This window comes from Arthrobacter sp. 05T410 (assembly GCF_056396505.1).
Genome location: NZ_JBFTLP010000025.1, coordinates 1 through 55,392 on the forward strand (window position 1 = coordinate 1; position 55,392 = coordinate 55,392).

Below are 55,392 nucleotides of genomic sequence, written 5' to 3' on the forward strand. Positions count from 1 at the left end.
TCATCCCAGTCCCCGCGGACCGGGCCGAACATGTTCCGACCCATCACATACGCGCCCCGTGGGCGCATGAGCCACTCGTTCGCGACCTTGTCGGCATCGTTGGCCCGCGGGTCGCCGATGTGCCAGCCGTGCAGCTCCAGCCCCCGCTTGCCCAGGGGGTTCTCGCGGCTCTGGTCCGGCCCGGCGACGAAGCCGTCCAGCGAGATCGACATGTGGCAGGTGGTGTCCGGCATCGCGAACCTCCAGAGTGATAGCGACTTGCATGCGGTCGTGGGGATTCTGGGGATCGTAGCAGGTGATGGCATCCTCGACCACCGTCTCCGGCGGCTGGTCCCGCCGGTCTCCTCACCCGGGCACGTGGGCCAAACTGCTGGCTTCCAGGAATCCAGTAGCTGTATCGGATTTTCTGGCAGCACCAGTGCGGGCGGATGGTGTCGCGGTGGGGGACCGGCTTGCGGGCGGCAGATTCAACTGGATTAGGCAGGCCGGTCGGGGCGGGCCAAGTCGGCCTGGATCGTGCGGATGATCGAGGCGAGGATTCCGGATGCGAGAAGTCCTGGCCCCAGCGGACCGGCGGAATTCGCGCCCAGCGGTGGCAGGCGCCGGAGCGCGGACCGGGCTTCGGCGCTCATGTGCTCGAGTTGCCAGTGGATCTCGTCATCGATCGTCTGGGGCCGACCGGGCGCGGCCAGTCCGGCCGCTTTCGCGGCATACGCGGCTGCCCCCAGGGCGTGCGCGCCCATGTGGGCGACGGCGGCGGCTTGCGTGGCGGACCGGGCGGCAGCCACCGCAGCAGGGCTGGTCACCTCGCGTGCGGCACGGCCGGCCACAAACCGCCGGCGGATCTCGTCGGCGGCACTGAGTTCACCGCGGGCGAAGGCCCGCGCCCGGGCGATGGCGTCGCGGGGGCGATCATCTGCCGGCGCCTCGGCCTCAAATAAAGCCACAACCCGCTCAGCGCAGTCTGCGGCCCAAGTCGCGACGACGCGGCGCTCGGGCTCACTCAGCGTCTGCGGAGAAGCCATATCAGCACCATACACATGCTGTGCAGACCGGTCGGCTTACGGGCAGTGCGATGGACGCGAATCTCGGTCTCGATACGTGGGCACGTCTGGATTCCCGGCCGGAACCCTGGACATGACTTGGGTGTGCCGGACCCGCCCCTAAAGCAATGCCGCCTGTTCCGGCTGGAGGTCTCTACCGGGCGGGTCGCAACCTGGGTTCCCATCGGACTGCGACAGAATCGGAATCGGGTTCAGCCTGTGGGCCCACTGACGGCACCAGAAACTCCCAGGCCGGGCAGTGTCGACTTGAATCGATCGACCGCCACAACGAAAGCGGGTCATTGTGGGCATCTTCAGGAAGAAGTCTCCCGAACCGGAACCGCTTGATTCGCACCTCACGTTCTTCACGATTTCAGGCGCTAACCATTTCCGAACGATCACGCGCGAAGTTTTCGCCGAGATGGGACTCGAAGTCCATGTTCAGCCCGGCCACGCTGTCGATGACTCCGGGCGTGAATTCGGATTTTGGAACGTGGCCGCCGCTTGTGGTGACCAGCCGCAATCCTTGTGGCGGGACCTGATACGCGAACATCTTCAACGCGTTCTGGCGAGCTTCGACGCACCCGATCCGTTCGACATCCTTGCCCCTGCTGATGTAGCGAAGCAGACTTTCGCACGCCTTTATGATGAGGCGAGCATGCCAGGGATCGACGGCTACCCGCACAGGGAGTTCGCGCCGGGCATCGTCGAGATGATCGCGCTCGACCTCCCGGACACGGTTACCGTTTTCAGTCACAACAACGCAAACAAGTTCGGCGGGTTCGAAGCCCTCAGAACCCAGGGTATTGCGAACCTTCGCGGGCTGGCAGTCGAAAAACTCGAAACCCTCCCTGCACCGGGAGGGGGCTCGTTCACGGCTCTGTTAGGTGAATCTGTCTATGCCGGGAGCCGGGCTCTGCTTCTTCCCGACTTGGCCTCAGAAGTCATGGGCAAGCGCGTCCGAGAAGAATTCGGCTGGCTCATGAGCGTCCCGAACCGACACCAAGTCGTTTGGCACATCATCGAAGACGCCACCGTCATTTCGGCGGTTAACGGAATGGCCCGATTCGCCGCCATGGGATACAGCGATTCACCTGCACCGGTGAGTCCACACGTCTTTTGGTGGAACGGGACGAGCTACGAGCAACTTACCGAGGTGTCCGACGATGGTGGCCTGGGGATACGAGTAAGTCCAGCATTCCAGGCCGTCCTGGAATCGATAACTGCGGACAGGTAGCAACTTCCCCGAAGAGCCCGATACGGCTCGCGAGAAAACGGTTGTGGTTCCGTCTGGCGATGGGTGAGGAATAATACCCTCCATGACCAGCGGGGAGATCGGTAAGAGGGAAGCCCAAAAGCCGGCAACGCGCACCGGTGCGCGTGTTGACGTCGCCCCAACTCTGCCGGAAGCCATGACCGGCAGGGCAAGCCCGGCGAAAGCGGCGGTCGGCGACAAGCCGGTCTTCGCATATATCGCCAGCCTGCCACAGCCGCAGCGGGGCATCGCCGAAACGGTCGATGCTTTGGCGGCAAAGACACTGCCCGGCCTCCGGCGCTCAGTGAAGTGGGGCATGTCCTACTACGGAGTCGGCGACGGGTGGTGCTTCAGCTGCGGCGGATTTGCTGGCCATGTCAAGCTCATGTTTGTGAATGGCGCCGCGCTCGAGCCCGTACCTCCGGTGACACCGGTGGGGATGGGCAAGTCGACTCGGGGTGTGGAGCTCGAATCCATGGACGACGTCGACGAACGCCAGATCGCGGCGTGGATGAAGCAGGTCGCGTCCGTGCCGGGTGTCGGGGGCAAGAAGCGTTGAACCGGAGGCCTGCCGCCGAGGCAAACAAGAGCACGACGGCGGATCCGGCCCGCCGTCGTCCTATTGCGTATATTTTTGTCGCCTATCGCTGTCCGGGTTACTTGGTGACCTGAAGTCCGGTGTCCCAGTTGAAGTCGGCGAACTCGGGGTTGGCCTGCATGGTCATGAGGACGAACTGGAAGCCTTCGAGTTCCCGGGAGCGCTTGAGCGGACCGACCACCAAGGGGCGCATGCCGCCGACGCTGACGAAGCTGCTCACGGCGGCGGTGGCGTCCGCGTTGTCGCCGGCGATGAAGACGTCCAGGGGCTGTCCGCCTGACTCTCCGGCGACGAGGGTGCCGGCGAAGGTGGTGTTGAACGCCTTCACCACGTTGGCGCCGGCGGGGGCAAGCTGCGCGATTTCTTCGGCGGCGGAGGTGCCGGGTTCAACGACCAGGGAGTCAAAGGTCTCGAAGTTCACCGGGTTGGTGATGTCGACGATGGTCTTGCCGGTCAGGGCCTCGCCGTAGGCGCTGACGACGTTCTTGGCGGCGTCGAACGGGACAGCGAGGACCACGATGGCGCCCTGCGGGGCCTCGGCGGTGGTCCCGAAGGTGACGCCGGCGCCGAGCTCGGCGGCCAGTTCCTGCGCTTTGGTGATGTCCTGTCCGAGGATTTCCACGGTCAGGCCGCCGGCGAGTGCTCGGGTGGCGATGCCGCGGGCCATGTTGCCGTTGCCGATGATGGTGAGGTTCGTCATGGGTGTCTTCTTTCCGAATATGCGGGCCAGGAGGGTTTTCATCAGATTCTGTTCTCTTGGGGAGTGATGCTTGAAGCTACAACTAAATGTACGTCGGTAAAGTTGAAGCGTCAACTATTTTTTCGAACGGAACGGAGTATTCGCGCCTATGACGGCCGCTGGGCCGTATCCACGGCATCTTGAGCGAGCAGTTCGCCGGTGCGCACGATGGATGCGCGCCTGCGCTCTGCGTCCGGCGGTCCGGTGATCACGAGGGGGACATTCGGGCTCGCGACCCAGGCGTGGCACAGGGTGACGATGGTCAGGAGCAGGTCTTCCGCCGCGGCCTCGCTCAAGGCCGGAAGGGCACTCCGGATCTCGGTGACTTTGTTCGCCGAGCGGAGGGTGCGGGCCTCGGCTCCTACCGGATGTCCCTGCTCAAGCCCCTCCCAAAAGGTAAGGCGTGCGAGGCTGGGGCGGCTCCTGGAAAAATCAAAGTACCGTCCCGCGAACTCTCCGATCGCACCAGGACCCATGCCGGCGACCGGAAGGTCGTCCAGGGCGGTGACGAGTTCGCGGGTGAGCGCCGCTTCAAAAAGTCCGGCCTTGCCGCCAAAGTAGAAGTAAATCCGTTCGCGGTTGCACCCGGAGATCCGCGAAATCTGATGGATACGCGCACCGGAGAAGCCCCGATCGGAGAACTCGGTAATGGCGGCATCGAGGATCTTCTTCTGCGTCGCATCAGTGTCCCAGGCCATGGCCCCCATCATAACTCCAACCGTTTGTTTGCTTTCGCGAAACAGCGCGCAGTAGCATCAATTCCAACCAGACGTTTGGAGATTGAGTGGAACACGAGGGTAAGGCGCTAGCGGCCGATGAAACGGATGCGCATCATCACCGAACCGTCGGTGTGGCATCGGTCCATGTGAGGGCTGCTATCACCTGGGTGGCGATCTTTCCGCTGGCCGCAATCGGGATGAGTATTTTGGCCGCTTTGGCGCCGGAGTGGCCACCGATCCTGCGCGCTTTTACGCTCACTCTTGTGGTCGTTCCCATTGCCGTCTACTTCGCCGTTCCCCGCCTTCTCCTGCTCCAGGCGAAGCTGGCCCACGTTGCCACGCGCACTCGGGCGCGGCACAATGCGAAACGCCATGCGCGGGTTCGCAAGCCACGCCGGGGTGCATGATCGGGGCCGGCCTGCCGGAACGTTACAACCTGTGGGCGTCGGGGCCTGTGGCGCAGGCGTGACTGGTCTCTACCATTGCAGCGACCACGTGCAGCTCATTCTCGTCGCGGGGCCCGTAGACCATGACCATGCCTCGAGCCAGCCGGATGCCGGCCAGCGGGTGGGCCACTGCCCAGCCCTTGGCGATTGCGTCCGCGGCCAGTTGGGGCGGCAGGGCCAGGTGGAGGGAGCCGTCGTGGGGCGGGTGCTGGTGGGCAAACTCCCCGGCTGAGGGGACCAGGAACGCATCCTCGGGAGCGTCAGGTTCCGGCTTTATCATCAGGCCCCGCGCGCCTGGAACGGAGATAACGGACTGCGAAGTCGAGACTCCGGCGAGCGAACTGATCCTGGCGAACAACTTTTCCCGAAGGTCCACTGGCGCATTGTCACTGCGCTGTTCCTGCGGGATTGTCCATGACACGGTGGGACGCTGACCGGCCCTGCGGGGAAGAGTGCCGTCCGGCAGGGCCGGCCAGCGTCCGCCGGTGGTGCCTTCATCCGCTCCGGAACGAGCCAGGAACGACAGTCGCTCGTGGATCCAGCCCCCGAGTTCACGGAGCGTCTGGCCGCTGATCTGGTGCCCTCCGGGGTCGCGGCGGGCGTAGGCGGGGGCGGCGGAATCCGTCAGCAAGTAATTCCAGGTGCGGTCCAGCAGTTCCGTCGGGATGACTTTGTCCTGATCGCCCTGAGCGACGAAAACCGGAAGGCCTGCCAGCCGGGCCGGCGTGACCGGGACACCGGCGTCGAACGGCAAGGTGCCGTACAGAATAGCCGCACCGGAGAATCGTTGCGGATCTGCAAGGACCAGCCCGCCAGCGAATGCTGCACCCCCGCTGAAGCCGACGAGCACGACCGGCCGGCCTGCGGGGGCGACAGCATCGAGCCAGGTTCGGAACCACGCCATGGATGCCGTCAGCGACTCGGCGACCGGACGGCCGATGCCACGGTTGGCAAACCATGCATAGCCGCCGCCCTCTGCGATCGGCGCCCGGACGGCGGCGTAGGCCGGGCCGGGCGGCAGGTGGTCGGCGAGGGCAATGATCTCGCGCTCGCTTGAGCCCCGGCCGTGCAACAGCACCACCAGGGGAGCCGCAGGGTCGGACGACCCGGCCGTCGTCGCCACTGCCGAGGTGCCCGGGTGGCGGCCGTCAAGATCGGTGGACTTCTCGGAGATGCGCATGAATGCTCCTGCTCGGGGGTGTTGGGCACAATAAGTTTCTCTTGAAGCTTCAAGTATTATTGCGCGTCGCGTATTCCCCCAGCGACTGTTGCGAATCAGCGGGGCGTCGCAACAGGGTTGGGGGAAGTAGCATTCGCTGCCGGCTGTGGGTCTTACGTGGTGACGACGAGTTTGCCGCTGACGCGGTTTTCCTCCATGTCCGTGTGGGCCTGGACGATGTCGTCGAGGGCGTAGACCTTGCCGATGGGTACCATCACGGTGCCGTCACTGACGGCCTGCAGGAATTCCTGGAGCACGCCGCCGGGGAGGTCGGGGGCGCCGCCTGTGTAGGAGGTGAGCCGGACGCCCCGCGGAATGTAGTCAATCGGATAGAAGTCCGGGACCGTCCACTGGTTTGAGAGCATCCCGGTGAAGCAGACGACGCCGTGGACCCGGGTGGCGCGCAACGTGTCGGGCAGCGTGGGGGTGCCGACGAGTTCGAGGGCGGCGTCCACGCCGCCCGGAACAATGCGGCGCACGGCAGTGGCGAGGTCGCCGTCGTCGATCAGGACATGATCGACGCCGATCGAGGCGAGCGCTTCCCGCTTGGCTTCGTCACGCGTTGAGGCCAGGACGGTGAGCCCGCGGCGCTTGGCAAGTATTGCGGCGGCCATGCCGACGGAGGAGGTTCCGCCGCGGATGAGCAGGCTCTGGCCGGCCTGGATGTCCAGGCCAATGGTGAGGGAGCCGTGGGCGGTCTGAAGCATCTCCGGGACGGCGCCGATGACGGACCAGGGCAGCTCTGATTCGAAGGCAATGACCTGCCGGGCCGGCACGCACGTGTACTCGGCGTAGCCGCCGTCGAACACGCGGCCCATGCCCCCCATCAGGGTGGCGACCTTCTGCCCGGTGCGGAACTCGCCGCCGGGGGAGTTGGCCACCTCGCCGACAGCTTCGATTCCGGGCACGCGCGGGAACGTGACGCCCTCGGCCAGGCCCAGGCGGGTGTGCAGTTCCGAGCGGTTGAGCCCGAACGCCCGGACCCGGATGAGCACCTGGCCCGGCAGCGGCACGGGGATGGGCAGGTCGCGAATGAACAGCGCCTCGGCCGGCCCTGGGCCGTCCAGCACCACGGCCCGCATGGTGCCGCTGCTCACTGACCGGCCGCCGTCGAGTCCACGGAGGGCCGCTGGGCGCTGCGGACCCGTGTCAGGAGGTCCAGCAGGGTGGTGGTCTCCTGCGGACTCAGGGCCGGGGTGAACCAGCGCGCGAGTTCGGCCTCGATCACTGCGCGTCCCCGAGCGACCACCGCGGCACCCGCCGCCGTGAGGTCAAGGAGTGAGGAGCGCCGGTCGCCCGGGTTCAACTTCCGCGAGCAGTACCCGGCCGCCTCAACACGGTCAACCAGCTTGCTGGCGCCGCCCACGGTTATGGCCAGCGCCGACGCGATGTCGAACACCCTGCACGTGCCAAGGGAGGAGACAACGACCATCGCCTCGAACCTGCCGAGGGGAAGTCCGCATTCCTGGCGCAGGCGGGCGTCGACCGCATCCCACAGCTCGGTTTCCAGCCGGGTCAGTGCGCTGAAGAGGGGATAGAAGTCAGTCTGGCCAGTTCTGGTGTCCATGGATCAAGATTAGCGTTTGGATTCCATGGAAGATACTTCCCCGGATTCTACTTACCGGCCGGCTGCAGCTCTTAGGGGGACTCGTGTGCTCCTGCTCGAGGGCTAGACTCTGATCGGACGTCCCGGCGACCATCGACGATGGGCGAATATCGCAGAGGAGCCTTGATGGCTGGCGGCAGCACTGAGCCCGGTAGGACTGTGACCTCGAAGGTGCTCTCCATCCTGGAAGCCTTCGAAAAGTCCCGGGGTGCCCTCAGCCTGACGGAAATCGCGGAAAAATCCGGGCTGCCCCTGAGCACCGCCCACCGGCTTGTCAACGAGCTCACGGACTGGGGATTACTTTCCCGCGAGCCCAACGGCCGCTATCAGCTGGGCATCCGCCTCTGGGAGCTTGCCCAGAACACCGGGCGGCAGCTCCGCGACGCGGCGCGCCCATACATCCAGGATCTTTTCTCCCTCACGGGCGAAACCGCGCACCTGGCCGTCCGGTCCGGCCACGAGGTGCTGTACATCGACCGCGTCTACGGCTCCAAGCGCCTGCCCCGAGCTTCCCGCGTCGGCGGACGCCTGCCCATGCACGCGACCGCCGTCGGGAAGGTCCTCCTGGCCTTCGAGGAGGATTGGGTCCGCGACGCCTACCTGAACCGGCAGCTCGAGCGGCACACCGCGCACACCCACGTTGACCCGAGAAAACTGGCCGCCGAACTGACCCAGATCCGGGAGCAGGGCTACGCCACTACCCTCGAGGAAGTCCGGCTGGGCTCGTGCTCCATCGCCGTCCCGGTCTTCCACACCGGCAGAATCGGCGCCGCGATCGGCCTGGTGCTTCCCACGAGCCAGGCCGCCACGATGAGCCGCCACCTTCCCGTCCTGAGGGGCATCTCGGCGCAGATCGAACGCGCCACCGCGCGGATCCCGCTGGAAACGCTGCTGGGCAGCCACACTGCGGCATCGCACTAGGCCGAACCCTGCAGCTGCAGGCCCGCGGCAAAGTGGCTTCCGCTCAGTGGAAGCCATTCCTGCCATCCCGAGGTGACGGGGGCCACACTGGTGGAAGAACCCCCGGCATGCACTGCTGCTGCCAGCGGGACCGGAAAACCAAGGAGCCCAGATGTCATCGTCGACTGAAACGGCCGGCCGCTGTCCCTTCGGACACGGCGCCGAAGCCCCTACGGGGCACCACGGCTACGAGCCGTTCCAGATGAAGGATCCCTTCGCCGCCTACGCCGAACTCCGGGCTGAGCAGCCCGTGATGTTCGACGAGCGGATCGGCCTCTACGTCGTCTCCCGCTACGACGACATCAAGGCCGTCTTTGAAGACTGGGAGACTTTCTCCAGCGAAAACGCCCAGGCGCCTGTCCGCGAACGCGGTGCCGCGGCCAAGAAGATCATGGACGACGGCGGCTTCACCGCCTACTCAGGCCTCTCCGCCCGCCGCCCGCCGGAGCACACCCGCATCCGCGCCGTGGTGCAGAAGGCCTTCACCCCCCGCCGGTACAAGGCTCTGGAACCGTTCATCCGGCAAAACGTCGTCGGACTGCTTGAAGAAATGCTGGCCCGGCCGGAAGGCCGCGGCGACATGGTCAAGGACCTTGCTTACGACGTCCCCACCATCACCATCCTCACCCTGATCGGCGCAGACGTGGCCCAAGTCGACACCTTCAAGCGCTGGAGCGATTCCCGCGCCGCCATGACGTGGGGCGACCTCACTGACGACGAACAGATCCCGCACGCCCACAACCTGGTGGAGTACTGGCAGGAATGCCTCCGGCTGGTCAGGGTGGCTCACGAGGAAGGCGGCGACAACCTCACCGCGGACCTGGTCAAAGCGCAGCAGGACGGCGCCGAAATCTCCGACCACGAGGTCGCTTCCGTCCTCTATAGCCTGCTCTTCGCCGGCCACGAGACCACCACCACGCTGATCTCCAACGCCCTCCGCGAACTCCTGGCCCGCCCCGAGCAGTGGAAGCAGCTGGTGGAGGACCCGAAAAAAATTCCCGCCGCCATCGACGAAGTCCTGCGCTACGCCGGCTCGATCGTCGGCTGGCGCCGCAAGGCCCTCAAGGACGCTGAAGTTGGCGGCGTCGCCATCGAAGAAGGCGCACAGTTGCTGCTCCTCATGGGCTCAGCCAACCGGGATGACACCAAGTTCGACGCCGGCGAGGACTTCGACATCACCCGCCCCAACGCCCGCGAGCACCTGTCCTTCGGGTTTGGCATCCACTACTGCCTGGGCAACATGCTCGCCAAGCTCCAGGCCAAGATCGCCCTCGAGGAAGTGGTCCGGCTCGTCCCGGAGCTGCAGCTGGAGCATCCGGAAACTATCTCCTTCCGGGAGAACCTCTCCTTCCGCGTCCCCGAGACCGTCCCCGTCACCTGGAAGGCCTGAGAAATATGCAGAGCAACGAATACGTCCAGTTCTTCGACGGCGGCATCGAACCGAAGCTCGAAAACCTTGGCGGCAAGGGCGCCTCCCTGGTCACCATGACCTCCGCCGGCATGCCCGTCCCGCCCGGCTTCGTGGTCACCACCGCGCAGTTCGAAGCCTTCATGGAGGAAGCCGGGATCACCCGGGACATCCACCAGCTCCTTGCAGGACTGGACCCCGAAGACATGGGCCAGGTGGATAGGGTGTCCGCCGCGATCCGGGCGGACATCTGCTCCCGCGCGGTGCCTCAGGCCCTGCGCGAGCTCACCGTCGCCGCCTACGAGTCCCTGATGTCCCGCTTTGAGTCGCCGGTCCCGGTGGCCGTTCGCTCCAGCGCCACCGCCGAGGACCTGCCGGACGCCTCCTTCGCCGGCCAGCAGGACACTTACCTCTGGCTCGACGGCGTCAAGGCCGTCACCGAGCACATCCGCCAGTGCTGGGCCTCGCTCTTCACATCCCGCGCCATCATCTACCGGCTCAAGAACAACATCCCCAACGAGGGCCTCTCGATGGCGGTCGTGGTGCAGAAGATGGTCAACGCACGGGTCTCCGGCGTCGCCATCACCATGGACCCCACCAACGGCGATCGTTCCAAGATCACTATCGACTCCTCCTACGGGGTGGGGGAGATGGTGGTCTCCGGCCAGGTCACGCCGGACAACATCATGCTGGACAAGGTCACGCTGGCGGTCGTCTCCGAACACCTCGGCGACAAGCACGCCGAACTCGTCCCGGACTCCGTTGCCGGCCGCCTGGTGGAGCGGGAGGTCGACGCCGAACGCCGCGGCCGCCGCAGCCTCACCGGCGCCGAGCTCACCGCCGTCGCGCAGATGGCCAAGCGCGCGGAGAAGCACTACAAGTGCCCGCAGGACATCGAGTGGGCCCTCGATGCGGACTTGCCGGACGGGGAGAACCTGCTCCTGCTGCAGTCCCGCCCGGAAACCGTGCACTCCTCGAAGCCTGTTGTCCCATCCTCGGCAGCCGCCGGCGGCTACTTCAGCGGACTCAGCCCCGCCACTTCTGCGGCAGCGCCCGCTTCCCCGACGACGCCAGCCACCACGACGCCAGCCACCACGACGCCGGCCGGCCCGGCGCCGTCGTCCGCCACCGGCTTTAGCCTCGGCAGCATCACCGCCTCACTGCTGAAGCCGTCCTTCTAGATCGTTCCGACCCGCTAGTCCGCTACGTCACCCAGGCTCAACGCCGAGCCCGTATTGAAAGGACCGCCATGTCCCTGAAGTCCTTCCCCAAACCCTCCGAGCTCGCGGTCCCCGCCGGGGCCGAGGGCTGGGAAAAGATCTACCCGTACTATCTGGTCTTCCAGGACAAGCTCAAGGAGCAGGAGGACGCCAAGTTCTGGTTCTGCGACAGCCAGCATTGGCCCACCGTGTTCAAGCCCTTCGAGACCATCGGCGGCGAGTTCGCGGTCAAGTGCCTGGGCCAGTACAACGCACGGCACCTGATGATCCCCAACGCCAACGGCATCGAGTTCCGCGTCCACCTGGGCTACCTCTACATGTCGCCCATCCCGGTGCCGGAAGACCAGATCGCCGCCCGCGTGCCCCTGTTCGAACAGCGCGTTGGCCACTACTTCCAGAACTGGGACCAGCTCCTCAAGCAGTGGCACGTCAAGGTCAAGGGCACCATCGACGAAATGGAAACCATTTCCTTCCCCAGGCTCCCGGACCTGGTCCCCATGGAGGACATCCTCTCCGGCAAGGGCAAGGACGGCTCCGAGAAGCTCCTTGAGAGCTACGACCGGCTCATCCAGCTGGCCTACCAGAACTGGCAGTACCACTTCGAGTTCCTCAACCTCGGCTACATCGCCTACCTGGACTTCTTCAACTTCTGCAAGCAGGTGTTCCCCAACATTCCGGACCAGTCCATCGCCACCATGGTGCAGGGCGTGGACATGGAGCTCTTCCGCCCGGATGACGAGCTCAAGCAGCTCGCCAAGCTTGCCGTGGAACTTGGGATCCAGGCCCACTTCAGCAACACCGACGACGTCGAGGCCACCCTGGCTGCCATCGCCGCGGCCCCCGGCGGGGAGCGCTGGATGGCCCAGTACGACGCCGCGAAGGACCCGTGGTTCAACTTCACCGTGGGCAACGGCTTCTACGGCCACGACAAGTACTGGAACGAACACCAGGAAATCCCGCTCGGCTACATCGCGGACTACATCCGCCGCGTGGACGAGGGCCAGGAAATCATGCGGCCGGTGGAGGCGCTCATCACCGAACGCGACCGCATCATCGAGGAATACCGCGAGCTGCTCGAAGGGGAAAACCAGGCCCTCTTCGACGCCAAGCGCGGGCTCGCCGCCACGGCCTACCCCTACGTGGAGAACCACAACTTCTACATCGAGCACTGGACCATGGGCGTCTTCTGGCGCAAGATCCGCGAGCTGTCCCGCATGATGCAGGCCGAGGGTTTCTGGACTGAACCGGACGACCTCCTCTACCTGGGCCGCAACGAGGTCCGCGACGCGCTGTTCGACCTGGTCACGGGCTGGGGCGTCGGTGCCAAGCCGATCGGTCCCGACTACTGGCCGGCAGAGATCGAGCGCCGCCGCGGAATCGTGGACGCGCTCAAGACCGCCCGGCCTGCCCCGGCGCTGAACACCCCGCCGGAATCCATCACCGAACCCTTTACCCGGATGCTGTGGGGCATCACCACCGAGCAGGTCCAGCAGTGGCTGGGCGCCGGCGAGGAAGTGGAGGGCGGGGGCCTGCGCGGCATGGCTGCCTCGCCGGGCGTGGTGGAGGGCCTGGCCCGCGTCATCACCGACGCGGACCAGCTCTCCGAGGTCCAGCAGGGCGAGATCCTGGTGGCCACCGTCACCGCGCCGTCCTGGGGCCCGATCTTCGGCAAGATCAAGGCCACGGTCACGGACATCGGCGGCATGATGAGCCACGCGGCCATCGTCTGCCGGGAGTACGGTCTTCCGGCGGTGACCGGAACGGGTTCCGCCTCCACCACCATCAAGACCGGCCAGCGGCTGCGGGTGGACGGCACCAAGGGCACCGTGCAGATCCTCGATGCCGACCAACCGGAGCTCCTGGCGACCGGTCCCGGCGCGCACGCCCACAGCCACAGTCATGTCTGAGCTGAACGCGCCGGCTGCAAGGACCGTCCTGATCACCGGTGCCGCCGGCGGGCTGGGCCGGGCGTTTGCGCTCGGCTTTGCCGGCCGCGGGTACCGCGTGGCGGTCGCCGACATCAACCTCGAGGGCGCTGAGCAGACGGCCAAACTGGTCCGCGAACTCGGCGCCGAGGCCGCCGCCTTCCCGGCGGACGTCACCAGCGTGGACTCCACTGAGATCCTCGCACGGGACTGCGCGGACTTCGGGAACGGAAGCATCGACGTCGTCCTCAACAACGCGGCGGTGTACGCGGGGGTGACCCGCAGCCCGTTCGAGGACATCGACCCGGCCGAATGGGACCTGGTGATGAACGTCAACCTCAAGGGCCCCTGGCTCGTGACCCGCGCGGCGAGCCCGTACCTGCCCGAGGGCGGGCGCGTCATCAACCTCTCCAGCGCCACCATCTTCAGCGGCTCGGAACAGTGGCTCCACTACGTCGCGTCCAAGGGCGGCGTGGTGGCCCTGACCCGGGTGATGGCCAAGGAACTGGGCCGCCGGGGGATCACGGTCAACGCGATCGCCCCCGGCTTCACGCTGACCGAAGCCAGCTACGGCCTGATGGAGAACGCCGAGAACTACGGTGTGGACCGCGGGGCCATCAAGCGGGCCAGCCAGCCCGAGGACATCGTGGGCGCGGCCCTCTTCCTGGCTGGGCCGGACAGTTCCTACTACACGGGCCAGACCATGGTGGTGGACGGCGGCCGCCAGTTCATCTGAGGCGCTCCCTTGCCTGCCATCATCCGATTCAACCTAAGGAGAACCACATGCCAACGGTTCATTTCACCGACGCCGGGGGCGCTGTCCGCGACGTCCAGGGAAACCCCGGCGATTCAGTCATGGAAACGGCCGTCCGCAACGGCGTCCCCGGGATCGTCGCCGAATGCGGCGGCTCATTGTCCTGCGCTACCTGCCATGTCTTCGTCCGCGAGGACTGCCTTTCGCAGCTTCCGCCGATGGAGGACATGGAAGACGAAATGCTCTACGGCACGGCCGTCGACCGTGAGGACAACTCGCGGCTGTCGTGCCAGCTCCGGCTCACGGACGCGGTGGAGCTGTTCGTCACCACCCCGGAAACCCAGGTGTAGCCGTGGGCGCGGAAGCAGTGGAGCAGGCAACTGACACCCTCGTCGCGGAGCAAAGCACTCCAACGCGCACGGGGCTCCTGATCATCGGCGCCAGTCAGTCCGGGGTCCAGCTTGCTGTATCGCTGCGGGCACTCGGCTTCGACGAACACATCACCCTGCTCGGAGACGAGGACCACCGACCCTACCAGCGGCCGGCCCTGTCCAAGGAGTTCCTGCAGGGCACGGTAGAGAGCGAATCACTGATCTTCCGCTCCAACGATTACTGGGCCGGACACAACGTGGCCCTGGTCAAGGGCGAATACATCGTCCGGATCGACAAGGAACCCACCGGCTCCGGGGTCGCGCATTCTTCCTCCGGAAAACAGTTCCCTTTCAAGCGGCTGGCGCTCACGGTCGGCGCCCGGGCCCGCAAGCTGGAGATTGAGGGCGGGAACCTCGACGGCGTGCTGTACCTCCGCAACGCCGACGACGCGCTGGCACTCAAGGCGCGGGTGGGGGATGCCACGGATGTGGTGGTGATCGGCGGCGGGTTCATCGGACTGGAGGCCGCGTCCAGCCTGCGGAAGATGGGCAAGAACGTCACGGTTCTGGAGTTCGGTCCGCGGCTCGTTGGCCGCGCCGTGGGAGATGAGACGGCCGGGTACTTCCTGCAGGCGCACCGTTCCCGCGGCCTGGACATTCGGCTCAACACCAGCGCCAAGCGCTTCACAGCAAGCGAGGGCGGTAGCGCGGTCGCCGGCGTCGAACTCCAGGACGGCACAGAGCTCTCCGCGCAGATTGTGCTCGTGGGGATCGGCGTCATTCCCAACACACAGCTGGCCGAACAGCTCGGGCTGACGGTGGACAACGGGATTGTGGTGGACCGCTTCGCGCTGGCCTCGGACGGCACAACGGTGGCGATCGGCGACTGCGCCAACATGCCCAACCCGGTGCCAGGGTCGGAGCCGGGGGAGCGGATCCGGCTGGAAAGCGTCAACAACGCCATCGAACACGCGAAGGTGGCCGCCTACTCGCTGACCGGGCGGCGCGAGGAATACGCCGGGATCCCGTGGTTCTGGTCCAATCAGGCGGACCTCAAGTTGCAGATCGCCGGACTGTGCAACGGCTACGACCAGACGGTACTCCGGCGGGACGAGGACCGCGGGAAGTTCAGCGTCCTGTACTACCGCCAGGGCCAGGTCATCGCCGCGGACTGCGTCAACGCCCCGCTGGACTTCATGGCCGTCAAGAACGCACTGGCAAAGGGCCAGAACATCCCTGCCGACGCCGCGGCGGACCCCGCCACGCAACTCAAGACCATCACCACGGACAGCTAACTGCACTCAGACAGTACGCCGGCCCACCCGAAGGAGCATTATGAGCACCCCCAAGACTCCGGTCGCAGCCAGCCCCGCCGCTGAACCGGTGGACGTGCCGGCCCAGGCCTTTGCCGCGGAGTACAGCGTCCGGCCAGTTCCCGCGGCTGGTCCGGTAGACACCACCGCGATCTGCAATACCCCGGCTGCCGTTCAGGAACTCGACGCCCTGTGGAAGGCCGTGGTCCATGAGACGCGGACACGCGGAAACGACATCCACTTGCCGATTTCCTTGGCCTACGCCGAACGGCTGTGCCGGGCCTATCCCGGCGCCGACGCTGAACTGGTGCGCGTGGCCACCGTGCTGCACGACACTGGCTGGGCCCACGTTGATGAATCCCGCATCATATCCGAGGGCTTCACCGGTGACTGGCGGAAGGCCGCCATCCGCTACGAACACGAGCAGCAGGGCTGCGACGTGGCCCGCCGGGTGCTCCCCGCCCTGGGATACTCCACCGAATTCATTGAGCGCGTCTGCGAGATCATCGACGGCCACGACACCCGGCCGGTGGCCCGGTCCCTGGAAGACGCCCTGATGCGCGATGCCGACAGGCTATGGCGCTTCGACCGCGCCGGGATCGCCCTCGCCTCCTCGTGGTTCGCCATGGACCCGGCCACGTACACCGACAGGCTGGCCACCGAGATCCTGCCCGAACTCATCACCCAGGCCGCGCACGATATGGCCGCCGCGGACCTAAACCGATCCAACGCCCTTCTTAAGACGGCGGTGATCCGATGACCTCCGCCACGCATGATGCTCCTGCCCTGGTAGCCCGGACGGAGCTGTCCCTGCCGCATACGCATGTGGATACGATCTTTGTTGACGGCGCGTGGCAGCCTTCGCGGGGCACCGGCCGCAACCCGGTGACCGACCCCGCTACGGGCGAAGTGTGGGGCTCGGTGCCGGACGGAACGCCGGAAGACCTGGACGCCGCCGTCGGCTCTGCCCAGCGTGCCTTTCAGGGCGAGTGGCCCCGGCTTACCCCGTCTGAGCGCGCCAGCTACCTTCTCCGGATCGCTGAGGAGGTGGAGAATCGGGCTCAGGAGCTTGCCCTGACGAACTCAAGGGAAAACGGCTCACCGGTGTCCGAATCCGCCGGGGCGGCAGCCAACGCGGCCGGTATCTTCCGGTACTTCGCCACCCTCGCCGCGTACCTTGAGCATGAGGATGTCCGCCCCTTCCCGCGCGGCGGCGGCGAGTCAGTAGTGCGGCGCGACCCGTTGGGTGTCTGCGCGCTGATCGCGCCGTGGAACTTCCCCATCAATCTGGTGGTCATTAAACTGGCGCCGGCTCTGCTGGCAGGCTGCACCGTGGTGATCAAGCCGGCGTCGCCCACGCCGCTGTCCATCCGGGTGATTGTCGAGGCCGTCGCCGCGGCCGGGGTTCCGGCGGGCGTGGTCAACCTGGTAACCGGCTCCGGCCGGCTGGGGGATCAGCTGGTGAAGCACCCGGGCGTCGATAAGGTGGCGTTCACGGGATCGACGCCGGTGGGCCGGAAAATTGCCGCGGCCTGCGGGGAACTGCTGCGTCCGGTCACGCTGGAGCTGGGCGGGAAGTCAAGCGCCATTGTGCTCCCTGATGCGGATCTGGACGCGATGTCCCAGGTGCTGATCCGGTCGTCGATGCGCAACACCGGCCAGACCTGCTACATCTCGACCCGGATCCTGGCGCCCGCGAGCCGTTATGACGCAGTGGTGGAGATGGTCACGGCCACGATTGCGGCCGGAAAGCAGGGTGATCCGCTCGAGGCGGACACTGTGTTCGGCCCTTGCGCAACGGAGTCCCAGTACCGGACCGTGCTGGAGTACGTGGAGTCGGGCCTGGCCGACGGCGCGCGGGTCACCACCGGGGGGCGTTCGGCGTCGTTAGGCGGTGGCCTTGAGGGCGGCTATTTCGTGCAGCCCACGGTCTTCGCCGACGTCACTCCGGAGATGCGGATCTCCCGCGAGGAGATCTTCGGCCCGGTCCTGTGCATCCTAAAATACGACGACGCCGATGGCAGTGTTGACGAGGCCGTCGCGCTGGCGAACAACACCGGGTTCGGGCTCGGCGGTCTGGTGTTCGGGCAGGACGCGGCGGCTGCTCTGAACGTGGCCGACCGGATGGACACGGGCTCCGTGGGCATCAACTTTTTCGCATCCAACCATGCAGCCCCCTTTGGCGGCCGGCACGATTCCGGCCTTGGCACCGAGTACGGGATTGAAGGCCTGAACGCGTACCTGAGCTACAAGTCCATCCACCGCCGCACGTAGATAGCGGGATGCCCGTGACACGGTGAAGGCATTCGATCCTTTGGGCGGCAGGATCAAAATGATGCAACGAGGTGGGCGAGCGGCGGAGGCGCCTGTCCGGCCGGCAAAGCGTCGACCAGCAGCGGCGCGTATCGGACCTTGTTGCCGCTGCGTCCGCCGAAGAACCGGCGCAACTGCGCCGTTATTGGCCGCTCTCGCAGTGACGGCTGGCGTTGGAGGAGTCGGAACGACGCGAGCTCGCCTTGAGCGGCGATGACTTTGAGCACGGCATCGATCCCCAGGCAGCGGATGAGTTCGTCCTCCAGATCGGCGTGACAGACGTGGAACCCAAGCTCGGCCAGCGAACCGGACCCGATACCTGCCCGGCCGAGCGCGCGGGCGATGCCACGGGATTCCCCTGCATCACACAGGCCCAACAACCGGTGGCCTGCGCCATTCGGTCCGTAGCGGTCGAGGAAGTGAACGATGCTGGTCGCGCCTCCCATCGGCACGACCGACACCCGCAAGGCTGCCAGGTCATGGCCACGGCGGAAGGCCAGCGCCTCAACCGCAAGCCGGTCACTCTCACCTTCGACCAACACCGTCGTCGCCTGCATGGAACCAGTATGCCGAACGCATTGTCTGGTCGCAGGCTCCTCGCCGGACACGCAGAAGGTGGTCAGGCCGCGGACACGTCGACCAGGACCTTCCCGACGAAGCCTTGTTCTACGGCGTCGTGCGCTGCCGCGGTTTCCTCGAGCCGAAAGCGGGTGAGGGGCAGTCCGTGTTCATTGCCGACCCGCAATGCCCCCGCTTTCAGCGCATCGGCGACGGCGGCAACGGCCGCCGCCTTCTGCTGCTCCGTCACGGTGTACGTGAGGATGAACTGGAATTGGACGTTCTTGCCCATGCTCTCGCGAATGGGAATGGCCAAGGATTCGCCGGGGTTGGCAGCATAAATGGAAATGGTTCCGCCCGGCTTCACCACCTTGAGGTCATTGCCGATGTTCGCCGGAGCATTGACGTCGACGATCGTGTCAACGCCTCCAGGGGCTGCCTCGTGCACGGCCTGTGGGACGGCGGCAGTGCGATAGTTGATCACACTGTGCGCGCCGGCCCGGCGGGCAAGTTCACCTTTCCGCTCCCCGCTCACGGTCGCGATGACGGTTGCCCCGGCCCAGCGGGCGAGCTGAATGGCCGCGTGCCCGACCGCACCCGCGCCACCGGTGACCAGCACCACCCGCCCTTCCAGGGCGCCCGGCGAAAGCCTGGCCGGGCCGTCCTGGCTGGAGGTCAGTGCACGATGTGCCGTCAGTGCCGGGATCCCCAGGGATGCGCCCGTGTCGAAGGACTCCATCTCTGGAAGGGCAACGGCCTGCGCGGCCGGCACCACCACGTACTCCTGGGCTGTGCCCTCGGTGCCGCCCCAGGCGACGTCCCAGAGCCAAACACGATCGCCGACGGACAGCCCCGGCACGCCGGATCCAAGCTCGTCGATAACGCCGGCACCATCCTGGTTGGGCACTTTTGGTGCCTCCAGCCTGCTGCCGGTCCCGGCGGCGGCCCGGGACTTCCAGTCGGTGGGATTGACCCCGGAGACCACCACCCGGACTCTGACCTGGCCCGGTCCGGGTGCCGGCAGTGGCCTGTCTTGGAGGGCCATCACGGACGATGGCCCTGTCTTTTCGTACACGATGGCCTTCACTGTTACTCCGCTTCTTCGGATTCCATAGGGGGAAGGGATGAGAGCGCCGTGAGAACCTGGGGTTCTCCTGGTCGCCATGATGGCTCGGATACCTCTGACGTCTACTGCGGCGCTTGATCCCACGCTAACGCAAAAGGGGAACTGGGCGGATCAGGTCAAATGGTCGAAGTCGCCGCGCGCCCAAGCAGCGTGTCGTTGGGCGGAATCGTGCAGAATGGCCTTGGCGCCGGACGCTATGACATTGTTGAAGTTGCCGTAGATCCGGTCGAAGTTGAGTTCTCCCAGCTGCGCGGCGATTCGCACTGCCACCGCGCCGGATAGCGGCACGTGGTTAGGGTAGCTGCGCATGAAGGCGATCGAGCGACGGTCTGGATTCGGATACACGCTGTCACCGGTCAGCAAAACTCCTTTGCCGCCGGTGCCTGCAGCCCAGTGCACGACCGCGCTGCCCGGGAAATGGCCCCCGGTCTGGTGCAGGGTCAACCCTTCGGCGATAGGTTGACTGCCGGACCAGTATTTAATGAGCGGATCATTGCGCCCCAGCCATCGCCGGTCTGCATCCGCCACAAGTACGGGGACACCGCCGAGCCGATGCGACCATTCGACCTGCACACCGAACATGTGTGGATGGCTGGCGGCGATCGCCAGGACCGGGCCCCGCTCGAGCACTGCCTTCGCAGCGCTGTCGTCGACATACCCGACCGGATCCCACAACAGCGAACCCTCGTGTGTCGCCACAAGCTGGGCGGTCTGGCCGATCCCGACTTTTGGCTCTGTCCGGATCCCGACAAGGCCCGGCTCGTTCTCCGTCAACACCGTTTGCTGGCCCTCCTGCGCCAGCCCGTCCAGTGTGAGCCACTTTTGTCCGTCCTCGGGTACATACTGCCGCTCGTCGGTGCAGATCGGGCAAACGTCCCGGGCAGGTTCGTCGCGTTCCACGGCGCAAGTTGCACAGATCAGCATGGCGGGTCCCTTCGAATGGCTTGTGTCCTGCTCCTCTTGCCCACCGTAAGCGTGCCCTGCGTCGTCGGGAAGCCTATGCCGCTATCAACTTCTAACGCGAACATCTGGCGTTCAGGCCCGTCCACCCCGCCGCGTCCTTGGCCATGTTCGACGGCGGTGATGTGCGGCGGCCGCGATGGCAGCCGCAAAATGGATCCCGCAATCCGAGTGCGCGTCGAATTGGGTGTCAGGAGCGTCGATGCATATTCAACGCACCGACGGGGACAACAGGGCGGCTATGACGTTCACCGCATACCAGCCCAATGCCCCAAGTGCACCCAGAACGGCAACGGAAACCACCCAAAATAGGGCAGAGAGTTTCGGCCTCGGCTTCTCATCCATAACAACCACCCCGCAATCAATTGGCATACCTCGGACCGAATCTTGGCTGAACCCCCTTGCGGAAAGCTTGGAATCGAGCAAGCCTCAAGACGCCTGAGCCCCGTCCTTGGTGTCAGGATCCGGTGTCAGGATCCGGCGGTCAGGATCCAGGGCGCCCCGGCCACTCTTTGCCGGCCCAGGGGTCGTAGTCGGCGATGAGCTCCTCCTGCGGCGGACGCTCATTTTCCGGGACGTGTTGCAGGTTCACCCGGACCCGGTACCAGAGCGAACTCGATCCCCGCATTCTGTCGACGAGTACGTCTGCGGGGTGCAGGGCTGATAAGAGGTCCGCATGCCGGGTCTTCCATTCCTCGAGCGCCGCGAGCGCCTCGGGCTTGGTCTTGGTCCGTGCCACCTCGATGAGCGGCATTACCGATTGCCGGCGGCCCAGACCGTCGCCGCCGCGCGGCGGCTTCTCGGCGGGGCCGAGCCCGGCAGCCAGACTGATGAGCCTGTCGAGTGTCCCTGCCGCGTCGTCGATCCCGGCGTGGGGGTCGCCCATCGCCGCGAAGCGCTCAAGCACCGTGGGCACCGTGAATTGTTCCGGCCGGGTGGAGGTAACCTCGTCCCACGTGAGCGGAGTCGAGACCCGGGCGTCGGGCAGGGGCCGGATCGAGTACGCCGATGCCACGGTGCGGTCCTTGGCGTTCTGGTTGAAGTCGACGAACACACTCTCGCCGCGCTCCTCCTTCCACCACCGTGCGGTGGCGAGGCCCGGAGCGCGGTTCTCGACCTCGCGGGCGAGGGTCTCGGCGGCGAGCCGCACGTCGTAGTACGACCACTGAGGCGCGATGCGCACGAGGATGTGAAGTCCCCGCGAACCGCTCGTCTTCGGCCACCCCACCAGTCCGACGTCGTCGAGCACCTCCCGCGCGACATAGGCGACGTCGACGATCTGCGCCCAGTCGACCCCCGGCATCGGGTCGAGGTCGACCCGGAGCTCGTCCGGGTGCTCGAGGTCCTCGGCACGCACGGGGTGCGGGTTGAGGTCCAGGCATCCGAGATTCACGACCCACGCCAAGCCTGCAGCATCCCGGATGACGGCCTCTTCGGCTGATGTTCCGGACGCGTAGTGCAGCGTTGCCGTGTCGATAAAGTCGGGGTGGTTTTCAGGCACGCGTTTCTGAAAGAACGGCTCAGCGCCGATCCCCTTCGGGAAGCGCTTGAGTACCATGGGCCGGCCGCCTGCGCCCCGCAGCGCACCGTCGGCGACGGCGAGGTAGTAGCGGACCAGGTCGAGCTTGGTCAGCCCGGGTTCGGGGAACACCACCTTGTCCGGACTCGAGATGCGAACCTCGTTGCCGGCTATGTTGAGGATCTCGGCGGGGGTCTTCGACGAGTTCATTCCGCCACGCTAGTTCCGGACGGCTGCGCTTGGGAATAGCATTCCGGCATGGACGCCAAGTTATTCGCCTATCTCAGCTACAGTGACGCACCCGCAGCCCTGGACTGGCTCCAGGCCGTGGGATTTGGCGTTATTCAGCGGCACGACGGACCCGCAGGGTCAGTGCTGCACGCCGAGATTTCCATGGGGGAGGCGGTGCTAATGGTGGCAAGTAGCGATGCCGCCTACCAGCGGCCGCCACTTATCGGCCAGTCAACCGGCCAGGGACTATATCTTCTGGTCGAAGACGTCGACGCCTTTCATCAGAAGGCCCTCGCCGCGGGCGGAACCTCAGTGATCGAGCCCGAAGCCACCCAATGGGGCGCCCGGCGCTGCCGGGTGCTCGATCCGCAAGGACAGGAATGGAGCGCCGGCACCTACCAGCCCGGAATAGTCTCGTGATGCGTCCTTGCCTGCCCCCGGGCAGGCGCTTTTAGGTGCCCTCCTGGGTGCCGGTGTCGAAGGGCTTGCCCGCGGCCGGCGGCTTTTCGCCAGGCGTACCTGTTCCGGCCTTGCGCAGCGGATCTACAGTACCTTCCGCGCCGTAGTCACCTTCGGTGTACTGGCCGATTTCCGACCCGGCCGTGCGTCCCGGAGCCGTGCCAGCGCCGCCGTAGTCGGCTGCTACGTAGCGCCCGGATTCCTTGGCTCGGTCTCCCAAGGGTTCGGGCAGGCCGCCCTCCCTGCCGGCCGCACCGTAGTCACCTTGGACGTATTGGCCTTCCTCGTCCTCGGCGTGCCGGCCTCTCTGCACGCCAGCCTTACCGTACGCTCCTTCGACGTACCGGCCCCGGAGCTCCTTATCTTCTGGTTTCACGTCCGCGGGCGCCTGGTCCGCGGGCAATTCGGAGTCGCTGCGGTCTGTCATGATCCTGCCCTCCAGAGACGAATCCATGCGTCTAATCCGGCGCAATTCAAGTCTAGTCAGGGCCACTGCACCACGACAGAGGGCAGCGGCCGCCGGCCGCCCGCCTTGGGTGGCCAAGAGTGTCAGGTGTGGGCGGCGGGAGCGGTGGTGCTTCGAACGACGAGGCGCGGGGCCAGCACTTCGGTACGTGGCTGCAGGGAGGGGTCGGCGATGCGGGCGAGGAGAAGCTCCGCGACGCGGATGCCTACGTCCCGGCTGACGGGGTCGACGGTGGTCAGGGAGACGTGGCGGATCCCGGCGAGATAGGTGTTGTCGTATCCGACCAGTGAGAGTTGTCCCGGCACGCTGATGCCGTGCTCGTCGGCGGCCGAGAGCGCACCGACGGCGAGGATGTCGTTGGCGGCAAAGACCGCTGAGGGGGGCTGGCCGCCGTCGATAAGGCGGCTCATTGCCTCAAAGCCGGAATGCTCGCTCAAGTCCGTTGGTATCACTCGGATGTAGTTCTGCAAGCCGTGGCGGGTCATGGTGTCCCGGTAGGCGTCGGCCCGCACGGTAGCAGAGCCGGTGGGAGCGGTGAGGAAGGCAATGTCGCTGTGGCCGAGACCAATCAGGTGCTCGACGGCCATCCGGGCGCCGGCGGCGTCGTCGTTGGTGACGCGGTCCGCTGCCGGGAGGTCGAAGGCGCGGGTGCCGGCGACGACGGCTGGCGTGAGCAGTGTGGCGCGGGTGAGGTCTTCATCGGCGTTGAAGTCTCCGGCGATGACGAGGCCGTCGACGCGCAATTCCATGAAGGCGGACACCGGGCTTTCCCCTGGGCGGGCCAAATAGCGTGGATCGCCGAGGACCATCCGGAGGTTCTGCTCCCGGAAGATGTTCTGCATGCCGTCGAGCAGCTCCACGAACCAGGGATTGGAGAGGTCGTCCAGCAGCACTCCTACTGTTTGCGTCCGTCCGCTGGCGAGCGAGCGGGCCGCATTGCTGGGCCGGTAGTCGAGTGCGGCTATGGCGATGGCAACAGCTTCCCTCTTTTGTTCACTCACCTTTGGTGAACCCCTCAGCACCAGGGATACGAGTGCGCGAGATACGCCGGCTTCGCGCGCCACATCCTCAATGGTGGCGCGTTTGGCCGCTCCATGCTGGTTCAGTTCGTTCCTGGACAAATGGCCTCCTGCCGGCAAGCGTATCGCGGGAAACACAGCGGTTCCGGCCGCCGCCCCATGGGCAACCGCACCGGTTCCACTGCTGCCTGACGCCGGCCGCATGCCTGTCCCGTGGGGGAGGCCCCGGCGGCAATGGCTACGGACGTTCGATTCTCAGAGAGATACCGCCTTCTCGCCCGGTACCGTGGGAGGCACGATGATTGGAATGCCTCCGGTGCGGAAGTGCACCTCCAGCTCTTCCAGGGATTGCCCCTTCGTCTCCGGCACGAATTTCGCCACGAAGATCAGGGAAACAATGTTCACCAGCACGAACACGGTGAACGTGCCGGTTGAGCCCAGGGCGACGACCAGGATCGGGAACAGGAAGGAGATCGCCGCGTTCACGGTCCAGAGGGCGAACACCGCGATGCCCATCGCGAAGCCGCGGATGGCCAGCGGGAAGATCTCGGAGAGCAGTAGCCACACGCACGTGCCGATGAAGCACTGCACGAAGGCCACGAACAGCATCATCGCCGCCAGAATGGTGTAACTGACGAGGTCCGACTGGGGGAGTGTGAAGACGACGGCGAGGAGTGCCTGCGAAGCTACGACCCCGGAGAAGCCAATGACCAGCATGCGGCGGCGCCCGATGAAGCCCAGCAGCCAGATACCCAGGACGGTCATCAGCACCGACGTGACGCCGACGGCGATGGTCGCCACGAGCGATGCGCTCACGCCGAGGCCGCTGCGCTCGAGGATGGTGGGGGCGTAGTAGTTCACGGTATTGATGCCCGTTGCCTGCTGGGCTGCGGCGAGCCCGATGCCGACCCAGAGGAGCCGGCGCATCCAGAGATTGTTCTTCAGATCGCGCCAGGCGCTGGAGCGCTCATTCCGGGCCGTATTCGCGGACTCAACGATTTCTTTGTATTCGAAATCGGCTTCCTCCGGGCTGCGACTGAGGTTGAGGATGCGGCGACTGTCCTCGAGCCTGTCGCGGATAGCGAACCAGCGCGGCGATTCGGGCAGGACGAGCATGCCGATCAGGAGTGCGATGGCGGGGATGGAGGCAATGCCAAGCATGATGCGCCAGACCTCCGCGTCGTGGATGACGGCGTCGAGGAGTGCGTTGATGGCAAAAGCAAGCATCTGTCCGGTAACGATCATCAGTTCGTTGATGGTGACCATGCGCCCGCGCAGATGTGCGGGCGCCATTTCTGCCAGGTAAAGAGGGCACGTTACGGCAGCGGCGCCGACGCCAAGACCGAGGATGACGCGGGCAACGACCATGAACCCGACGGTCGGTGCGATGGCGCAGCCTATCGCGCCGAGAAGGAAGAGCAGCGCGCACACAAGCAGCGTGCCGCGCCGCCCAAGCTTATCGGCGAGCCTGCCGCCGCTCAGTGCGCCCACCGCGGCACCAGGGAAGAGCAGTGCGCTGACGACGGTGGCCTCTTCGACCGGGCTCATGCTCAAGGAGTCCTGCATGTAGAGCAGCGCACCGGAGATCACGCCGGTGTCGTAGCCGAACAGGAGTCCGCCGAGTGTGGAGATGACAGTGAGACGGGCGAGATATCCGCGGTGTTTTGAGCCCGATGCGGGCGAGCTTGCTGTGTGCAACGACATTGTTGACTTCCTCGATTCGGCCGACCTGGAGGGCGGACTTTGAATTCGGAGCGTTCTCAGGGAGTGTGCTGGATCACGCACCTTCAACGTTAGAGCGCTCTAACGAGACAGTCAAGAGTTTGTCTTGACATACGCTCAAAGTATCAACGCGCATCCTGGAGGCGGGCGGTCAGGGGCAAGTCCGCGGGCGGGGCGGCGAGGAGGATGCCGGAAGACTAGTAGGTGGCGCCGGGGTGGAGCGGCTATTTCTTCAGGGGCTTTTCCCGGATGAAACGGCTTGTTACTATGTCAGGACAAAGTCAGGGAAAGGGCGATGAGTCTCATGCGAATCGATGTCAACACCAGGGAGGCCGGCACATGACCGGGAACTCCTCACTCCCGGTGTCCCGGGTCCCGGGTTCCCGAGCCGCACCACCACTCCGCTGGGGGATCATGGGTCCCGGCTGGATCGCGGAACGCTTTACGGAATCCGTCCAGGCGCACACCTCGCAGATTATCGCCGCAATCGGGTCCCGCTCGCTGGACCGTTCCGAAGCCTTTGCTGGACGGCACGGCATCCCCGCTGCCTTCGGCAGCTATGAGGAGCTGGCGGCCGCCGACGTCGACATCGTCTACGTGGCCACGCCGCACAACTTCCACTACGAGGCCGCCCTCATGGCGCTCGACGCCGGCAAGCACGTTCTGGTCGAAAAGCCGATAGGCATCAACCGTGCGCAGGCGGCCGGCATCGCCAGCCGGGCCGCCGACGCCGGCCTGTTCGCCGCCGAAGCCATGTGGACATTTTTCCTGCCCAAGTTCGACGTCATCCGGCAAGTGCTCGACTCCGGAATGCTCGGGGACGTTACTACGGTCTTCGCCGAATACGGTGAGCACTTTGACCCCAGCCACCGGATCTTTGACCCGGCTCTGGCGGGCGGCCCGTTGCTGGACCTGGGGACCTATCCGCTCTCGCTCATCACGTCCGTCCTGGGCGAACCGGACCGCCTGCTGGCGCTCGGTGAACCGCACGAATCCGGAGTCAATGCCCAGCTTTCGGCCGTCATGTCCTTTGCCGGCGGACGCCAGGCCATGATGAACACCCAATTGCACAACTTCACGCCGACGTCCGCCACCATTGTGGGCACCGAGGCTTCACTGTCAATTGACGGGCCCTTCAACATGCCAGGCAACTTCAGCGTCCACTTCCCGGATGGTACCCGGCTGGCCTACGAGGAGCCGGCCGGAGCACACTTCGAGGGCCTGCACTTCGAGGCTGCCGCCGTCGCCCGCGCCATTGCGGCAGGGCGGCTGGAGGTTCCGCAGCGGCCGCTCGCCGAATCCATCCGGACCATGGCCGTCGCCGACGCCATCAGGAACCAGCTCGGAATCGTGTTCCCCGGCGAAGCCGTTGGAAGCCGCTGATCCAGGCCCTCCGTATCAGCGCTCGGATGCCCTCGCGGCTTTGGTGGCGGCCTTGGCAGCCTGCTTGCTGGCGCGCACTCTTTTCAGCGACTCGGGGTCCACGATGTCGGCGACAGAAAGAAATGCGCTCTCCTGGCCATAGGGGCCGGCGGCCTCACGCCAGCCTGGCGCCTGCAGGCCGCACTGCTTGCCTAGCAGTGCAAGGAAGATCCTGGCCTTTTGCTCTCCGAAGCCGGGCAAGCCCTTCAACCTGCGCAGCACTTCCTCACCGTCCGGGTCGTCCTGGTTCCAGATGGCAGTTGCGTCCCCATTCCAATCGCCTTGGACGGTCGCAGCGAGGTCCTGGACGCGGCCGGCCATGGAGCTGGGGAAGCGGTGGATGGATGGACGCTCCTTGAAGATCTCAACGAAGCCGGCCGGGTCGTATTCGGCGATTGCGGCAGGGGTCATGGACCCGATGCGCGTCCGGATCTTTTCGGGTCCGGCAAACGCAGACTCCATGGTCACCTGCTGGTCAAGCAGCATGCCAACGAGGAGTGCGAACGCGTCATTGCTGAGCAGTTGGTCGGCGGCGGCGTCGCCCGTGATGTGCAGTTCCATGCGCCCATCCTGCCACCAGCTCCGCGCCACGTCATGGCACCGGCCCGAATCTGCTCCGCCGCGACCAGCGGCATTGCTGACGCTGTGGCCGGTATCCTTGAAAGATGAGTGGCACAGCGCATTCAACCGTCACATTTGATGGCCGCTTCGCCCGGGAGTTCCAGGAGATGGCCATTCCCTGGCGCGCGGAGGAGGCGCCCGAGCCGCACCTTTTGGTGCTCAACGAGCACCTCGGCGCTGAGCTGGGCCTCGATCCGGCCTTCCTCCGGAGTCCGGAGGGTCTGCGTCTGTTGACCGGCAACGCCGTCCCTGCCCATGCCAGTCCGGTGGCGCAGGCCTACGCCGGCCACCAGTTTGGCTGGTACGCGCCCCGCCTCGGCGACGGGCGCGCACTCCTGCTGGGCGAGATCGGGCACGCGGACGGGCAGCTCCGCGACGTCCACCTCAAGGGATCAGGACGCACGCCGTTTGCCCGCAACGGGGACGGCCAGGCGGTGGTCGGGCCCATGCTGCGCGAATACATCGTGAGCGAGTCGATGCACGCGCTGCACATCCCCACGACCCGTTCCCTCGCCGTCGTCGCGACGGGACGTTCGGTGCAGCGCGAGACGCTCCTGCCCGGCGCCATTCTGACCCGGATAGCCAGCAGCCACCTGCGCGTGGGCAGCTTCCAGTACGCCCGGTCCACGGGCGACATCGGCCTCCTTCGCCGCCTCGCCGACTACGCCCTGACCCGTCACCACCCCGCCGCCGCGGACGCCGGAAACCGATATCTCGCACTCTTCCAAGGGGTCATATCCGCCCAGGCTTCGCTGGTGGCCCAGTGGATGCTCGTCGGATTCGTTCACGGGGTCATGAACACCGACAACATGACGATTTCGGGCGAAACGATCGACTACGGGCCGTGTGCCTTCATGGAAGGCTTCGACCCGGCCGCTGTCTACAGTTCGATCGACGAGAGCGGGCGCTACGCCTACCGCAACCAGCCGGTGGTGGCGGAGTGGAATCTTGCCCGGCTCGCGGAGTCGCTTCTGCCCCTGCTCAACGACGACGAGGAGCAGGCGGTCGAGCTCGCGGTGGGAGCACTCGGCGAGTTCCGCCGGCAGTACAGTGACGCCTGGTCGGCAGGCATGAAGGCCAAGCTGGGGTTCCGTGACGGGCTCGACGACGACGTGGCCTCGCCTCTCGTGGACGAACTTGTGGCTTTAATGCAGGAGTCACGGGCCGACTACACCTCGTTTTTCCGGCACCTCGGCAAAGCCGCCCGCGGCCGTGCCGAAGCCGCGCGGGGCCAGGTCCAGGACACGGCAGCTTTCGATGCCTGGGTGGGGCGATGGCGTGCCTTGGCACCGGATGCTGACGCCATGGACCGGGTCAACCCCATCTACATCCCGCGGAACCACCTGGTGGAGGAGGCCCTGGCGGCCGCTACCGTCGGAAACCTGGATCCGCTGGCACGGCTGCTGGACGCAGTCGCCTCGCCTTTCGACGAGCGGTCCGGCCTCGAGCGCTACGCAGCTGCCGCCCCAGAAAGCTTTGGCCCGTACCGAACCTTCTGCGGAACCTGAGGGGGACTGATCATGGATACCGAATTCGCCGAGGTCATCGATCATGACGTCACCACCATCACCTGCGTTTGCGGCAATACCGTCAGCAGCGAGGGATTGATTCAGGCCAACTCACAGGGCATGCCCGTTCACATTGGCGGAAACGTTCCCGTGCCCGCGGGGCTGGCTGCCTGGCCTGAGGACGAGGATCTCTACACCCTGTGCTCCTCCTGCGGCCGCGTTTACCATGACGCTGTCATCGAAGAGACTGGGACCGCGCCCGTTGCTTTCCGGATTGATGTCACCGCCGGACCGGTTGCCGAAGCGATCCGTGTCCACTGGGACCTCAACACGTAGCACTGTGACCGTGTCAGGGATCAGTGAGCCCTACACGGTGTCCGGCCGCTGATCTCCCTTGTGGCTCCGCAGATTCTCCTGCACCTTGCCGAACAAATCCTTGATGGTCGTCTCCGTATTGGTGAGCATGTCCGGCTGGACGTAGACCTGTTGGGCGGGAGGCAGGCTGTAATGGGACGCCAGGCCACCCGCACCGTCCACCCCTGCCAGCGCGATGGTCACACCACCCTCCTTGCGCGCAATGGCGCCAATCCGGCCGAAGACCACGGTAAATTCGTCCGGCTGGAAGCTCACGGTCAGTCCGACATGTGTCCGGTTAAGGTCACTTGCCGTGACGGCCTTCTCGTTCCCGGTCCCTGCATAGTTCATGTCGATCTCCCGGATAGCTGGTGGCGTTGTAAGCGAGCAGTCTACGTCCGGGACCGGAGACGGGGTAGGGACCCGCCGGCTGCCCGATACCGGACCGGTCCCGGCGTGGGGGAGAATGCGTTCATGACCAAAGACGATCTTCGGCCTGTCTACTTCCTTTCGGACAGCACCGGCATCACCGCGGAAACGCTCGGCAACACCTTGCTGACGCAGTTCCCCGCGAACCACTTTGACCGCATCACGGTCCCCTTCATCACCACGGTCGAACAGGCCAGGACGGTGGTCGGCACTATCGACAAACTGGCCGCCACGGGCCTGCAGCCGATCGTGTTTTCCACCGCGGTAAGCAGCGATATCCGCCAGGTCCTGGGTACGTGCCAGGGGATCATCGTGGATCTCATCGGGACTCATGTCGGACAGCTGGAGCAGGCCCTCGGTTCGCCGGCCAGCGGCGAACCCGGCAGGGCCCATGGCCTGGGCAATGCGGAGCGGTATCAATCCCGGATGGCCGCCGTCGAATACGCCATGGAACACGACGACGGCCAAAGCCTGCGGGCGCTCGAAAAGGCCCAAGTCATCCTGGTGGCGCCGTCCCGCTGCGGAAAAACGCCCACCACCATGTACTTGGCCCTGCAGCACGGCATTTTCGCCGCCAACTTCCCGCTGGTGGACGAAGACTTTGAACGGGAAGGGCTCCCCAAGCCGCTGAGGCCTTTCGTTGAGAAGTGTTTCGGGCTCTCCTCCAACCCCCTGCGCCTGAGCCAGATCCGCACCGAACGGCGCCGGGGCTCACCCTACGCGTCGCTGCGGCAGTGCGGCTTCGAGCTGCGCAGCGCCGAGCAGCTGTACGTCTCCCATAGGATTCCGTACCTGAATTCGGCCACGGTGTCCGTCGAGGAAATGGCGGCAACCATCCTGCAGCGGATGAACCTCAAGCATTAGAGAAAAGTTTCACAAACTTAGTGTGGCGCACGTCATGTGGAAAGTGCGCTGGAGACCTGTCACTGTGGACAGGACTTGCGCCCATCAACCGGCCATCGCCGCAAGCGGGGCGGCGCACTTGCATGCCATCATCTGCAAAGGAGCAGTAACTATGACGACAGACATCCTGTGGTTCTCAGAACTCGGACTCAAGGACCTGGACCGGGTGGGCGGGAAGAACGCCTCCCTCGGTGAGATGGTGCAGAACCTGACCTCCGCCGGCGTCCAGGTTCCCGACGGCTTCGCCACCACCGCGGATGCCTACCGCAACTTCCTGGCGGATTCGGGCCTCGACCAGAAGATCGCCGACCGGCTGGTCGGCCTGGACACCGATGACGTCACCGCCCTGGCAGCCGCCGGGCAGGAGATCCGGGCCCTCATGCGCGAGACGCCCTTCCTGCCTGACTTCGAAGCGCAGATCCGGAACTCCTACCAGCAGCTGGTGGACAAGCACGGCGGCTCTGAGGACCTGTCCTGGGCCGTCCGTTCCAGCGCCACGGCGGAAGACCTCCCCGATGCCTCCTTCGCCGGGCAGCAGGAAACCTTCCTGAACGTCCGCGGCATCGAGAACATCCTGCTCGCCATCAAGGACGTGTTCGCGTCCCTCTACAACGACCGGGCGATCGCCTACCGGGTGCACCACAAGTTCGAGCACGCCGAGGTGGCGCTCTCGGCCGGCATCCAGCGCATGGTGCGCTCCGACGTCGGCGCCTCCGGCGTCATGTTCACCATGGACACAGAGTCCGGGTTCCAGGACGCCGTGTTCGTCACGTCCTCCTACGGCCTCGGCGAGGCTGTCGTCCAGGGCGCCGTCAACCCCGACGAGTTCTACGTCTACAAGCCCGCGCTGCAGGCCGGCCGGCCTGCAATCCTCAAGCGCGGACTGGGCGAGAAGGCCCTGCAGATGACCTACACGAGCAGCCGCGAAATCGGCCGCACTATCGACTTCGTACCGGTCGAGGCGTCCCTGCGGAACCGCTTCAGCCTCACTGACGACGACGTCGAGCAGCTCGCCCGGCACGCCGTCGCCATCGAGAACCACTACGGCCGCCCCATGGACATCGAATGGGGCAAGGACGGGATCGACGGCGGCCTGTACATCCTGCAGGCGCGCCCGGAGACCGTGCAGTCCCGCCGCGCCTCCGGCAGCCTGAGCCGGTTCCGGCTCAACGGGACCGGCCGGGTGCTGGTCGAGGGCCGCGCCATTGGCCAGCGCATCGGCGCCGGCAGCGTCCGCATCCTCACCGCGATCGACCAGATGGCCGCCTTCAAAACCGGTGATGTCCTCGTCGCCGACATGACCGACCCGGACTGGGAACCGATCATGAAGCGTGCCTCCGCCATCGTGACCAACCGCGGCGGGCGCACGTGCCACGCGGCCATCATTGCCCGGGAACTGGGGATTCCCGCCGTCGTCGGCACCGGGGACGCCACCGATGCCCTCTCGGACGGCCTCGACGTGACCGTGTCCTGCGCCGACGGTGAAACCGGCGTGATCTACGAAGGGCTCCTGGACTTCAGCGTCGAGGAAACCGAGATTACCCAGCTGCCCGAGGCCCCCGTCAAGGTCATGATGAACGTCGGCACCCCGGAGCAGGCTTTCACGTTCGCGCAACTGCCCAACCACGGAGTGGGCCTGGCCCGGCTCGAATTCATCATCAACCGCCAGATCGGCATCCACCCCAAGGCACTGCTGAATCTCGACGAGCAGCCGGCGGACGTCGCCGCGGAAATCCGTGAGCGCATCGCCGCGTACGAGAGCCCGCGCGACTACTACATCAAGCGCCTGGCCGAGGGCGTGTCCACCATCGCGGCGGCGTTCGCGCCGGAACCCGTGATTGTGCGCATGTCCGACTTCAAGTCCAACGAGTACGCCAACCTGATCGGCGGGCCCGCCTACGAGCCGCACGAAGAGAACCCGATGATCGGCTTCCGCGGCGCCTCACGCTACTTGGAGCCGTCCTTCCGGGACTGCTTCGACCTCGAGTGTGAGGCCCTGTCCTTTGTCCGCAACGAGATGGGCCTGACCAACGTCAAGCTGATGATCCCGTTCGTACGGACCCTGGATGAGGCCCGCGGCGTTATCGAACTGCTGGGGGAGAACGGCCTCACCCGCGGCGAGAATGGCCTAGAGGTGATCATGATGTGCGAGATCCCATCCAACGCGCTGCTCGCCGATGAGTTCCTGGACTACTTCGACGGGTTCTCCATCGGCTCCAACGACATGACCCAGCTGGCCCTGGGCCTGGACCGGGACTCCGCGATTGTCTCGGGCGGCTTCGATGAACGCGATCCGGCCGTCAAAAAGCTCCTGAGCATGGCCATCGCGGCCTGCAAGGTGCGCGGCAAATATGTCGGCATCTGCGGCCAGGGTCCGAGCGATCACGCGGACTTCGCCGAGTGGCTGGTCGAGGAAGGCATCGATTCGGTCTCCTTGAACCCCGACACCGTGGTGGACACCTGGCTGCGCCTTGCCGGCGCCACAGCCGGCCCGGCCGTCGAGGCAGGCGTCGGGGCCGGGGCGAACTGACAGCCGCGGCGTCCAAGTAAGACAGGCCGGACACCCGCCGGGCAGCACGGACTGAGAATTCCAGACCGTGCTGCCTGGGCGGCCGTTCAGGCGTTGGAAGCCGCACGGGCGGAAGGCCTCAGGCGCTCAGCTTTCCAATCGCGCTGCTTTCAAGGTTCTCCAACAGGTGCCGCGGATTGTCGTAAACTTCGGCGGCACCGGCCTCCCGCAGCTCGGCTTCGCTGATTCCGCCGCAGGTCAGGGCAATGGCGGGAACTCCGATTGCCGCGGCGGCCAGCACGTCCCAGACGGCGTCGCCAACAAACACGACGTCCGCCGGGCTGAGCTCAAGCTTTTCCAGGCACGCCAGCAGAATGTCGGGAGCGGGCTTGCTCTCGTCGGCGTCGTTGGAACTGGTCCACGCATCGATGGACGTGCCGGCGTCCAGGAGGCGCCGGGCGACGTCCAGGTCGCGCTCCTGCGCTGATGATGCCAAACCCACGGCCAGCCCGGCGCCGGAGCATGCGGCCAGGAGGTCCCGGGCAGAGTCGAAGGGGCGCAGGGAAGGCCAAAACGTGGAGAACACGGCGCCGTGCGCGGATTTGAGGTCTTCCTGCATGTCCGTGGTGCACCCGGGGACCAAGTGTTCGATGAGCTTGTCGCCGCCCATGCCGACGCAGCGGTGGATAGCCGAGATCTGGATGTCCAGCCCCTCCCGCCGGAACGCCTGCCACCAGGCAAGGGCATGGAAATAGCTGGAGTCAATCAAGGTCCCGTCGACGTCGAAAAGGACGCCTCGTTTCTTTTCCGATTTTGAACCTGGCACCATTGCTACCCCACCTTTGGTTGAGGGCGGCCGCATGTGCCTGACCAGGCAACGGCTCGGCCCATAACGGATCTTTCCAGACCGGCGTCCGAAGGACCTGTCAAAGACTCCTCAGCGTCCACGATCAGAACGCCGCCACCACTCTGCAGCGAGTGCTCCAACTCCAAATGTCTGGCCACTTTAACCTCCTCGACTCTGCTGGAAGCTTGCATGGTAAGACTACTTAATGCAGGGGAATTTTCGTGGCGGCGTGCATGCGGCGGTCGTCGCCGTGGGGGAGCGGCTAACGACACTTAGACCATGCCTCGATCCCGGCGAGGCCCCAGGCCGGGCACTTGCGTCCCAGGCTATTGAACAGAGGCACTGCGGTCCGGTCAGAGAAGGGCAAAAAGTGTCGGGCACTTGACGGCTTTCGTGCCAGAATCCTCACATGACCAGGGAACGCAGTGAACTGAAGAGCATCGGATATGAGATCTTCATCGGAATCCTTTCGCTCCTGTCGATCGTCAATCTCGTGCTCGTGTATGCCGCGCGGGAGCAGTCGCTCGACACCGTGCTCGAGGTGATGAACGCCCTTTTCAGCGTGATCTTCCTCGCCGACTTCCTCTACCGGATCCTCACCGCGCCATCGGCGGGCGCCTATTTCTTCAGGCACTTCGGCTGGGCCGACCTGCTGGCCAGCATGCCCTTCGCGCAACTCAAGTTCCTGCGCATCTTCCGGCTGATCCGGGTGTACCGCCTGCTCCGCGACGTCGGCATCCGGACAATCGGCCGCGCACTGAGCAAAGACCGGGCCGGCAGCTCCCTGTACATCCTGCTGCTCATGGGCATTTTCGTACTGGAATTCGGAAGCCTCATGATGCTCCGCATCGAGCAGTATGCGCCGGGGGCCAATATCACGACGGCCTCGGACGCCATCTGGTACACGATCGTCACGATCTCGACAGTGGGATACGGTGACCAATTTCCGGTCACCGGTGCCGGCCGTATTCTCGGTGCGGGCATCATCGTCGTCGGTGTCGGCATCTTCGGCACCTTCACCGGCTACCTGGCCAACTTCTTCCTGGCTCCCCGGAAGAAGGAACCCGCACCGCCCGTCGATGCGGCCAACACCAGCGCGACGGTCGAAGCACTCCGCCTGCGCCTCGAAGAGTCCGAAGCCAAGCTCACCGAGATCAGAAAGCTGCTCACCGAGCCAACCTAGCTGGGCCTCCCCGGCCCGGCTGCCTGCCAGGGTTCTTCGCCGAACCAATGACTTTTGGCACTGCCCGTGTGTGCCTGCCGGGGCAAGAGTTGGACCTTCGCTGCCGGTTTGGCCAGCGCCCCGGTCCGGGTGCGAAAGGCCGCTTGCCTTTGACGGGTCGGTCCTGCCCCACACCGTCCGGAGACAGCGTCCGGTGTCAAGGCCGTGAAGGTGGGTGACGAGAAGTTCATCGAAGCCGCTTCGTCCTGATCGGCCGACACGACTCCAGTGAACCCTGCGGAGGGCCGCAAGGCCACGAACCGACATGCCCGGGCATCGCTTCGGATCCGCGCGAACAACTCCACTCTCGGCTCCATCCACCAGGGTGCCGGCGAGTCACGAGGTGGGGCCAGAAATAACCGCCTATCCGTGCGATCCAAACCGGTCATAACCACCCGGGGCAGATCTACGCGTCCCCTGCCACATTGAGCCGGAATGCGTGGACCGGAGGGGAGAACGTCAGCACCGGACCCCACGACGTCGTCTGCACAGACCGGGACGAGGATCATTCCGGCGTAGCCCGAAGGCGATATGCCGCCCGTGCAGGTTCCCCTCCCACGAGCCCGCGCGCCACGGCGCCGTGGTCCGGACGGGATTAGCCCTCGGCTTCCGCTTCTGCCTCGGCCATAGCCTCGGTCAATTCGAGGGCGAAGCCCAGGGCGCTGGCTAGGTTGCCGGTTGCCGCCACGATCCGGGGGGTGCCGACGATTGGGGCAACAGCGATCAGGATGCCCTGGATGTCCTCACTGGTGATGCCGACATCCATCGCGGTACTGGCATTGAAAAAGTAGGACGCGGCCGGGGCGTCGACGGCGGCGAGGGCAGCGATCCGGGCCAGCATCAACTCGCGAGGATCAAGCGTCGAGCGTTCAACCGATACGGCGGTGAGGTCGGCGAGGGCGTCCAGGATCGGGGTTTCTTCTTCGGCCATGGCCATGTCTCCATCTGGTTGCGGTGATTGTACGGCGAGTGGCGCGACCGGGGCCGGTCGCTGCGACTCGACATCAACGTAACCCTCGAAAGCGGAGGACGACATCACCCCCATGGGATGAACCGATGCTCAGCCCGCCGTGGCGGCCGCAGCGCATCGACAGGAATCTTGAATGCAAAGCCCCCGATTCTGCCTACCCGCCGGTCAAGCGGAACGGGAACGGCGCCGGATGGCGCTGAACGGCAGGAGGATAAACAGGGCGAGTGCCAGGTAGCCGAAGACGGCGATGACTGGCTGGACCAGCCCAATCAGGATCATGGCGACGTACACGCCCAGCGTGGGCGTGAGCCGTTTGGTGAGGGTCTTCACGTCCTCATCAGCCAGATCCGGGCGCACGAGACGCGCGCGGACAGCATATCGCCAGGTCACCGAAATCATGATCATCGATAGGAGCAGGTTGATGCCGTAGACGGTCGCCGCGATCCGCTCGGGCCCGGCTTCGTGGATGAATTCGGCCAGCAACTTCGTCGGAAAAGGCAGGAACGAGACAACCAGGAGCAGTAACAGGTTCAGCCGTACGAACACCGAGTCGGCATGGTCGAGGTATTCGGTGATAACCGTGTGGGCAAACCAGACCGCCCCAATCGTCGAGAAGCTGACCAAGTAGGCTAAGTACGACGGCCACAGGTCGACCAGCGCGCCGACGAGGTTCTCGTGGGAGCCGGCAGGGACCGAGATCTCCAAAATGAGGAGCGTTATCGCGATGGCGAACACGCCGTCGCTGAATGCTTCCATCCGCCCGGTCCGATAGGCAGACGGCCGGGGTTGCGGCTGCCCGGCACCAACCTGGTCATCCATGGGACAAGCATGGCAGCCGCTTCTTGACATCCGGCTCATCCGCAACGAACGATCTACTTGATGCGCTGCCCGTGGGTCAGCCACGCCCCATGGCCGATTTCGGCCCCACATATGACGGACTCACCGACTCCTACGTTTCATCCAGACCTTCTTCCAGCCGACACCGTAACGGGGTATATCGCTCGGCATTGGGGCCGACGGATACATCGGGCTCAAACCCTTTTGGGCGGGTCAGCAATTGTGCGTCAAAGGCGACCTCGCTACTTGGCGGCTACCGAGAAATGATCCCGCCGCACCCTCGAGGCCCGTCTGTTACGGAGTCCGATGGCCGGCGATCGGTTCATCCCGCGGGGGTGATGTCTCCCTGGGACGTACAGGGTTACTTTGCAGACGGGCCGGGCCCCTCGCCCGTGCCGTCGGCTCGGCACCCAACACCAAATCCAGATGGAGACATGATCATGGCCGAAGAAGAAACCCCCGTCGTCGACGCCCTCGCCGACATCACCGCCGTGTCGCTCGAACGCTCCACCCTTGTTCCCCGCGAGTTGATGCTGGCCCGTATCGCGGCCCTCGTCTCCGTCGACGCTCCACCCGCCTCCTACCTGCTCAACGCCGGTACGGCGGTCGACGCCGGCGTCACGGCAGATGATGTCCAGGGCATCGTCATCGCAGTTGCGCCCATTGTCGGCACTCCCCGGATCGTGGCGGCAGGCAGCAAACCTCGCCATTGCGCTCGGCTTTGTCATCGCAGTGGCCGAAGCCGAGCTCGAAGCCGAGCTTGAGGCTGAAGCCGATGCCCCGGCCGAGGACTGATCACGCCAAGCGGTACTACGAAAGGGACTGCGGGAGCGAGACATGACCCAGCGAACCTACCCTAAGGGCGTACCGTGTTGGATCGACACCGAGCAGCCCGACGTCGAGGCGGCCGCCGAGTTCTATGCCGGCCTCTTTGGCTGGACGTTCGAGGACGCCGTGCCGGCGGGCGCGCCAGGCCGATACTTGATTGCCAAGCTCGACGGCCAGGACGTCGCCGGGATGGCGGACACCCGGGGTGCCGCGACATGGAATACCTACGTATCCGTCGAGGACGCGTATACCGCAGTGCAGCGTCTGGTCGCTGCCGGCGCTACGGTACGGTCGGCAGCCGCAGACGCTGGAGAAGGCGGCCGCAGTGCGGCGCTGACCGATCCAGGGGGCGCCGGGATCCGCATCTGGCAAGCCAAGCGACGCTTGGGGGCACAGGTGGCCAATCAGCCGGGGTCCTGGAATTTCAGCGATCTCCACACGCCTAACCCCGGCGCGGCCATCAAGTTTTATGAGGACGTGTTTGGCTGGAAAGTCGACGACCTCGGCTTCGCGATGATGATCCGCAGGCCCGGTTACGGTGATCACCTTGAGGCGACAATCGATCCGGGCATCAGGGAAAGGCAGTCAGCGCTGGCCCCTCCACCTGGCTTCGAGGATGCGATCGCCTGGATCGCGACCACGGCCCCCGACGAACTGCCGCACTGGCACGTCTCGTTCACCGTTGCTGACCGGGACCGGACGGTGGTTGATGCGAAGCGACTCGGCGCCCAAGTCGTTAGCCAAAGCGAGACCGAGTGGACGCGCACGGCACTGATCCGGGACCCCCAGGGAGCGGAGTTTACCGCCAGCCAGTTCACGCCTCCGTCGCGATGAGCGCTCCTTCAATAGAGGCGCCGGGTCAGATGGCGGCAGCTATGGGACGAACGTTCACCCGGTTGGCCCGGCAAGCAGCTTTTTGATCTCGGTGAGCTTGGCTTCGGACTCTTCGAGGCGCTGACGGAGTCCTTCGACCGTCGCGGTCCCCGTCCCGGCGGCATCGACCGGCGGTGCGGGATTCTTGGGAGACAGAAAGAAGTTGGCCAGGTAGCCGGTGAATGTGCCGAAGATGCCGACACCGAGGACAATAATGCCTGCCCCGATCATACGGCCCGGTTCGGTGACCGGATACTGGTCACCATATCCGACTGTCGAGATCGTGACGATGGTGTACCAGATGGCGTCGGAGGCGGTCGTGATGTTGGCCCCTGGGGCGTACTGCTCGACGCGGAGCATGGCGAGGCTGCCGAATTCGAGCACGAGAATGCCCATGAGCAGCAGGATGTACAGGGAGCTGCCGGCCCGATCCTTGATCAGCGCGCGGCTGATCGTGCGGACGCCGACATCGCGGAGCAGGCGGTACACCCGGATCAGCCGGAAGATGCGCAGGATCTTGAATTGCGCGACAGGCACGCTGGCCAACAGGTCGGCCCAGCCAAAGTGCTTGAAGAAATAGGCGCCGGCCGATGGCGCGGTGACGATCCGGTAGAGGAAGTCCGCAAGGAAGATCACACTGAAAATGGCGTTCATCACGGTGAGCACCGTGTCGAGGTACTGGTCCTGCACGACATACAAGAGCACGAGATTGATAATCGACAGGATCGAAAGGATACCGATGAAGATCTCGTATCCGGTGCTCTTCAGTTCACTTCGTTCCTTGGTCATATGAGGATTCTGGCACGCAAGCAACGGCGTGGCTGACACTTTTTCAGGAGTAGGGTTTGCCTTGGCAGACGAAGGGGTCGGCAGACGAAGGGGTCCACATGAGCTACAAATATCGAACCGTCCGGGTTCGCGGCACTGACCTGGTTGGAACTATCGCGCGCAAACACGGGGGAGCGCCTGAGATCTACGAAACCTCGAAGGACCCGAGCACCTCGGTCGTCCCGGTGTTCTTCCAGGCAACGGGCGAGGTCCGATTCTTCGACAGGTCAATGCTGGAGGACGTCGTGACGCCGGCCAGCTAGCAGCGGTGTTACACCGCTGCTGCAAACGGAAAAGTCGCCCTGGCGCCCATCCCGGCCGCATGACCCCCACCCCTCCATTCGAAGGGCAGGGCCGCCCAGAATGGCCTTTTGCAGGGGTGTCCGCAGGACGTTGACACTGCTCAGGGCCGCGAGGAGGATTTGTTTTGGGGGGCCTCTTCGAAAGGAGCCCTAAATGCCGTGGCATGTCGAGGGTACATACTTTGAGAATTGCAATTGCGACATGGTCTGCCCGTGTACGGCGACAGGACAGACGGCACCGGCGGACAATGACCGCTGCAACGTGGCCTTGGCCTTCCACGTGGAAACCGGCGAAGTCAACGGTGTCGACGTCGGCGGTCTGACAGTCTGCGTCGTGGCCGATACCCCGGCCCTGATGAGTGAGGGGGGCTGGAAGGTCGGTCTCCTGATGGACGCCGCCGCCTCCGCCGAGCAGGCCGAAGCGCTCGGTGCCGTCTTCGGCGGCCAGCTCGGCGGACCGATGGAGGGCCTCGCTCCCTTGATCGGTGAAATGGCGGGCATGGAGTCCCTGGAAATGGCCTACGCCGACGACGGGCGTATCCACCAGGTGCGTATAGGCAGTGCCGTTGACATGGTGGTCGAGGACTTCATGAATCCATTTGATTCCACAGGGCGGGGAGTGAAACTTAGCGGGGTCGGATTCCCGGCCGACACTCTGGCGGCCGGCACATCCAGCACCGCCCGCGTCGACGTGTTCGGGATGACCTGGGATAACGCCGGGAAGAACTCTTTCTCGGCCCCCTTCGCCTGGTCCGCGTAGGTGCCGGGCACCAGCCGCCTGACAGTCAGCCACCACGCCGCAGAGGTGGCGCTGATCGGGTGCGCCGCGCTGGCCTGGTACCTGACGTTCCTAGGCCTTTCCGACATGTCCACGGGCCCGGGAACGATGGGATTGAGGCTCTGGGGTTTCCTGGCGGTGTGGGCGCTGATGATGACAGCCATGATGCTGCCAGCGCTGGAGCCGCTCACGTCGACGTACCTCAGGTCCATCCGTGCCGTACGCAGCCCCCGCATCAGGGCGATCCGGACAACGGCCCTGGTAGGCGGCTACCTTCTGACATGGATCGGATTCGGCGTCGTGGCCTACGCGGCCGCGGCTATGTCTGCGCTGTTGGCTCAGAACGCGGCGGACATCGCACCCTGGGTGGGTGCCGGAGTGCTCGTGGCGGCCGGCGCCTACCAGCTGACGCCGCTGAAGGACTTCTGCCTCAGGCACTGCCGGTCGCCCATAGCCTTCCTGTTGCACGTGTCCGGGTACAAGGGCCGCTTGCGGGACGTCCGCGTCGGCATGTACCACGGCGTGTACTGCGTCGGCTGCTGTTGGGGGCTCATGGTGGTGCTGATTGCCGTGGGCGTGATGAACCTGCCGTGGATGGCCGTGCTCACGGTAGTTATCTTCCTGGAGAAGACATGGAAATTCGGGCCCGCCTTCAGCCGGATAACCGGTGTCTCGCTGATCGTTTTCGCGCTCTTCGTCCCGGCACACCCGGAGCTGCTGCCCGGGCTATACATGCCCGCGCCCATGTAAGGGACGCTGACCGTCGTTTTCGAATGACAGTCCGGGGACCGACGTCGGCACGGGGGCCCCGCGCCGTCATCGCTTCTACGGCGTGCCCCCGTGGGCGGGTCGGCGCGAAAACAGCGTGCTGACCAGCCGGACCCCGAAGCCCTCGTCCAGCGGCGAGCCGCTCAGGAAGAACCGGTAGTAGATCGGCCCCAGCAGGAGGTCGGTGAGCATCTCGGCGTCGACGTCCGGGCTCAGGTCTCCTCGGGAGATGCCCCGCTCCACCAGGAGGCGTACATCTGCCACCCGGCGGTTCACCACCCGCTCCCGGTAAGCACGCGCAAGTTCCGGGTCCGCAGCGACCTCCGATACGAGGCCCTGCATGATGCGGCCTATCAGGGTGGAGCTAAGGAGCTCGATGGTGCGGTCAACCACTGCCGCCAGTTCGGCGTACGTATCCCCGACATCCGGCGTCGTCCCCAGGTATTCGACCGAGTCCAGCAGGACGGCCAGTGCGAGGTCGGTCTTCGACCGATACCGGCGGTAGATGGTCGTCTTGGCCACGCCGGAACGGTTCGCCACGCCCTCGACAGTCAGGCCGTTGACTCCAGACTCCGCGAGCATTTCCCTCGTGGCGGCAAGAATCAACTTCTCCGTCCGCGCGCGCCGTCCCGTGTCCGTGGGTTGAGGGGCCGCGGCTGTCCCGTCCTCGCCCGTCACTGTGGGGTTAGCCACATCCATGCCCCTTCCCGTTCCGCGCCAGAAGCGCTAATGTTAATAACGCTACGCAACGTAGCGTTTCGCGGGTGGTTGAAGCAACCCACCCGACAAACCCACAACCACCCTACGCACTTTAGGAGCGCCGACATGGCCACAGATCGTTACCAGCGCGGACTCGACCGCATGATGGAACTCGTCTCCACGGAACACGCGAACACGTTCGACCACGTCAAGCTCGTCGAGTCCTACAAGAGCCTGGACGAGGACCTGTCCGACTACATCGTCTCCTTCGCCTTCGGGGACATCTACTCCCGGACTGCCCTGACCCAGCAGGAGCAGACAATGGTGACCATCTCCACGCTGGTTGCCCTGGGCACCGAGCCCCAGTTGAAGTTGCACATCAACACAGGTTTCAACGTGGGCCTGACCAAAGAGAAGATCGTCGGTGCCCTGATCCACTGCATCCCCTACATCGGGTTCCCGCGGGTGCTCAACGCACTGACCCTCGTCAAGGAGGTCATGGCGGAGCGCGGTCTGACCCCGGATTCACCCACGGACTGAGGTGCTCCTCCGCCCCTCGCCCTCCACAATCTCCTCCCTCACACTCAAGGAACGCTCATGCATTTGGTAATAGGACTCGGACCCATCGGCGGAAACATCGGCGCACACCTCGCCGAGCTGGGAAAAGCGGTTTATGGCTACGACTTCAACCAGGACCGCATCCGCGAGTGGTCGGACGAGAACAAATCACCTGCCGGCAACGACCTCGCCGCGGTTGACTGGTCGTCGGTCGACAGCGTCCACATTGCGGTGCGGTTGGCCGACCAGGTCTCCTCCGTGTTCGAGGCCCTTAAAGACCATACCGAACGGCCGCTGACCGTCTTCGTCCACACCACGCTCGCACCCGCGGACGCCCGGAGGATTTTTGCGTCGGCTCCGGAGTCCTGGCGCGCGTTCGAAGCCCCGGTCTCAGGCGGCCCCCAGGGTGCACGCCACGGTTCGATGACCATCTTCCTCGCCGGCCCCGCCCCCACCGATGCCGAGGGCAGGCTGCTGGCTGTCATCTCCGGCCGCGTCTTCCGGATGCAGTCCTATGGCCAGCCGGCCTTGGTGAAACTCCTCAACAACGCCCTGGCTACCTACAACCTGGCCGCCACAGCTCGGATGCTCAACCTCGCAGCCGAACACGGAGTACCCGCCGGGGACCTCGTCGAGGTCATCGGCGTCTCCACTGGGCAGAGCTGGATGAGCGACAACCTCGTCGACGTCCAGTACGACCTGCTTCTCAAGGACGTCGGCCTGCTCCGCGGTGAACTCGGCTCACTCCCCACCGGAGACCTCAACGACGACGTCGAACAAGCGATCCTCCAGGCGCGTGCCCTGCTGGGCGCCGATCCCGGAAACGAGTGAGCCCAGGTGGGCCAGCCGGGGCTGGCTCACGTGGGAGCGGGGTCAGGCGGTCGTGACGGTGTCCAGTTGACGCACCTGGTCCGCCGCCCGGGGGCCACCGAGCAGTTCCGTCGGTGTCTTGGAGGTCTCGCGCAGCCCGATCACCGCGACCGCGGCAATGCCGGCGGCAACCGCGCCAAAGATTGCCACCGGAAGCCAGCCCGACGGGCCCGGCTTGAGGAGAATCGCCGCGACCATTGGGGCGAATCCGGCGAGGAGGTTGCCGAGCTGGTTGCTGACGGCCATGCCGGTGAACCGGACGGGTGCCGGGAATTGCTCGGCGAAGAACGATGTCCACACGCCGTTGTAGCAGCTGAAGAACAGCGTCATGTTGAGGAACGCGAAAATCGCGATCAGCACGATATCCGTCGTCGCGATCGCCCAAAGGTATCCGAAGATCGTGAGCGAACAGCCGGCAGAGGCGATCAGCATCGTCTTCTTGCGGCCGATGACGTCGGAGAGGTAGCCGGCCGCCGGGATGCCGACAATCGACAGCGCAATTGCGCCGGAGATGACCGCGAGCATCGCGCTCCGGTCCACCCCGACTGAGGTTGCGTACGAAAGGCTGAACACGGCGAACAGGGTCTGCATCGCTGCCATCAGTGATGCCCCGGCGACGCGGATGACCTTCCGCCAGTGGTACTTGAACACGTCGTTCAGCGGCAGCCTGCGAACTGCGCTTTCTTCCTTCGCCTCGGCGAACACCGGCGTTTCGTCGAGGTGGCTCCGCACGTAGTAAGTAATGACGACGACGACGGCGCTGAGCCAGAAGGGAATCCTCCAGCCCCAGCTGTAGAGTTCCCCGGCGGGCAGGAGCGCCACCGGCAGGAACACGATGGTGGCCAGCGAGCAGCCGACTGCGTAGCCGACCATAACGAAACTGGTGAAGAATCCACGGCGCCCGACGGGGGAGTGCTCGACGGTCAATGTCGAGGCTCCCGCCGACTCGGCCCCCGCGGAGAAGCCTTGCACGACGCGCAGGACCACCAGCAGTGCCGGGGCCAACAGGCCCACCTGGTCGTACGTCGGAAGACAGCCGATGGCGAAGGAGGCGATGCCCATCATGACGACCGTGGCCAGCATGACGCGTTTGCGGCCGATTCGATCGCCGAAGTGTCCCATCACCACCGCACCGACGGGCCGTGCCACGTAGCCCACTGCGAAGGTGGCGAACGATGCGATCAGCGCAACGGTGGGATCGCCGGATGGAAAGAACAGCACGTTGAAAACGAGGGCGGCCGCGGCGCCGTACACGAAAAAGTCGTAGTACTCCAGGGCGCTGCCGAGCAGCGCAGCTGTGGCCGCCCGCCGCGGTGTCATCGCGGGCCGCGAAGTCATTGGGTGTGTCATTTGTTTCTCCTTTGAAACAGGACTGTGGGTCTGAAGCAGGACTGTGGGTCGGCGCAACGCTGTCTCCGGTCTTCGCAAGCGACGGTGATGATGCGACAAGAAATGGGACGAGATTAGTGCGCAGCGCCTGGCGGCGTTGCGTCCGTGTGCCTGCTTCCACCGTAGGGGTGTGCGCTGCGTCACAGGTGTTTCGATGTGGAACAGTCGACGGAAGCTGCGCCGGTGGGGGAGCGGCCATGACCGAGGCAGGGAGCAGGGTGAGTGGCGCTGAGAGTCCGCAATGCGAAAGCACGGCCATCCAGTGCGGATGGCCGTGCTTTGTCTTGAGGAATGCAGTGTCTTTTGGGAATCGGAACCGCTCAGGAGAAGGCTGAGAGACCTGTGATTTCCCGTCCCAGGATCAGGGACTGGATGGAGTCGGTGCCTTCGTAGGTGTGGACAACTTCCATGTCGGTGAGGTGGCGGGCTACATGGTGTTCCAGCAGGATGCCATTGCCGCCGAACATGTCCCTGGCATCCCGGCAGAGCGTTCGTGCCTTGTCCCCGGTGAACATCTTGGCCAGGGAGGCCTGCTCGTTGCTGAGCCGGCCCTCGTCCTGAAGCGCCGCCGTGCGGAAGCAGATCAGCTGCATGGCCGTCAGGTCCGCGAGCATGTTGGCGAGTTTGTTCTGCACCAGCTGGTAGCTGGCAATTGGGTGGCCGAACTGGACGCGTTCCCGGGCGTACTTGACCGCCATCTCGTAGGCGGCGGTGGCGTGGCCAAGCGACTCCCAGGCCACGGTGCTGCGGGTTGTGTTGAGCACCGCTCCGACGTCGCGGAAGGACGTCGATTTTGCCAGCAGGTTTTCAGCGGGGATCCGCAGGCCCTCGATCTCGATCTGTGCCTGCTGGATGGCCCGCTTTGCCATCTTTCCCGTGATGGCCTCGGCGTGGTACCCGGCGGGGTAGGTGCCGTCGTCGTTCTTCTCCAGTACGAACGCCTTCACCTTTTGGTCCGCGGTGTCCCGGGCCCAGATGATGACGAGGTCCGCCACATGGCCCAGCCCGATCCAGCGCTTGGATCCGTTGATGACGTAGTTGTCACCGTCCAGCCGCGCGGAAGTCTCCAGTGCCACAGAGTCTGAGCCGTGCGCCGGTTCGGTCAACGCGAAGGCGCCCAGCTTTTCCAGTCTGGCCATCGGCGGCAGCCAGCGCTGCTTCTGCTCGTCGCTGCCGAGGAGGTTGATGCTGCCCATCGCCAGTCCGGAGTGGACCGCGTTGAAGGTGTTGATGCTGCCGTCACCGCGGGAGAGTTCCATGGCGACGAGTCCGGTCTGCAGCCGGGTCAGGCCAGGGCAGCCGTAGCCTTTGATCGCGGTGCCGATGATGCCCAGTTCAGCGAACTTTGGTACCAGCTGATAGGGGAAGTCCGCCTTCTCCCAGTATTCGTTGATGATGGGAGTGACGTCCTGCTCGACGAAGGAACGCACCCGGGCGATCAAGGCACGGTCGGCGTCGTTGAGGTAGTCGTCCAATCCATAGAAGTCGGAATTGACGGACATGTCCGTTGTGGTGGTCATCAGTGCTCCTCGGGGGATCGTGTGGGAGTACCGGCAAGGCTGCCGGCCGAAACTGCGTTATCCTCGCCGAGCCACGCGCGCACGAGCTCAGCGCCGCTGTCCAGACCGGGCGGGGTGAGGTCGTAGCTCACCGGGGTCTTGGAGAGCCGGATGGGGTTGCGCACGCCGGGCTGCGTGCTCCCGCCGTGCCCCACGGTCACGACGGGTTCCAAGCCGATCCGTTCCGCGAAGTCGATCCCGGCCCTCAGGTCCTGGATCGGCGCGCACGGGAGTTTGGCTTCGGTGAGGATGTCGAACCATTCGGAGGCGGTCCGGGTCGAGAGGCGCTCCAGCAGGAGCGGCCGCAGTTCCGTGCGGTTGGCGCTGCGCAGCGGCGCCTTCTCGAAGCGCGGATCCGTGGCCAGCTCCGGCCGGCCGATGGTGGCGCAGAGGGTGCGGTACTGGGAGTCGTTGCCGATCGCAATGACAAGCTGCCCCTCGCCGGTCTCGAATGGCTCGTAGGGGTAGATGCTGGGGTGCTCGTTGCCCAGCCTGGCCGGGACGGTCCCGCCCAGCACGACGGCCGCCGTCTGGTTCACCATGCCGGAGAGCGCGGAGGACATCAGGTTCATTTCCACCAGTTGGCCTTCCCCGATGCGGTCCCGGTGCCGGAGGGCTGCGAGGATGCCGATGCAGGCATGAAGGCCGGTGATGACGTCGAATACAGCAACCCCGGAACGGAACGGCCCGGTGTCCGGCGCTCCGGTGATGTCCATCAGTCCGGACAGGGCCTGGATCAGCAGGTCATAGCCGGGCAGCTGGGCGCCGCCGGCGGTCCCGAAACCCGTGATCGAGGCGTAGACAACGTCCTTGTTCGTGGCCGCGACGGTGTCGTAGTCCAGTCCGTAGCGCATCAGGTCACCCGGTTTGAAGTTTTCGACGACGACGTCGGCCCGTTCCGCGATGCGCTGGGCCGTCCGGCGGTCTTCCGGATCGCGCAGATCGAGCTTGATCGAGGTCTTGTTGCGGTTGATCGAGAGGAAATACGTCGAGTCATCCCCGCGGGTGGGCGGGCGCCATGCCCGGGTCTCGTCGCCGGCCGGGCTCTCAATCTTGATGACGGTCGCCCCGAGATCGGCCAGCAGCATGGTGCAGTATGGTCCGGCCAGCACCCTGCCGAAATCTGCGATGACGATGCCGCTAAGCGGGCCATCCGGACTGCGGCCGAATGCCGACGTCTCAGGGGTGGCGGAGTGTTGACTGTCCATCGATGGGCTCCTCGAATAGTGTTCTCTCCCTCCACCATGACGGAGGACATTGCTATCCGTCCAATACTTATTGATGGCCCTTTTGTTGCGTCAGGTGTAATAATCACATGCATGGAGATCCAACAGATCCGAGCCTTCCTGGCGGTGGCAGAAGAGCTGCACTTCGGCCGCGCGGCAGAAAAACTTCACATGGCGCAGCCTCCGGTCAGCCGCAGTATCCAGCAGCTGGAACGTGAGCTGGGAACCCGGCTGTTCGACCGAAGCACCCGCAGCGTCAAGCTGACAGGCGCCGGAGAGGCGTTCATAGGGCCGGCGACGGAGATCATCGATGCCACGCGCCGGGCGAGCATCGCGGTCCGTGCCGCGGACAAGGGCGAAGTCGGGCGCGTTCGGGTGGCCTACGCGGGCGCTTCCACCCATACCCTGGTGGGCCGGCTCGCCCGGGAGGTCCGGCGCGACCACCCGGGTATCCAGATCGAACTCTTCAGCCAGAATTTTGCGCAACCTGCCATGGACCGTGTCCTCAGCGGGGACATGGACATCGCCCTCGGTCGCTGGGACTACATTGCCGCCGGCATCGAAACGCGGCTGCTTGCGGCGGAGGACCTCGTCGTGGCCGTACCGGCAAGCCACCGTCTGGCCGATGCCGCCGAGGCCCGGATGGCAGACTTCCAGGGCGACGTATTTGTTTCGCTGCCGCCGCATGCAGGGGCCGTACTGAACGACCGGCTCCGCCGGCTCACGCACGCCGCCGGGTTCGAGCTCGACGTCGTCCAGATTGTCCCGGATTCCTGGACGGCTCTCTCGCTGGTGGCGGCGGAGGTGGGCTGTACCCTCACGCTGTCCTCGGTGGCCGAGTCGGTCACGGATCCCCATGTGCGTTTTGTGCAGCTGGTGGACGAGACCCTTCCGGTGGAGCTGCGCATGGCCTGGCGACGGGACAACTCCAGCCCCGCCTTGCGGGCGGTCCTGGAGTTGGCTGAGAGGATCCTGCCCGGCGCCGGATGACAGGCGCCGGATGACTGGGTCAGGTCGCCATGGACTCGGGTGTTTCGATCCCCAGTGCGCGCAGCTTCCGGTAGAGCGTGGTCCGGCCCATGCCCAAGGATTCCGCGGCGACCGAACGGTTCCCGTCGCTCTGTTCGAGTGCGGCCACGATCGCATCGCGCTCGAGGGATTCCAGTTTGGAGAGTTTCCGCCTGCCCGTGCTTCTGAGATGTTCCGGGAGGTCATTGGCCTGCACCACGCGTCCGGGATGTGCCCGCCCGAGTGATTCGAGGGTGGCGCGCAGCTCGGCGACATTGCCTGGCCAATGCCAGCGCATGAGCCCTTGCAGCGCCGCTGCGGAGAGCGTGGATCTGTCGGCCGGAGCTGCTGCGTCCAGAAAATGTGCCGCCAGTACCGGGATGCGTTCCTTGGTGGCGGAGAGGCTCGGCACATTCACACGTGCAGCGATCTGGGAAACCACTTCGGATACGAAGTCCGGGCATGCGTCCGGATTCATCGTCAAGACGAGCCGGGCTGGAGAGGGGCCGGCCGTGTCGCTGTACGGCGGTGTACCTGCGTGTGTGGCGCCTGCCGACGGCCCGGCCGGCTGTTGCCGCACCGCCACATCCAGCGCCTTCAGCCTGTTAAGCTCGCTCCGGGGAAGATCCTCCAGATGCCGCAGGACGACGCTCCGGCCTGCCGCGATCGCCTCGCGGCAGTCAGAGAACCAGGTGGCATCCTGTTCCCCTGGCAGCAGGCAGGCGTCGAGGATCAGCGGATTCGGGCCGGAGTCCTGCCCATTGAGCCAGGCGAGTGTGTGGTGAAGCTTGCCGGAGCCGCCCTGCCCGCAAACAGCAATCGCCCCGGACCCCTGACCTGCGCGATCGAAAGCATTCCGCATGATGTGCCCAAACGCCGCCCCGACGCCCCAAGAGCCGCCGTCGGCCACCCCAGGCTCGGCCCTGCCCGGACTGCTTGCGGCCTCCGGAACGCGGGAAAGCTCCAGGGCGAAGGCCGAGCTCCCGCCGGAATCGTCAATTCGCTGGACCGTGGCATCGACGTTCAGGGAGGGAATCTCGATGGTTTGCTTGGCGCCGGTCCACACGAGGCCGCGCAATTGTTCCCACAGGGTGGTGTGCAGTTCGCTGCTCATGACGGCCAGTCCGGAGACGTTGGTCATGACAGCCTGGGCGTCGAGCATGATGACCGGGGCCTTGGAGGAGCTCAAACGCAGTTGCGACATCCCCAGGGCGAGTCCCGTCGCGCTGCCGAGATCGAGCAGTCGGCGTTCGATCTGGCCGCCGGCTTCGCGGGCCATGGCCAGCATGAGCGCGTTGTCCAAAGCGGTGTCGCAGGCGAAGGAAATGGATCCGAGCACCCGGCGGGTGACCGGGTGCAGAATCGGGGCCCCTGAACACGACAGGGGTGCCAGTGCCTCGTTGAAATGCTCGGCTCCGCGGACAAAAACGGCCTGGCGTCCTTCGATGGGGGTGCCCAGCCCGTTCGTTCCCACGGAGCGCTCCGAGAAACTGAATCCTTCGGCGGCATTTGCCTCATCGAACCGATTGCCGTGCGTCCTGTCCCCGAGCCTGCGGGCGATGATCTGACCGGACTGGTCACTGAGGAACAGGGATATGCCCATGCCGTTGAGGCTCTCCAGCCAGTGATCCATCACGCTCTTGGCGGCCCGAATGAGGATTCCGTCCGGATCGAAGTCGTTGACGAAGAGGAATGCCTCGGGCCCTGCCGACGCCTCCACGCCGATAGAGCGGCGCCAGCTGTGCTCGATATCCGGGGAGACGATTTCCGTCAGTTGGGTCCCATTCAGCAGGCCACGGCGGATGAGTTGTTCCCGGGCAGCGCGGAGCGCATCATCGGGCACCTTCCTGGGGTTTTGCATGGCTGGTCAGCCCTGGGCTCCGTCTGCCGCACGCAGGACGACGCGTCCGGGCACGCCGCCGTGCGTCAGCTTGTCCAGGCTCTCGCCAACAGAGGCGGCGGAGAGCTCGGCGTCGATGATGGGGATGTGGGGAATGGCGTCCTGCTTGGCCAAGGCGATGAGCTGGTTCGGCTCGTCCGGGGTCCCCACGAAGCTGCCTTGGACGGTGAGCATCTTGAGGGCCATGAGCGCGGTGGGTACCGTCAGTTCGCCGCCGAAGAGCCCGACCTGGATCAACCGGCCGCCCTTGCGCAGGGAATCGAAGGCTACCGGCGCTGTTTGGCTGTTGTTCACGAAGTCAATGACGGCCGCCACGGGCCCGCCGCTGGCTGCAACGATTTTTGCGCTGAGGCCTTCGTCTGTGGACTGGACGGTGGTGGCTGCGCCAACCTGCCGCGCGAGCTCCAGGTTGCGTTCGGAAATGTCGACGGCGCAAATGGCCTGGTGCCCGAGCGCGCTCAGGGTGGCGATGGCGGTAAGTCCCACTCCGCCGGCGCCGATCACCACGACGGGTTCGTCGGGTCCGAGCGGAAGGACCTTGTTCACGGCGCTGAATGCCGTCAGCCCGGAGCAGGCCAGTGTCGCCGCCCAGCTGAGGTCCAGGCCCTCGATATCCACCAGGTACTTTTCGTCACGGACCAGGATCTGCTCGGCGTAGCCTCCGGGCTCCGCTACTCCGAGGTTGCGTCCGTTGGCGCAGACATTGTCGCGGCCGGCAAGGCAATCCCGGCACGTGCCGCAGCCAATCCAGGGATAGACCAGCCGGATGTCCCCGGGTTTGGTCCCGTGCACACGGTCGCCGACCTTCTCGACGACGCCGACGACTTCGTGCCCCATGACCAGCGGGTAAGTGACGCCCCGGTCCACCAGCTTCAACGCGCCGCGGCTGCCCAGATCGTACGAACCTTCACGAAGATGGGTGTCAGTGTGGCACACACCGGAACGGATGACCCTCAAGAGGACCTCGGTTCCTGTCGGCAGCGGATCCGGCAGTTCGATGTCCTGGATCTCTGGGCTGTCTTGGAAAACGGCAAAAGCATGCATGGTGACCTCGCATCGTTGCGCAGACTGTATTGATTCAAGAATGACACCAGTTCTGATAGGTATCCAATACTAAATCGCGGCCCCTTTGATGTCCTGAGCGCAACAATCAGGAGCCGCGTGAGTGTTCCAAAGTGGAACACTGAGCCGGCAGAAATGTGACCCACGCTATATGTAGCGGCAAACGCAGCCAACAACCGATCCATCCGTTCCCGGGCAACGCGGGGGCGCTCTCCATACGAAGGAGTATGAGATGACTATCTCGACCGAAGCAGCAGTGACTGAAACATCTCAGGCGACCGACCCCCTCCGCGACCTGTACGCGGACTGGTCGGAAATCATCGCCACCACGCCCAACCTGACGATGCGCCTGTTCCGGAGCATCTTCGACGAGTGGCACCAGCCTACGCGGGAGCCTGAGGCAGTCACCTACAAGGAAGACGTCGTCGGCGGTGTCCCCGGCATCTGGGCCTTCCCGGAAGGTGCCGACCGCACAAAGGTGCTGCTCTACACCCACGGCGGCGGCTTCGCCGTCGGCTCCGCGTCAAGCCACCGCAAGCTTGCCGGCCACGTTGCCAAGGCAATCGGCGTCGTCACCTTTGTCCTTGACTACCGGAGGGCGCCCGAGCACCCGCACCCCGCGCAGGTCGAAGACGGCGTGGCTGCCTTCAAGGCCCTCGTCGAGAGCGGCATCCACCCGCAGGACATCACCACCATTGGCGACTCCGCCGGTGGCAACCTTGCGGTTGCCATTCCCCTGGCCCTCAAAGAACAGGGAGAGCCGCTGCCCGGCCAGGTCATCGCCTTCTCACCCTGGCTGGACATGGAGAACAAGGGCGAAACGCTGATCACCAACGACGCATCGGACGCACTCATCTCCGTGCCCCTGCTCGAGGGCATGATCGCCGGCGTGCTGGGCGGGTCCGTCAGCCCGCAGAACCCGCTGGCCAACCCGCTCTACGCCGATTTCGCCGGGTTCCCGCGCCTGTACATCACCGCGGGCTCGTCCGAATCCCTCCTGGACAATGCCACCCGCCTGAACGCACTGGCGGAAGCCGCCGGCGTCGACGTGACGCTCTCCATCGGCGAAGGACAGCAGCACGTGTACCCGTTCCTGGCCGGCGACTCCGAGGTTGCCGACGCCGAACTCGCCCGTATTGCCGGCTGGTACAAGTACTGAACCCCGGCCACTTCACTACAAAGACCTGAAACACAAAGGAGTTTTCAACATGGCTGAAGAACAGGGGCAGACTGCCTCCACCACCCCCACCGCCGAATTCGACGCCGTCGTCGTGGGCGCTGGATTTGGCGGCATCTACATGCTGCACAAGTTGCGCAACGAACTGGGCCTCAACGTCCGCGCCTTCGACCGCGCCGGGGGTGTGGGCGGCACCTGGTACTGGAATCGTTACCCTGGTGCGTTGTCGGACACCGAGAGCTTCGTGTACCGCTACTCCTTCGACGACGAACTGCTGAAGGAATGGAACTGGACGCACAAGTACGTGACACAGCCCGAAATCCTCAGCTACCTCGAACACGTGGTTGACCGGTACGAGCTGCGCAAGGATATCCAGCTCAACACCGGGATCACGTCGGCACGGTACGACGAGTCCGCCGACCGCTGGGTCATCGGAACGGACGCAGGGGAGACCATCACGGCAAAGTACATCGTCAACGGCCTCGGTCTGCTCTCGGCCACCAATATCCCCAACATCCCGGGCATCGACTCGTTCGAGGGCAAGATCTATCATTCCGGCGCCTGGCCCGAAGGCGTGGACCTTACCGGCAAGCGCGTCGGCGTCATGGGCACCGGTTCCACCGGCCTGCAGATCATCACCGCCATCGCGCCCAAGGTCGGGCACCTCACCGTCTTCCAGCGCTCGCCGCAATACAGCGTCCCGGTCGGCAACACCACTGTCACGCCGGAGTACGTCGCATCCGTCAAGAAGGACTACCCCAAAATCTGGGAACAGGTCCGGGCCTCCGGCGTCGCCTTCGGATTCGAGGAGAGCACCGTTCCGGCCATGAGTGTGTCTGAAACGGACCGTCAGGCGGTCTTCCAGAAGGCCTGGGAAGAAGGCGGCGGATTCCGCTTCATGTTCAACACTTTCGGCGACATCGCCACGGACCGGGACGCCAACGAAGCCGCCGCATCCTTTGTCCGGGGCAAGATCGCCGAGATCGTCAAGGACCCGGAGACGGCCCGCAAGCTCACCCCGACCGACCTTACGCCAAGCGCCCCCTCTGCGACAGCGGCTACTACGCCACCTTCAACCGGGACAACGTTGAGCTGGTATCCGTGAAGGAGACGCCGATTCTCGAGCTGACACCAAAGGGCATCAGGACGTCCGACGGCGTTGAGCACGAGCTCGATGTGTTGATCTTCGCCACCGGCTTCGACGCCGTGGACGGTAACTACACGCGGATGGACATTCGTGGCCGCGGCGGCGAAACCATCCAGGACCACTGGAAGGAAGGCCCCACAAGCTACCTCGGCATCACCACCGCCGGATTCCCGAACATGTTCATGATCCTCGGACCGAACGGTCCCTTCACGAACCTGCCGCCGAGCATTGAGACCCAGGTCGAGTGGATCTCCCAACTGGTCAAGGACGCAGAAGCCGGCCAGATGGCCTCCGTGGAACCGACGGCCGAGGCCGAAGAAGCCTGGACCGAGACCTGCCAGGAGATCGCCGACATGACGCTCTTCCCGAAGGCCGATTCCTGGATCTTCGGTGCCAATATCCCCGGCAAGAAGAGGACGGTCATGTTCTACCTCGGCGGCCTCGGCAACTACCGGAACAAGCTCGCCGAAGTTCGCGAATCGGGCTACGAGGGCTTCGACCTGAAGGTACTCGCCCCGGCGGAGTAACCACAATCAAACGACAGCGACGGCGGCTGCCACACCTTGGGGGAGTGGTAGTCGCCGTTCTGCGATCCCATGGCGAAGCATTTGCCCATTGGTAGGCTTGGACGCTTCTATATTCGTCAAGCAGTGTTCCAGGTCCTGACGTGGGAGAAAGCATCTCCCATCTCGTCCTGACCACGCACTAGTAAGTGGGCTAACGTCAGCTGCATGACTATGCACGACGACCAGTTGCACATTGACGAGGACCTCGCTTGCCGACTGGTAGTCGAACAATTCCCAGGTTGGGGTCACGAGCGCATCAGCCGCGTCATGACGGACGGCACGG

At 65.1% G+C, this 55,392-nt stretch carries 56 protein-coding genes and 1 pseudogene (1 of these 57 only partly in view); 31 read left to right on the forward strand and 26 right to left on the reverse strand.

The annotated features are described in order from the left end of the window. Window positions 1-233 (reverse strand): annotated as a pseudogene (locus AC1DFR_RS19710) (dihydrofolate reductase family protein); the annotation flags it as partial. Between the two features lie 243 nt (window positions 234-476). After that, entirely contained in the window at window positions 477-1,025 is a 549-nt protein-coding gene (locus AC1DFR_RS19715) for a putative immunity protein (RefSeq protein ID WP_476874258.1), read from the reverse strand. 322 nt (window positions 1,026-1,347) lie between these two features. On the opposite strand from AC1DFR_RS19715, the gene AC1DFR_RS19720 reads away from it, so the two are divergent. Together AC1DFR_RS19720 and AC1DFR_RS19725 are read left to right on the forward strand one after the other, a co-directional pair. Further along, window positions 1,348-2,280: a hypothetical protein gene (locus tag AC1DFR_RS19720; protein ID WP_476874259.1), complete on the forward strand. Its 933-nt coding sequence runs from the start codon at window positions 1,348-1,350 to the stop codon at window positions 2,278-2,280. A gap of 82 nt (window positions 2,281-2,362) precedes the next feature. After that, window positions 2,363-2,857: a DUF1801 domain-containing protein gene (locus AC1DFR_RS19725; RefSeq protein ID WP_476857390.1), complete on the forward strand. Its 495-nt coding sequence runs from the start codon at window positions 2,363-2,365 to the stop codon at window positions 2,855-2,857. 97 nt (window positions 2,858-2,954) lie between these two features. On the opposite strand, the gene AC1DFR_RS19730 is transcribed toward AC1DFR_RS19725, so the two are convergent. Together AC1DFR_RS19730 and AC1DFR_RS19735 are read right to left on the reverse strand one after the other, a co-directional pair. Beyond that, window positions 2,955-3,596, reverse strand: coding sequence for an NADPH-dependent F420 reductase (locus AC1DFR_RS19730; RefSeq protein WP_476857389.1), 642 nt, complete (start codon window positions 3,594-3,596; stop codon window positions 2,955-2,957). Window positions 3,597-3,742: 146 nt separating this feature from the next. Then, on the reverse strand, window positions 3,743-4,333 hold the full coding sequence (locus AC1DFR_RS19735; protein ID WP_476874260.1) for a TetR/AcrR family transcriptional regulator: 591 nt from the start codon (window positions 4,331-4,333) through the stop codon (window positions 3,743-3,745). Window positions 4,334-4,419: 86 nt separating this feature from the next. Here AC1DFR_RS19735 and AC1DFR_RS19740 point away from each other — a divergent pair, with 86 nt between their 5' ends. Continuing rightward, the gene (locus tag AC1DFR_RS19740; protein ID WP_476858725.1) at window positions 4,420-4,761 is read left to right on the forward strand and encodes a hypothetical protein; all 342 of its coding nucleotides are present in this window, start codon (window positions 4,420-4,422) and stop codon (window positions 4,759-4,761) included. 22 nt (window positions 4,762-4,783) lie between these two features. On the opposite strand, the gene AC1DFR_RS19745 is transcribed toward AC1DFR_RS19740, so the two are convergent. The 3 genes from AC1DFR_RS19745 to AC1DFR_RS19755 form a co-directional block, all read right to left on the reverse strand. After that, a complete protein-coding gene (locus AC1DFR_RS19745; protein WP_476874261.1) occupies window positions 4,784-5,980 on the reverse strand; it encodes a luciferase domain-containing protein in 1,197 nt (398 codons plus the stop codon). A 152-nt stretch (window positions 5,981-6,132) separates the two neighbouring features. Beyond that, complete coding sequence (locus tag AC1DFR_RS19750; protein ID WP_476874262.1) at window positions 6,133-7,116, reverse strand: zinc-binding alcohol dehydrogenase family protein; 984 nt, start codon at window positions 7,114-7,116, stop codon at window positions 6,133-6,135. Next, a complete protein-coding gene (locus AC1DFR_RS19755) occupies window positions 7,113-7,586 on the reverse strand; it encodes a MarR family winged helix-turn-helix transcriptional regulator (protein ID WP_476871962.1) in 474 nt (157 codons plus the stop codon). Before AC1DFR_RS19755 ends, AC1DFR_RS19750 begins: the two co-directional genes overlap by 4 nt. Before the next feature lie 165 nt (window positions 7,587-7,751). Between AC1DFR_RS19755 and AC1DFR_RS19760 the strand changes: the two genes are divergently transcribed. From AC1DFR_RS19760 to AC1DFR_RS19800, 9 genes are all read left to right on the forward strand, one after another. Continuing rightward, window positions 7,752-8,546, forward strand: coding sequence for an IclR family transcriptional regulator (locus AC1DFR_RS19760; RefSeq protein ID WP_476874263.1), 795 nt, complete (start codon window positions 7,752-7,754; stop codon window positions 8,544-8,546). Window positions 8,547-8,697: 151 nt separating this feature from the next. Next, the gene (locus AC1DFR_RS19765; protein ID WP_476874264.1) at window positions 8,698-9,975 is read left to right on the forward strand and encodes a cytochrome P450; all 1,278 of its coding nucleotides are present in this window, start codon (window positions 8,698-8,700) and stop codon (window positions 9,973-9,975) included. A 5-nt stretch (window positions 9,976-9,980) separates the two neighbouring features. Next, on the forward strand, window positions 9,981-11,174 hold the full coding sequence (locus AC1DFR_RS19770; protein ID WP_476874265.1) for a PEP/pyruvate-binding domain-containing protein: 1,194 nt from the start codon (window positions 9,981-9,983) through the stop codon (window positions 11,172-11,174). Between the two features lie 68 nt (window positions 11,175-11,242). Further along, window positions 11,243-13,120: a PEP-utilizing enzyme gene (locus AC1DFR_RS19775; RefSeq protein WP_476874266.1), complete on the forward strand. Its 1,878-nt coding sequence runs from the start codon at window positions 11,243-11,245 to the stop codon at window positions 13,118-13,120. Then, window positions 13,113-13,874, forward strand: coding sequence for an SDR family NAD(P)-dependent oxidoreductase (locus AC1DFR_RS19780; protein ID WP_476858717.1), 762 nt, complete (start codon window positions 13,113-13,115; stop codon window positions 13,872-13,874). The genes AC1DFR_RS19775 and AC1DFR_RS19780 overlap by 8 nt, the downstream gene beginning before the upstream one ends. Window positions 13,875-13,921: 47 nt before the next feature. Then, on the forward strand, window positions 13,922-14,242 hold the full coding sequence (locus AC1DFR_RS19785; RefSeq protein WP_230010994.1) for a 2Fe-2S iron-sulfur cluster-binding protein: 321 nt from the start codon (window positions 13,922-13,924) through the stop codon (window positions 14,240-14,242). A 2-nt stretch (window positions 14,243-14,244) separates the two neighbouring features. Continuing rightward, window positions 14,245-15,558, forward strand: coding sequence for an NAD(P)/FAD-dependent oxidoreductase (locus tag AC1DFR_RS19790; protein WP_476874267.1), 1,314 nt, complete (start codon window positions 14,245-14,247; stop codon window positions 15,556-15,558). 40 nt (window positions 15,559-15,598) lie between these two features. Beyond that, window positions 15,599-16,336 carry an HD domain-containing protein gene (locus AC1DFR_RS19795; protein WP_476874268.1) on the forward strand — a complete coding sequence of 246 codons (738 nt, stop codon included), beginning with the start codon at window positions 15,599-15,601 and terminating at the stop codon, window positions 16,334-16,336. After that, window positions 16,333-17,850, forward strand: coding sequence for an aldehyde dehydrogenase family protein (locus AC1DFR_RS19800; RefSeq protein ID WP_476874269.1), 1,518 nt, complete (start codon window positions 16,333-16,335; stop codon window positions 17,848-17,850). Before AC1DFR_RS19795 ends, AC1DFR_RS19800 begins: the two co-directional genes overlap by 4 nt. 53 nt (window positions 17,851-17,903) lie before the next feature. Here the strand turns inward: AC1DFR_RS19800 and AC1DFR_RS19805 are convergent, their stop codons facing one another. The 4 genes from AC1DFR_RS19805 to ligD form a co-directional block, all read right to left on the reverse strand. After that, the gene (locus AC1DFR_RS19805; protein WP_476857378.1) at window positions 17,904-18,446 is read right to left on the reverse strand and encodes a TOPRIM nucleotidyl transferase/hydrolase domain-containing protein; all 543 of its coding nucleotides are present in this window, start codon (window positions 18,444-18,446) and stop codon (window positions 17,904-17,906) included. 62 nt (window positions 18,447-18,508) lie between these two features. Beyond that, window positions 18,509-19,534, reverse strand: a complete 1,026-nt coding sequence (locus AC1DFR_RS19810; protein WP_476874270.1) for an NADPH:quinone reductase — start codon at window positions 19,532-19,534, stop codon at window positions 18,509-18,511. 150 nt (window positions 19,535-19,684) lie between these two features. Further along, on the reverse strand, window positions 19,685-20,497 hold the full coding sequence (locus AC1DFR_RS19815) for an MBL fold metallo-hydrolase (RefSeq protein ID WP_476874271.1): 813 nt from the start codon (window positions 20,495-20,497) through the stop codon (window positions 19,685-19,687). Between the two features lie 520 nt (window positions 20,498-21,017). Continuing rightward, window positions 21,018-22,262, reverse strand: a complete 1,245-nt coding sequence (gene ligD, locus AC1DFR_RS19820) for a non-homologous end-joining DNA ligase (protein ID WP_476874272.1) — start codon at window positions 22,260-22,262, stop codon at window positions 21,018-21,020. A 48-nt stretch (window positions 22,263-22,310) separates the two neighbouring features. Between ligD and AC1DFR_RS19825 the strand changes: the two genes are divergently transcribed. Next, the gene (locus tag AC1DFR_RS19825) at window positions 22,311-22,703 is read left to right on the forward strand and encodes a VOC family protein (protein WP_230009733.1); all 393 of its coding nucleotides are present in this window, start codon (window positions 22,311-22,313) and stop codon (window positions 22,701-22,703) included. A gap of 31 nt (window positions 22,704-22,734) precedes the next feature. Here the strand turns inward: AC1DFR_RS19825 and AC1DFR_RS19830 are convergent, their stop codons facing one another. From AC1DFR_RS19830 to AC1DFR_RS19840, 3 genes are all read right to left on the reverse strand, one after another. Next, window positions 22,735-23,196: a hypothetical protein gene (locus tag AC1DFR_RS19830; protein ID WP_476858709.1), complete on the reverse strand. Its 462-nt coding sequence runs from the start codon at window positions 23,194-23,196 to the stop codon at window positions 22,735-22,737. A 95-nt stretch (window positions 23,197-23,291) separates the two neighbouring features. Beyond that, window positions 23,292-24,329 (reverse strand): LacI family DNA-binding transcriptional regulator, encoded by a 1,038-nt coding sequence (locus AC1DFR_RS19835; RefSeq protein ID WP_476874273.1) that lies wholly within the window; start codon window positions 24,327-24,329, stop codon window positions 23,292-23,294. 153 nt (window positions 24,330-24,482) lie between these two features. Next, window positions 24,483-25,931, reverse strand: a complete 1,449-nt coding sequence (locus tag AC1DFR_RS19840) for a sugar porter family MFS transporter (RefSeq protein ID WP_476874274.1) — start codon at window positions 25,929-25,931, stop codon at window positions 24,483-24,485. 357 nt (window positions 25,932-26,288) lie between these two features. On the opposite strand from AC1DFR_RS19840, the gene AC1DFR_RS19845 reads away from it, so the two are divergent. Then, the gene (locus AC1DFR_RS19845; RefSeq protein WP_476874275.1) at window positions 26,289-27,332 is read left to right on the forward strand and encodes a Gfo/Idh/MocA family protein; all 1,044 of its coding nucleotides are present in this window, start codon (window positions 26,289-26,291) and stop codon (window positions 27,330-27,332) included. Window positions 27,333-27,347: 15 nt separating this feature from the next. Here AC1DFR_RS19845 and AC1DFR_RS19850 read toward each other — a convergent pair whose 3' ends face one another. Continuing rightward, window positions 27,348-27,932: an HhH-GPD-type base excision DNA repair protein gene (locus AC1DFR_RS19850; protein ID WP_476874276.1), complete on the reverse strand. Its 585-nt coding sequence runs from the start codon at window positions 27,930-27,932 to the stop codon at window positions 27,348-27,350. 104 nt (window positions 27,933-28,036) lie between these two features. On the opposite strand from AC1DFR_RS19850, the gene AC1DFR_RS19855 reads away from it, so the two are divergent. Continuing rightward, entirely contained in the window at window positions 28,037-29,500 is a 1,464-nt protein-coding gene (locus tag AC1DFR_RS19855; protein WP_476874277.1) for a protein adenylyltransferase SelO, read from the forward strand. A gap of 12 nt (window positions 29,501-29,512) precedes the next feature. Continuing rightward, window positions 29,513-29,836: a hypothetical protein gene (locus AC1DFR_RS19860; protein ID WP_476874278.1), complete on the forward strand. Its 324-nt coding sequence runs from the start codon at window positions 29,513-29,515 to the stop codon at window positions 29,834-29,836. A gap of 30 nt (window positions 29,837-29,866) precedes the next feature. On the opposite strand, the gene AC1DFR_RS19865 is transcribed toward AC1DFR_RS19860, so the two are convergent. Beyond that, window positions 29,867-30,205, reverse strand: coding sequence for a hypothetical protein (locus AC1DFR_RS19865; RefSeq protein ID WP_476857366.1), 339 nt, complete (start codon window positions 30,203-30,205; stop codon window positions 29,867-29,869). A gap of 123 nt (window positions 30,206-30,328) precedes the next feature. On the opposite strand from AC1DFR_RS19865, the gene AC1DFR_RS19870 reads away from it, so the two are divergent. Continuing rightward, a complete protein-coding gene (locus AC1DFR_RS19870; protein WP_028276194.1) occupies window positions 30,329-31,147 on the forward strand; it encodes a pyruvate, water dikinase regulatory protein in 819 nt (272 codons plus the stop codon). Between the two features lie 151 nt (window positions 31,148-31,298). Further along, a complete protein-coding gene (gene ppsA, locus AC1DFR_RS19875) occupies window positions 31,299-33,716 on the forward strand; it encodes a phosphoenolpyruvate synthase (RefSeq protein WP_476874279.1) in 2,418 nt (805 codons plus the stop codon). 118 nt (window positions 33,717-33,834) lie between these two features. On the opposite strand, the gene AC1DFR_RS19880 is transcribed toward ppsA, so the two are convergent. Next, window positions 33,835-34,524, reverse strand: coding sequence for an HAD family hydrolase (locus tag AC1DFR_RS19880; RefSeq protein WP_476874280.1), 690 nt, complete (start codon window positions 34,522-34,524; stop codon window positions 33,835-33,837). A 427-nt stretch (window positions 34,525-34,951) separates the two neighbouring features. On the opposite strand from AC1DFR_RS19880, the gene AC1DFR_RS19885 reads away from it, so the two are divergent. Continuing rightward, window positions 34,952-35,725: an ion transporter gene (locus AC1DFR_RS19885; RefSeq protein ID WP_476874281.1), complete on the forward strand. Its 774-nt coding sequence runs from the start codon at window positions 34,952-34,954 to the stop codon at window positions 35,723-35,725. A gap of 634 nt (window positions 35,726-36,359) precedes the next feature. Here the strand turns inward: AC1DFR_RS19885 and AC1DFR_RS19890 are convergent. Together AC1DFR_RS19890 and AC1DFR_RS19895 are read right to left on the reverse strand one after the other, a co-directional pair. Further along, the gene (locus AC1DFR_RS19890) at window positions 36,360-36,695 is read right to left on the reverse strand and encodes a carboxymuconolactone decarboxylase family protein (RefSeq protein ID WP_476851136.1); all 336 of its coding nucleotides are present in this window, start codon (window positions 36,693-36,695) and stop codon (window positions 36,360-36,362) included. 204 nt (window positions 36,696-36,899) lie between these two features. After that, the gene (locus AC1DFR_RS19895) at window positions 36,900-37,553 is read right to left on the reverse strand and encodes a TMEM175 family protein (protein ID WP_476874282.1); all 654 of its coding nucleotides are present in this window, start codon (window positions 37,551-37,553) and stop codon (window positions 36,900-36,902) included. 458 nt (window positions 37,554-38,011) lie between these two features. On the opposite strand from AC1DFR_RS19895, the gene AC1DFR_RS19900 reads away from it, so the two are divergent. After that, complete coding sequence (locus AC1DFR_RS19900) at window positions 38,012-38,335, forward strand: carboxymuconolactone decarboxylase (RefSeq protein ID WP_476871979.1); 324 nt, start codon at window positions 38,012-38,014, stop codon at window positions 38,333-38,335. 73 nt (window positions 38,336-38,408) lie between these two features. After that, window positions 38,409-39,233, forward strand: a complete 825-nt coding sequence (locus tag AC1DFR_RS19905; protein WP_476874283.1) for a VOC family protein — start codon at window positions 38,409-38,411, stop codon at window positions 39,231-39,233. Between the two features lie 54 nt (window positions 39,234-39,287). On the opposite strand, the gene AC1DFR_RS19910 is transcribed toward AC1DFR_RS19905, so the two are convergent. Next, complete coding sequence (locus AC1DFR_RS19910; RefSeq protein ID WP_476871981.1) at window positions 39,288-40,061, reverse strand: ion transporter; 774 nt, start codon at window positions 40,059-40,061, stop codon at window positions 39,288-39,290. Window positions 40,062-40,159: 98 nt separating this feature from the next. On the opposite strand from AC1DFR_RS19910, the gene AC1DFR_RS19915 reads away from it, so the two are divergent. The 3 genes from AC1DFR_RS19915 to AC1DFR_RS19925 all read left to right on the forward strand — a co-directional run bounded on the left by AC1DFR_RS19915 (window position 40,160) and on the right by AC1DFR_RS19925 (window position 41,930). Next, window positions 40,160-40,363 carry a hypothetical protein gene (locus AC1DFR_RS19915; RefSeq protein ID WP_043435465.1) on the forward strand — a complete coding sequence of 68 codons (204 nt, stop codon included), beginning with the start codon at window positions 40,160-40,162 and terminating at the stop codon, window positions 40,361-40,363. Window positions 40,364-40,556: 193 nt separating this feature from the next. Next, a complete protein-coding gene (locus AC1DFR_RS19920) occupies window positions 40,557-41,162 on the forward strand; it encodes a DUF1326 domain-containing protein (RefSeq protein ID WP_476874284.1) in 606 nt (201 codons plus the stop codon). Continuing rightward, complete coding sequence (locus AC1DFR_RS19925; protein WP_476874285.1) at window positions 41,163-41,930, forward strand: DUF2182 domain-containing protein; 768 nt, start codon at window positions 41,163-41,165, stop codon at window positions 41,928-41,930. Window positions 41,931-42,005: 75 nt separating this feature from the next. On the opposite strand, the gene AC1DFR_RS19930 is transcribed toward AC1DFR_RS19925, so the two are convergent. Then, window positions 42,006-42,641 (reverse strand): TetR/AcrR family transcriptional regulator, encoded by a 636-nt coding sequence (locus AC1DFR_RS19930; protein WP_476874286.1) that lies wholly within the window; start codon window positions 42,639-42,641, stop codon window positions 42,006-42,008. 132 nt (window positions 42,642-42,773) lie between these two features. Here AC1DFR_RS19930 and AC1DFR_RS19935 point away from each other — a divergent pair, with 132 nt between their 5' ends. Both AC1DFR_RS19935 and AC1DFR_RS19940 read left to right on the forward strand, forming a co-directional pair. Then, window positions 42,774-43,187 carry a carboxymuconolactone decarboxylase family protein gene (locus AC1DFR_RS19935; protein WP_230009358.1) on the forward strand — a complete coding sequence of 138 codons (414 nt, stop codon included), beginning with the start codon at window positions 42,774-42,776 and terminating at the stop codon, window positions 43,185-43,187. Window positions 43,188-43,244: 57 nt separating this feature from the next. Further along, a complete protein-coding gene (locus AC1DFR_RS19940) occupies window positions 43,245-44,036 on the forward strand; it encodes an NAD(P)-binding domain-containing protein (protein WP_476874287.1) in 792 nt (263 codons plus the stop codon). Between the two features lie 42 nt (window positions 44,037-44,078). Here the strand turns inward: AC1DFR_RS19940 and AC1DFR_RS19945 are convergent, their stop codons facing one another. From AC1DFR_RS19945 to AC1DFR_RS19955, 3 genes are all read right to left on the reverse strand, one after another. Continuing rightward, on the reverse strand, window positions 44,079-45,425 hold the full coding sequence (locus AC1DFR_RS19945) for an MFS transporter (RefSeq protein WP_476857355.1): 1,347 nt from the start codon (window positions 45,423-45,425) through the stop codon (window positions 44,079-44,081). A 359-nt stretch (window positions 45,426-45,784) separates the two neighbouring features. Continuing rightward, window positions 45,785-46,984 (reverse strand): acyl-CoA dehydrogenase family protein, encoded by a 1,200-nt coding sequence (locus AC1DFR_RS19950; protein ID WP_476874288.1) that lies wholly within the window; start codon window positions 46,982-46,984, stop codon window positions 45,785-45,787. Continuing rightward, entirely contained in the window at window positions 46,984-48,231 is a 1,248-nt protein-coding gene (locus tag AC1DFR_RS19955; RefSeq protein WP_476874289.1) for a CaiB/BaiF CoA transferase family protein, read from the reverse strand. The genes AC1DFR_RS19950 and AC1DFR_RS19955 overlap by 1 nt, the downstream gene beginning before the upstream one ends. 111 nt (window positions 48,232-48,342) lie before the next feature. Here AC1DFR_RS19955 and AC1DFR_RS19960 point away from each other — a divergent pair, with 111 nt between their 5' ends. After that, window positions 48,343-49,239 carry a LysR family transcriptional regulator gene (locus AC1DFR_RS19960; protein ID WP_476851123.1) on the forward strand — a complete coding sequence of 299 codons (897 nt, stop codon included), beginning with the start codon at window positions 48,343-48,345 and terminating at the stop codon, window positions 49,237-49,239. A gap of 19 nt (window positions 49,240-49,258) precedes the next feature. On the opposite strand, the gene AC1DFR_RS19965 is transcribed toward AC1DFR_RS19960, so the two are convergent. Next, on the reverse strand, window positions 49,259-51,118 hold the full coding sequence (locus AC1DFR_RS19965; protein ID WP_476874290.1) for a sigma-54-dependent Fis family transcriptional regulator: 1,860 nt from the start codon (window positions 51,116-51,118) through the stop codon (window positions 49,259-49,261). 6 nt (window positions 51,119-51,124) lie between these two features. Then, window positions 51,125-52,201: an alcohol dehydrogenase gene (locus AC1DFR_RS19970; protein ID WP_476874291.1), complete on the reverse strand. Its 1,077-nt coding sequence runs from the start codon at window positions 52,199-52,201 to the stop codon at window positions 51,125-51,127. A 250-nt stretch (window positions 52,202-52,451) separates the two neighbouring features. Between AC1DFR_RS19970 and AC1DFR_RS19975 the strand changes: the two genes are divergently transcribed. From AC1DFR_RS19975 to AC1DFR_RS19990, 4 genes are all read left to right on the forward strand, one after another. Then, a complete protein-coding gene (locus tag AC1DFR_RS19975; protein ID WP_476874292.1) occupies window positions 52,452-53,378 on the forward strand; it encodes an alpha/beta hydrolase in 927 nt (308 codons plus the stop codon). Between the two features lie 49 nt (window positions 53,379-53,427). Next, window positions 53,428-54,501 (forward strand): flavin-containing monooxygenase, encoded by a 1,074-nt coding sequence (locus tag AC1DFR_RS19980; RefSeq protein WP_476874293.1) that lies wholly within the window; start codon window positions 53,428-53,430, stop codon window positions 54,499-54,501. Next, window positions 54,498-55,070 (forward strand): hypothetical protein, encoded by a 573-nt coding sequence (locus AC1DFR_RS19985; protein WP_476874294.1) that lies wholly within the window; start codon window positions 54,498-54,500, stop codon window positions 55,068-55,070. The genes AC1DFR_RS19980 and AC1DFR_RS19985 overlap by 4 nt, the downstream gene beginning before the upstream one ends. A gap of 306 nt (window positions 55,071-55,376) precedes the next feature. Next, on the forward strand, window positions 55,377-55,392 hold the start of the coding sequence (locus tag AC1DFR_RS19990) for an aminoglycoside phosphotransferase family protein (RefSeq protein ID WP_476874296.1). Its footprint extends 824 nt past the window's final position; only the first 16 of its 840 coding nucleotides appear in the window; it begins with the start codon at window positions 55,377-55,379; its stop codon lies off the right edge, out of view.

Coding starts and splice junctions, on each gene's coding strand:
- AC1DFR_RS19715 (WP_476874258.1), bottom strand. CDS start 1,025: ATGGCTTCTCCGCAGACGCTGAGTGAGCCCGAGCGCCGCGTCGTCGCG.
- AC1DFR_RS19725 (WP_476857390.1), top strand. CDS start 2,363: ATGACCAGCGGGGAGATCGGTAAGAGGGAAGCCCAAAAGCCGGCAACG.
- AC1DFR_RS19730 (WP_476857389.1), bottom strand. CDS start 3,596: ATGACGAACCTCACCATCATCGGCAACGGCAACATGGCCCGCGGCATC.
- AC1DFR_RS19735 (WP_476874260.1), bottom strand. CDS start 4,333: ATGGCCTGGGACACTGATGCGACGCAGAAGAAGATCCTCGATGCCGCC.
- AC1DFR_RS19745 (WP_476874261.1), bottom strand. CDS start 5,980: ATGCGCATCTCCGAGAAGTCCACCGATCTTGACGGCCGCCACCCGGGC.
- AC1DFR_RS19755 (WP_476871962.1), bottom strand. CDS start 7,586: ATGGACACCAGAACTGGCCAGACTGACTTCTATCCCCTCTTCAGCGCA.
- AC1DFR_RS19760 (WP_476874263.1), top strand. CDS start 7,752: ATGGCTGGCGGCAGCACTGAGCCCGGTAGGACTGTGACCTCGAAGGTG.
- AC1DFR_RS19765 (WP_476874264.1), top strand. CDS start 8,698: ATGTCATCGTCGACTGAAACGGCCGGCCGCTGTCCCTTCGGACACGGC.
- AC1DFR_RS19770 (WP_476874265.1), top strand. CDS start 9,981: ATGCAGAGCAACGAATACGTCCAGTTCTTCGACGGCGGCATCGAACCG.
- AC1DFR_RS19775 (WP_476874266.1), top strand. CDS start 11,243: ATGTCCCTGAAGTCCTTCCCCAAACCCTCCGAGCTCGCGGTCCCCGCC.
- AC1DFR_RS19780 (WP_476858717.1), top strand. CDS start 13,113: ATGTCTGAGCTGAACGCGCCGGCTGCAAGGACCGTCCTGATCACCGGT.
- AC1DFR_RS19785 (WP_230010994.1), top strand. CDS start 13,922: ATGCCAACGGTTCATTTCACCGACGCCGGGGGCGCTGTCCGCGACGTC.
- AC1DFR_RS19795 (WP_476874268.1), top strand. CDS start 15,599: ATGAGCACCCCCAAGACTCCGGTCGCAGCCAGCCCCGCCGCTGAACCG.
- AC1DFR_RS19800 (WP_476874269.1), top strand. CDS start 16,333: ATGACCTCCGCCACGCATGATGCTCCTGCCCTGGTAGCCCGGACGGAG.
- AC1DFR_RS19805 (WP_476857378.1), bottom strand. CDS start 18,446: ATGCAGGCGACGACGGTGTTGGTCGAAGGTGAGAGTGACCGGCTTGCG.
- AC1DFR_RS19815 (WP_476874271.1), bottom strand. CDS start 20,497: ATGCTGATCTGTGCAACTTGCGCCGTGGAACGCGACGAACCTGCCCGG.
- ligD (WP_476874272.1), bottom strand. CDS start 22,262: ATGAACTCGTCGAAGACCCCCGCCGAGATCCTCAACATAGCCGGCAAC.
- AC1DFR_RS19825 (WP_230009733.1), top strand. CDS start 22,311: ATGGACGCCAAGTTATTCGCCTATCTCAGCTACAGTGACGCACCCGCA.
- AC1DFR_RS19830 (WP_476858709.1), bottom strand. CDS start 23,196: ATGGATTCGTCTCTGGAGGGCAGGATCATGACAGACCGCAGCGACTCC.
- AC1DFR_RS19840 (WP_476874274.1), bottom strand. CDS start 25,931: ATGTCGTTGCACACAGCAAGCTCGCCCGCATCGGGCTCAAAACACCGC.
- AC1DFR_RS19845 (WP_476874275.1), top strand. CDS start 26,289: ATGACCGGGAACTCCTCACTCCCGGTGTCCCGGGTCCCGGGTTCCCGA.
- AC1DFR_RS19850 (WP_476874276.1), bottom strand. CDS start 27,932: ATGGAACTGCACATCACGGGCGACGCCGCCGCCGACCAACTGCTCAGC.
- AC1DFR_RS19855 (WP_476874277.1), top strand. CDS start 28,037: ATGAGTGGCACAGCGCATTCAACCGTCACATTTGATGGCCGCTTCGCC.
- AC1DFR_RS19860 (WP_476874278.1), top strand. CDS start 29,513: ATGGATACCGAATTCGCCGAGGTCATCGATCATGACGTCACCACCATC.
- AC1DFR_RS19865 (WP_476857366.1), bottom strand. CDS start 30,205: ATGAACTATGCAGGGACCGGGAACGAGAAGGCCGTCACGGCAAGTGAC.
- AC1DFR_RS19870 (WP_028276194.1), top strand. CDS start 30,329: ATGACCAAAGACGATCTTCGGCCTGTCTACTTCCTTTCGGACAGCACC.
- ppsA (WP_476874279.1), top strand. CDS start 31,299: ATGACGACAGACATCCTGTGGTTCTCAGAACTCGGACTCAAGGACCTG.
- AC1DFR_RS19880 (WP_476874280.1), bottom strand. CDS start 34,524: ATGGTGCCAGGTTCAAAATCGGAAAAGAAACGAGGCGTCCTTTTCGAC.
- AC1DFR_RS19885 (WP_476874281.1), top strand. CDS start 34,952: ATGACCAGGGAACGCAGTGAACTGAAGAGCATCGGATATGAGATCTTC.
- AC1DFR_RS19890 (WP_476851136.1), bottom strand. CDS start 36,695: ATGGCCGAAGAAGAAACCCCGATCCTGGACGCCCTCGCCGACCTCACC.
- AC1DFR_RS19895 (WP_476874282.1), bottom strand. CDS start 37,553: ATGGATGACCAGGTTGGTGCCGGGCAGCCGCAACCCCGGCCGTCTGCC.
- AC1DFR_RS19900 (WP_476871979.1), top strand. CDS start 38,012: ATGGCCGAAGAAGAAACCCCCGTCGTCGACGCCCTCGCCGACATCACC.
- AC1DFR_RS19905 (WP_476874283.1), top strand. CDS start 38,409: ATGACCCAGCGAACCTACCCTAAGGGCGTACCGTGTTGGATCGACACC.
- AC1DFR_RS19910 (WP_476871981.1), bottom strand. CDS start 40,061: ATGACCAAGGAACGAAGTGAACTGAAGAGCACCGGATACGAGATCTTC.
- AC1DFR_RS19915 (WP_043435465.1), top strand. CDS start 40,160: ATGAGCTACAAATATCGAACCGTCCGGGTTCGCGGCACTGACCTGGTT.
- AC1DFR_RS19920 (WP_476874284.1), top strand. CDS start 40,557: ATGCCGTGGCATGTCGAGGGTACATACTTTGAGAATTGCAATTGCGAC.
- AC1DFR_RS19935 (WP_230009358.1), top strand. CDS start 42,774: ATGGCCACAGATCGTTACCAGCGCGGACTCGACCGCATGATGGAACTC.
- AC1DFR_RS19940 (WP_476874287.1), top strand. CDS start 43,245: ATGCATTTGGTAATAGGACTCGGACCCATCGGCGGAAACATCGGCGCA.
- AC1DFR_RS19945 (WP_476857355.1), bottom strand. CDS start 45,425: ATGACACACCCAATGACTTCGCGGCCCGCGATGACACCGCGGCGGGCG.
- AC1DFR_RS19950 (WP_476874288.1), bottom strand. CDS start 46,984: ATGACCACCACAACGGACATGTCCGTCAATTCCGACTTCTATGGATTG.
- AC1DFR_RS19955 (WP_476874289.1), bottom strand. CDS start 48,231: ATGGACAGTCAACACTCCGCCACCCCTGAGACGTCGGCATTCGGCCGC.
- AC1DFR_RS19960 (WP_476851123.1), top strand. CDS start 48,343: ATGGAGATCCAACAGATCCGAGCCTTCCTGGCGGTGGCAGAAGAGCTG.
- AC1DFR_RS19965 (WP_476874290.1), bottom strand. CDS start 51,118: ATGCAAAACCCCAGGAAGGTGCCCGATGATGCGCTCCGCGCTGCCCGG.
- AC1DFR_RS19970 (WP_476874291.1), bottom strand. CDS start 52,201: ATGCATGCTTTTGCCGTTTTCCAAGACAGCCCAGAGATCCAGGACATC.
- AC1DFR_RS19975 (WP_476874292.1), top strand. CDS start 52,452: ATGACTATCTCGACCGAAGCAGCAGTGACTGAAACATCTCAGGCGACC.
- AC1DFR_RS19980 (WP_476874293.1), top strand. CDS start 53,428: ATGGCTGAAGAACAGGGGCAGACTGCCTCCACCACCCCCACCGCCGAA.